The 57,392-nt window shown below is 53.5% G+C and carries 56 protein-coding genes, 1 pseudogene and 1 other annotated feature (1 of these 58 running past the window's edge); of the genes and pseudogenes, 15 read left to right on the top strand and 42 right to left on the bottom strand.

Features of this window, described 5'->3' with window-relative positions:
- Positions 1-5, top strand: partial view of a C69 family dipeptidase gene (locus AC534G_RS00285; RefSeq protein ID WP_069323827.1) — the 3' end only. 1,492 nt of this gene lie to the left of the window's left edge; the window shows 5 of its 1,497 coding nt (coding positions 1,493-1,497); its start codon lies off the left edge, out of view; the stop codon is at positions 3-5.
- 36 nt (positions 6-41) lie between these two features.
- On the opposite strand, the gene AC534G_RS00280 is transcribed toward AC534G_RS00285, so the two are convergent.
- Positions 42-944 carry a LysR family transcriptional regulator gene (locus tag AC534G_RS00280; RefSeq protein WP_110496443.1) on the bottom strand — a complete coding sequence of 301 codons (903 nt, stop codon included), beginning with the start codon at positions 942-944 and terminating at the stop codon, positions 42-44.
- Between the two features lie 104 nt (positions 945-1,048).
- Between AC534G_RS00280 and AC534G_RS00275 the strand changes: the two genes are divergently transcribed.
- From AC534G_RS00275 to AC534G_RS00265, 3 genes are all read left to right on the top strand, one after another.
- Positions 1,049-2,056 (top strand): zinc-binding alcohol dehydrogenase family protein, encoded by a 1,008-nt coding sequence (locus AC534G_RS00275; protein WP_087857235.1) that lies wholly within the window; start codon positions 1,049-1,051, stop codon positions 2,054-2,056.
- A gap of 1 nt (position 2,057) precedes the next feature.
- On the top strand, positions 2,058-2,363 hold the full coding sequence (locus AC534G_RS00270) for a putative quinol monooxygenase (RefSeq protein WP_042311525.1): 306 nt from the start codon (positions 2,058-2,060) through the stop codon (positions 2,361-2,363).
- Between the two features lie 500 nt (positions 2,364-2,863).
- Positions 2,864-3,544 (top strand): hydrolase, encoded by a 681-nt coding sequence (locus AC534G_RS00265; protein WP_038635572.1) that lies wholly within the window; start codon positions 2,864-2,866, stop codon positions 3,542-3,544.
- 70 nt (positions 3,545-3,614) lie between these two features.
- On the opposite strand, the gene AC534G_RS00260 is transcribed toward AC534G_RS00265, so the two are convergent.
- The gene (locus AC534G_RS00260) at positions 3,615-4,391 is read right to left on the bottom strand and encodes an SDR family NAD(P)-dependent oxidoreductase (RefSeq protein ID WP_069323682.1); all 777 of its coding nucleotides are present in this window, start codon (positions 4,389-4,391) and stop codon (positions 3,615-3,617) included.
- 147 nt (positions 4,392-4,538) lie between these two features.
- Between AC534G_RS00260 and AC534G_RS00255 the strand changes: the two genes are divergently transcribed.
- Both AC534G_RS00255 and AC534G_RS00250 read left to right on the top strand, forming a co-directional pair.
- The gene (locus tag AC534G_RS00255) at positions 4,539-5,483 is read left to right on the top strand and encodes a LysR substrate-binding domain-containing protein (protein ID WP_110496441.1); all 945 of its coding nucleotides are present in this window, start codon (positions 4,539-4,541) and stop codon (positions 5,481-5,483) included.
- Positions 5,484-5,508: 25 nt separating this feature from the next.
- Positions 5,509-6,411: a carboxylate/amino acid/amine transporter gene (locus tag AC534G_RS00250; protein ID WP_069323680.1), complete on the top strand. Its 903-nt coding sequence runs from the start codon at positions 5,509-5,511 to the stop codon at positions 6,409-6,411.
- Positions 6,412-6,437: 26 nt separating this feature from the next.
- Here AC534G_RS00250 and nlpA read toward each other — a convergent pair whose 3' ends face one another.
- The 10 genes from nlpA to AC534G_RS00200 form a co-directional block, all read right to left on the bottom strand.
- Positions 6,438-7,256 carry a lipoprotein NlpA gene (gene nlpA / locus AC534G_RS00245; RefSeq protein ID WP_069323679.1) on the bottom strand — a complete coding sequence of 273 codons (819 nt, stop codon included), beginning with the start codon at positions 7,254-7,256 and terminating at the stop codon, positions 6,438-6,440.
- 124 nt (positions 7,257-7,380) lie between these two features.
- Entirely contained in the window at positions 7,381-8,295 is a 915-nt protein-coding gene (locus AC534G_RS00240) for an Rpn family recombination-promoting nuclease/putative transposase (protein ID WP_110496439.1), read from the bottom strand.
- 211 nt (positions 8,296-8,506) lie between these two features.
- Positions 8,507-9,250, bottom strand: a complete 744-nt coding sequence (dagF, locus tag AC534G_RS00235) for a 2-dehydro-3-deoxy-phosphogluconate aldolase (RefSeq protein ID WP_110496437.1) — start codon at positions 9,248-9,250, stop codon at positions 8,507-8,509.
- On the bottom strand, positions 9,237-10,346 hold the full coding sequence (gene dgaE, locus AC534G_RS00230; protein WP_110496436.1) for a D-glucosaminate-6-phosphate ammonia lyase: 1,110 nt from the start codon (positions 10,344-10,346) through the stop codon (positions 9,237-9,239). Before dgaE ends, dagF begins: the two co-directional genes overlap by 14 nt.
- A gap of 3 nt (positions 10,347-10,349) precedes the next feature.
- On the bottom strand, positions 10,350-11,210 hold the full coding sequence (locus tag AC534G_RS00225; RefSeq protein WP_005121522.1) for a PTS system mannose/fructose/sorbose family transporter subunit IID: 861 nt from the start codon (positions 11,208-11,210) through the stop codon (positions 10,350-10,352).
- Positions 11,207-11,956 carry a PTS mannose/fructose/sorbose/N-acetylgalactosamine transporter subunit IIC gene (locus tag AC534G_RS00220; RefSeq protein ID WP_003023960.1) on the bottom strand — a complete coding sequence of 250 codons (750 nt, stop codon included), beginning with the start codon at positions 11,954-11,956 and terminating at the stop codon, positions 11,207-11,209. Before AC534G_RS00220 ends, AC534G_RS00225 begins: the two co-directional genes overlap by 4 nt.
- A 25-nt stretch (positions 11,957-11,981) precedes the next feature.
- On the bottom strand, positions 11,982-12,467 hold the full coding sequence (locus tag AC534G_RS00215; protein ID WP_110496434.1) for a PTS sugar transporter subunit IIB: 486 nt from the start codon (positions 12,465-12,467) through the stop codon (positions 11,982-11,984).
- A 12-nt stretch (positions 12,468-12,479) separates the two neighbouring features.
- Complete coding sequence (locus tag AC534G_RS00210) at positions 12,480-12,905, bottom strand: PTS sugar transporter subunit IIA (RefSeq protein WP_038635600.1); 426 nt, start codon at positions 12,903-12,905, stop codon at positions 12,480-12,482.
- Positions 12,906-13,025: 120 nt separating this feature from the next.
- Positions 13,026-15,824: a transcriptional regulator DagR gene (gene dagR, locus AC534G_RS00205; RefSeq protein WP_199950953.1), complete on the bottom strand. Its 2,799-nt coding sequence runs from the start codon at positions 15,822-15,824 to the stop codon at positions 13,026-13,028.
- 90 nt (positions 15,825-15,914) lie between these two features.
- On the bottom strand, positions 15,915-16,331 hold the full coding sequence (locus AC534G_RS00200; RefSeq protein ID WP_110496430.1) for a GNAT family N-acetyltransferase: 417 nt from the start codon (positions 16,329-16,331) through the stop codon (positions 15,915-15,917).
- A gap of 129 nt (positions 16,332-16,460) precedes the next feature.
- Here AC534G_RS00200 and AC534G_RS00195 point away from each other — a divergent pair, with 129 nt between their 5' ends.
- Positions 16,461-16,754: a YicS family protein gene (locus AC534G_RS00195; RefSeq protein WP_038635608.1), complete on the top strand. Its 294-nt coding sequence runs from the start codon at positions 16,461-16,463 to the stop codon at positions 16,752-16,754.
- 94 nt (positions 16,755-16,848) lie between these two features.
- Entirely contained in the window at positions 16,849-18,231 is a 1,383-nt protein-coding gene (locus AC534G_RS00190; protein ID WP_110496426.1) for a glycoside hydrolase family 1 protein, read from the top strand.
- A gap of 56 nt (positions 18,232-18,287) precedes the next feature.
- On the opposite strand, the gene nepI is transcribed toward AC534G_RS00190, so the two are convergent.
- The 9 genes from nepI to rbsK all read right to left on the bottom strand — a co-directional run bounded on the left by nepI (position 18,288) and on the right by rbsK (position 28,643).
- Positions 18,288-19,472 carry a purine ribonucleoside efflux pump NepI gene (gene nepI / locus AC534G_RS00185; RefSeq protein ID WP_496594472.1) on the bottom strand — a complete coding sequence of 395 codons (1,185 nt, stop codon included), beginning with the start codon at positions 19,470-19,472 and terminating at the stop codon, positions 18,288-18,290.
- Positions 19,473-19,642: 170 nt separating this feature from the next.
- Positions 19,643-20,095: a DUF1198 family protein gene (locus AC534G_RS00180; RefSeq protein WP_038635635.1), complete on the bottom strand. Its 453-nt coding sequence runs from the start codon at positions 20,093-20,095 to the stop codon at positions 19,643-19,645.
- 148 nt (positions 20,096-20,243) lie between these two features.
- Positions 20,244-21,635, bottom strand: a complete 1,392-nt coding sequence (uhpT, locus tag AC534G_RS00175) for a hexose-6-phosphate:phosphate antiporter UhpT (RefSeq protein WP_038635654.1) — start codon at positions 21,633-21,635, stop codon at positions 20,244-20,246.
- Positions 21,636-21,777: 142 nt separating this feature from the next.
- Positions 21,778-23,106 carry an MFS transporter gene (locus tag AC534G_RS00170; RefSeq protein ID WP_110496422.1) on the bottom strand — a complete coding sequence of 443 codons (1,329 nt, stop codon included), beginning with the start codon at positions 23,104-23,106 and terminating at the stop codon, positions 21,778-21,780.
- Between the two features lie 9 nt (positions 23,107-23,115).
- Positions 23,116-24,618, bottom strand: a complete 1,503-nt coding sequence (gene uhpB / locus AC534G_RS00165; RefSeq protein WP_110496420.1) for a signal transduction histidine-protein kinase/phosphatase UhpB — start codon at positions 24,616-24,618, stop codon at positions 23,116-23,118.
- Positions 24,615-25,208 (bottom strand): response regulator transcription factor UhpA, encoded by a 594-nt coding sequence (uhpA, locus tag AC534G_RS00160; RefSeq protein WP_038635664.1) that lies wholly within the window; start codon positions 25,206-25,208, stop codon positions 24,615-24,617. Before uhpA ends, uhpB begins: the two co-directional genes overlap by 4 nt.
- A 145-nt stretch (positions 25,209-25,353) precedes the next feature.
- Complete coding sequence (locus AC534G_RS00155) at positions 25,354-26,367, bottom strand: aldose 1-epimerase family protein (protein ID WP_110496418.1); 1,014 nt, start codon at positions 26,365-26,367, stop codon at positions 25,354-25,356.
- An 11-nt stretch (positions 26,368-26,378) separates the two neighbouring features.
- Positions 26,379-27,695 (bottom strand): L-fucose:H+ symporter permease, encoded by a 1,317-nt coding sequence (gene fucP, locus AC534G_RS00150; protein ID WP_038635670.1) that lies wholly within the window; start codon positions 27,693-27,695, stop codon positions 26,379-26,381.
- 27 nt (positions 27,696-27,722) lie between these two features.
- Complete coding sequence (gene rbsK, locus AC534G_RS00145; RefSeq protein ID WP_110496416.1) at positions 27,723-28,643, bottom strand: ribokinase; 921 nt, start codon at positions 28,641-28,643, stop codon at positions 27,723-27,725.
- Positions 28,644-28,967: 324 nt separating this feature from the next.
- On the opposite strand from rbsK, the gene AC534G_RS00140 reads away from it, so the two are divergent.
- Complete coding sequence (locus AC534G_RS00140) at positions 28,968-29,753, top strand: DeoR family transcriptional regulator (RefSeq protein ID WP_085049143.1); 786 nt, start codon at positions 28,968-28,970, stop codon at positions 29,751-29,753.
- A gap of 1 nt (position 29,754) precedes the next feature.
- Here AC534G_RS00140 and ilvN read toward each other — a convergent pair whose 3' ends face one another.
- From ilvN to ivbL, 3 genes are all read right to left on the bottom strand, one after another.
- The gene (ilvN, locus tag AC534G_RS00135) at positions 29,755-30,045 is read right to left on the bottom strand and encodes an acetolactate synthase small subunit (RefSeq protein WP_038635677.1); all 291 of its coding nucleotides are present in this window, start codon (positions 30,043-30,045) and stop codon (positions 29,755-29,757) included.
- A gap of 3 nt (positions 30,046-30,048) precedes the next feature.
- The gene (gene ilvB, locus AC534G_RS00130; protein WP_069323662.1) at positions 30,049-31,737 is read right to left on the bottom strand and encodes an acetolactate synthase large subunit; all 1,689 of its coding nucleotides are present in this window, start codon (positions 31,735-31,737) and stop codon (positions 30,049-30,051) included.
- A gap of 107 nt (positions 31,738-31,844) precedes the next feature.
- On the bottom strand, positions 31,845-31,943 hold the full coding sequence (ivbL, locus tag AC534G_RS00125; protein ID WP_003827118.1) for an ilvB operon leader peptide IvbL: 99 nt from the start codon (positions 31,941-31,943) through the stop codon (positions 31,845-31,847).
- A gap of 522 nt (positions 31,944-32,465) precedes the next feature.
- Here ivbL and tisB point away from each other — a divergent pair.
- The 3 genes from tisB to emrD all read left to right on the top strand — a co-directional run bounded on the left by tisB (position 32,466) and on the right by emrD (position 34,890).
- Positions 32,466-32,555, top strand: a complete 90-nt coding sequence (gene tisB / locus AC534G_RS00120) for a type I toxin-antitoxin system toxin TisB (RefSeq protein WP_110496414.1) — start codon at positions 32,466-32,468, stop codon at positions 32,553-32,555.
- Positions 32,556-32,678: 123 nt separating this feature from the next.
- Entirely contained in the window at positions 32,679-33,512 is an 834-nt protein-coding gene (locus tag AC534G_RS00115) for an EamA family transporter (protein ID WP_110496412.1), read from the top strand.
- 193 nt (positions 33,513-33,705) lie between these two features.
- Complete coding sequence (gene emrD / locus AC534G_RS00110; RefSeq protein ID WP_110496410.1) at positions 33,706-34,890, top strand: multidrug efflux MFS transporter EmrD; 1,185 nt, start codon at positions 33,706-33,708, stop codon at positions 34,888-34,890.
- Here the strand turns inward: emrD and AC534G_RS00105 are convergent.
- Positions 34,817-35,899: a cellulase family glycosylhydrolase gene (locus AC534G_RS00105; protein ID WP_069323659.1), complete on the bottom strand. Its 1,083-nt coding sequence runs from the start codon at positions 35,897-35,899 to the stop codon at positions 34,817-34,819. The two genes, emrD and AC534G_RS00105, sit on opposite strands and share 74 nt — an antisense overlap.
- Before the next feature lie 77 nt (positions 35,900-35,976).
- Positions 35,977-36,903, bottom strand: a complete 927-nt coding sequence (dsdC, locus tag AC534G_RS00100; protein ID WP_038642948.1) for a DNA-binding transcriptional regulator DsdC — start codon at positions 36,901-36,903, stop codon at positions 35,977-35,979.
- A gap of 228 nt (positions 36,904-37,131) precedes the next feature.
- Here dsdC and dsdX point away from each other — a divergent pair, with 228 nt between their 5' ends.
- Positions 37,132-38,469, top strand: coding sequence for a D-serine transporter DsdX (gene dsdX / locus AC534G_RS00095; RefSeq protein WP_110496408.1), 1,338 nt, complete (start codon positions 37,132-37,134; stop codon positions 38,467-38,469).
- Positions 38,470-38,486: 17 nt separating this feature from the next.
- The gene (gene dsdA, locus AC534G_RS00090; protein WP_110496406.1) at positions 38,487-39,809 is read left to right on the top strand and encodes a D-serine ammonia-lyase; all 1,323 of its coding nucleotides are present in this window, start codon (positions 38,487-38,489) and stop codon (positions 39,807-39,809) included.
- Positions 39,810-39,820: 11 nt separating this feature from the next.
- Here the strand turns inward: dsdA and AC534G_RS00085 are convergent, their stop codons facing one another.
- From AC534G_RS00085 to ibpA, 7 genes and pseudogenes are all read right to left on the bottom strand, one after another.
- Complete coding sequence (locus AC534G_RS00085) at positions 39,821-40,333, bottom strand: radical SAM protein (RefSeq protein WP_038635697.1); 513 nt, start codon at positions 40,331-40,333, stop codon at positions 39,821-39,823.
- Positions 40,334-40,347: 14 nt separating this feature from the next.
- Positions 40,348-40,710, bottom strand: a complete 363-nt coding sequence (locus AC534G_RS00080; RefSeq protein ID WP_038635699.1) for a DUF202 domain-containing protein — start codon at positions 40,708-40,710, stop codon at positions 40,348-40,350.
- Entirely contained in the window at positions 40,700-41,047 is a 348-nt protein-coding gene (locus AC534G_RS00075; RefSeq protein WP_038635701.1) for a YidH family protein, read from the bottom strand. Before AC534G_RS00075 ends, AC534G_RS00080 begins: the two co-directional genes overlap by 11 nt.
- Positions 41,048-41,220: 173 nt before the next feature.
- A complete protein-coding gene (locus tag AC534G_RS00070) occupies positions 41,221-42,882 on the bottom strand; it encodes a putative transporter (protein WP_038635704.1) in 1,662 nt (553 codons plus the stop codon).
- A 122-nt stretch (positions 42,883-43,004) separates the two neighbouring features.
- Positions 43,005-43,823: pseudogene (gene dinD, locus AC534G_RS00065) on the bottom strand (DNA damage-inducible protein D).
- A gap of 135 nt (positions 43,824-43,958) precedes the next feature.
- Positions 43,959-44,387, bottom strand: a complete 429-nt coding sequence (gene ibpB, locus AC534G_RS00060) for a small heat shock chaperone IbpB (RefSeq protein WP_005121488.1) — start codon at positions 44,385-44,387, stop codon at positions 43,959-43,961.
- A gap of 92 nt (positions 44,388-44,479) precedes the next feature.
- Entirely contained in the window at positions 44,480-44,893 is a 414-nt protein-coding gene (gene ibpA, locus AC534G_RS00055) for a small heat shock chaperone IbpA (protein WP_006687722.1), read from the bottom strand.
- Positions 44,887-44,959, bottom strand: a sequence feature (ROSE (Repression Of Heat Shock gene Expression) occurs in the 5'-region of heat shock genes and acts as an RNA thermometer to modulate expression.). Its footprint overlaps the gene before it by 7 nt.
- A 238-nt stretch (positions 44,960-45,197) precedes the next feature.
- Here ibpA and AC534G_RS00050 point away from each other — a divergent pair.
- Entirely contained in the window at positions 45,198-45,530 is a 333-nt protein-coding gene (locus AC534G_RS00050; RefSeq protein WP_085049150.1) for a YceK/YidQ family lipoprotein, read from the top strand.
- Here the strand turns inward: AC534G_RS00050 and AC534G_RS00045 are convergent, their stop codons facing one another.
- From AC534G_RS00045 to dnaA, 9 genes are all read right to left on the bottom strand, one after another.
- Complete coding sequence (locus AC534G_RS00045; RefSeq protein ID WP_110496404.1) at positions 45,531-46,757, bottom strand: YidR family protein; 1,227 nt, start codon at positions 46,755-46,757, stop codon at positions 45,531-45,533.
- Between the two features lie 136 nt (positions 46,758-46,893).
- Positions 46,894-48,015: a DUF4056 domain-containing protein gene (locus AC534G_RS00040; RefSeq protein WP_199950993.1), complete on the bottom strand. Its 1,122-nt coding sequence runs from the start codon at positions 48,013-48,015 to the stop codon at positions 46,894-46,896.
- Positions 48,016-48,032: 17 nt separating this feature from the next.
- Positions 48,033-49,118 carry a BamA/TamA family outer membrane protein gene (locus tag AC534G_RS00035; protein ID WP_239509323.1) on the bottom strand — a complete coding sequence of 362 codons (1,086 nt, stop codon included), beginning with the start codon at positions 49,116-49,118 and terminating at the stop codon, positions 48,033-48,035.
- A gap of 41 nt (positions 49,119-49,159) precedes the next feature.
- Positions 49,160-50,170, bottom strand: coding sequence for a hypothetical protein (locus tag AC534G_RS00030; RefSeq protein ID WP_051594498.1), 1,011 nt, complete (start codon positions 50,168-50,170; stop codon positions 49,160-49,162).
- Positions 50,171-50,343: 173 nt separating this feature from the next.
- Positions 50,344-51,156 (bottom strand): sugar-phosphatase, encoded by an 813-nt coding sequence (gene yidA, locus AC534G_RS00025; RefSeq protein WP_038635719.1) that lies wholly within the window; start codon positions 51,154-51,156, stop codon positions 50,344-50,346.
- A gap of 211 nt (positions 51,157-51,367) precedes the next feature.
- Entirely contained in the window at positions 51,368-53,782 is a 2,415-nt protein-coding gene (gyrB, locus tag AC534G_RS00020; RefSeq protein WP_006687741.1) for a DNA topoisomerase (ATP-hydrolyzing) subunit B, read from the bottom strand.
- A 28-nt stretch (positions 53,783-53,810) separates the two neighbouring features.
- Positions 53,811-54,884, bottom strand: a complete 1,074-nt coding sequence (recF, locus tag AC534G_RS00015; RefSeq protein WP_110496398.1) for a DNA replication/repair protein RecF — start codon at positions 54,882-54,884, stop codon at positions 53,811-53,813.
- A complete protein-coding gene (gene dnaN / locus AC534G_RS00010; RefSeq protein ID WP_005121477.1) occupies positions 54,884-55,984 on the bottom strand; it encodes a DNA polymerase III subunit beta in 1,101 nt (366 codons plus the stop codon). The genes recF and dnaN overlap by 1 nt, the downstream gene beginning before the upstream one ends.
- A gap of 4 nt (positions 55,985-55,988) precedes the next feature.
- A complete protein-coding gene (gene dnaA, locus AC534G_RS00005; protein ID WP_003827078.1) occupies positions 55,989-57,392 on the bottom strand; it encodes a chromosomal replication initiator protein DnaA in 1,404 nt (467 codons plus the stop codon).

Below are 57,392 nucleotides of genomic sequence, written 5' to 3'. Positions count from 1 at the left end.
ACTAAGTCACACCACAGTAATGTACTGGCGCAAAGCGTATCTTAGCTCTGCGCCAGCATTTCACATCGCGCCTTCACGGCGTCATGCAGCAAGCGTACCGCCGTTGAAAGCTGCTTACGATGCGGGCAAATCATATTCAGCGGGACTTTCTCTCCCTGATAATCCGTCATCAGCAGCTGCAATCGCCCTTCGCGTACATCCTCGCTAACATCCAGCCACGACTTGTAGGCAACCCCCTCACCCGCAATCGCCAGCCGTCGGATCACTTCGGCATCATCGCTCATAATCGTGCCGTTGACCTGCACACTGCTGACCTCGCCGTCGTGCGTAAAAGTCCAGCGGTCGTGCAGGCGTCCACGTAAGACAAAGGTCATGGCGTTCAGCTGCGCTAAATCTTCCGGGGTTTTCGGCGCACCGTTTTGTAAAATCCAATCCGGTGACGCCACCAGCACGCGTCGGTTACCCGGCGCAACGGGCAGCGCAATATATGACGCATCTTCGGTATTGCCATAACGAAATGCGACGTCGACAGGATCTTTAAAGACATCCGTCACCTGATCGGAGAAAAAGATCCGCAAACGCAGCGCAGGATAGCGGCGTCGAAAAGATTGAAAGACCGGCAGCAGCAAATTCCGCCCAAGATCGGAAGGAACGGCGATTTGCAGCGTGCCAGAAACTTCATCTTCCGGGGTCTGAATTTTTTGCAGCCCGGCATGCATCACGTCCAGCATCTGGCGGGCATAGGGCAACCAAATCTCGCCTTCCGGCGTCAGGCGCAGGCTGCGCGTGGAGCGAGCGAACAGGCGGATAGTCAACGTAGACTCCAGGCGCTTGATAGCAGAACTGACCTGAGCAGGCTGAACGCCGGCTTCGCGTGCCGCATCGCTAAAACTATTCAGCGCCGCGGCGCGGACAAACAACGTGAGATCTTCAAGCCGGAACATTTTCACTCCCCGAGTATAAGTCCTGTCGCCGTAGGGCTATTTTTCCCGTTCTGCTGCCGGTTTACCATCGAATTATTCAACTGATTCCTGTGACCGGAGAGACTATGAAAGCCATCGCCATTACCCGCGCCGCGACCGACGGCAATAACATTGAATTTTTACAAGAGATTGACCTGCCCATGCCAGTTGCCACAGGACATGACCTGCTGGTTGAAGTAAAGGCCATTTCCGTCAACCCCGTTGATACCAAGGTCCGCGAAGGTTTTAACGCTGATGTGCCGCGCGTACTGGGCTGGGATGCCGTTGGTGTGGTGAAGTCCGTGGGCGAAGCCGTTACTTTGTTCTCGCCTGGCGATGAAGTCTGGTACGCCGGAGCCCTGGGACGTGCGGGCAGTAACAGCGAATTTCAGTTAGTTGATGAACGAATCACCGCGCTGAAACCGCGATCGCTGGATAACGCCTCTGCGGCAGCGCTACCGCTGACCGCAATCACCGCCTGGGAAATGCTTTTCGACCGCCTGGGCATTGAGGAAAACGGCAACGAAGGCGATGTGTTACTGATTGTCGGCGCGGCTGGCGGCGTGGGTTCTATTCTGACGCAACTGGCCAGTAAGCTGACCAAAATGACCGTCATCGGCACCGCATCACGTGCGGAAAGCCAGAAATGGGTACGTGAAGCGGGCGCTCATCATGTGATTGACCACAGCAAGCCGTTGACGGAAGAGCTGGCACGGATAGGTATTAAAGAGGTGACACACGTTGCCAGCCTGAATAATACCGAACAGCACTACTCGCAAATTATTGCTGCCCTGGCTCCACAGGGGAAACTGGCGCTGATTGACGATCCGCAAACCCTTGATGCGCGTCCGCTGAAAGCCAAAAGCATTTCGCTGCACTGGGAGTTTATGTTTACCCGTTCGATGTTTACCACCCACGACATCATTGCCCAGCATCAGCTATTGACCCGCGTGGCCCAGTTGATCGACGACCACACCATCCATACCACGCTGGGTGAACATTTTGGCGCGATCACGGCGGCGAATCTGCAAAAAGCGCATGCGCAAATTGAAACGGGTCGCTCGGTCGGCAAGATTGTGCTGGAGGGGTTTTAACATGTCTGATGCAGAAGTGATTTCAATTATTGCAGTACTGAAAGCCAAACCAGGGAAAATCGATGCACTGAAACAGGCGCTACAAGCTCTCTTACTGCCCACGCGCCGGGAGGAGGGCAATATTGAGTATGCGTTGTTCCAGTTACGCGACACGCCAGATGTATTTTATGTGCGCGAATCCTGGCGCGGTCAGGCTGGCCTGGACGAACATATCGCCCTGCCGCATTTCCAGTCGTTTGTATTGCAAATGAACGATCTACTGGCCGAGCCGCTACGACTGGATTATCTGACGCCTATAGAGCCGTAATATTAATACCGTGCTTCTCTGCTGTTCGGGGGAGCACAATAAATATCAACTTGAGAATTTACTTAACTCAATAATAACTTAGAAAATAAAATAGACATGATCATTATCCTCTGGAAAACTGTGGCATTAGTCACAAAATTGACATTGAAGATATATCGTTAATATTCATTTTATTTCACAATAATAATAACCATATAAAAATAAATCACTCAGAAACACTCGCCGAATCTCCATCCCCTTACTTCCAGTACACACCATAAAATAATGTGAATGCAGAAATATAATTTCATAATAACAAGTATTGTTATTTTAATGGGGCAGGAGGAAATTAATTCACTAAGGCAATTCTGATAAAGATAGCTTTAGCCTCCCCCTGAAATTAACCATGAAGATGTCAATAATGGTTAATGAACTGTAGAGCAAAAATGGATATCGCCCAGGCGATTTAGACTTTACTGCAGGTTAGATAGCCTGCAAAAAGCAACAACAAGGAATGGATCATGTCTACACCCGCTAATTTTAATGGCCAACGCCCAGTGATTGATGTCAATGACGCAGTTATGTTGCTTATCGATCATCAAAGCGGCCTGTTCCAGACCGTTGGCGATATGCCAATGACTGAACTGCGTGCAAGAGCTACGGCTCTGGCAAAAATCGCCACCTTATGCAAAATGCCGGTGATTACCACCGCCTCTGTGCCGCAGGGGCCAAACGGTCCGCTTATTCCGGAAATTCATGAGAACGCGCCTCACGCACATTATGTCGCACGCAAAGGTGAAATTAACGCCTGGGATAACAAAGAGTTTGTTGCAGCGGTAAAAGCGACAGGCCGTAAGACGCTAATTATTGCAGGTACCATCACCAGTGTATGCATGGCATTCCCGGCCATCAGCGCGGTAGCAGAAGGCTATAAAGTCTTTGCCGTCATCGATGCTTCCGGTACCTACAGCAAAATGGCGCAGGAGATCACCATGGCCCGCGTCGTACAGGCTGGTGTCGTGCCGATGGATACTGCCGCGGTTGCGTCTGAACTGCAGAAAACCTGGAATCGGGAAGACGCAGCGGAATGGGCTGAAGTCTATACCAAAATCTTCCCGGCTTATCAGTTACTGATTGAAAGCTATACCAAAGCCCAGGATGTTGTGAAAAATAACGAGCTGCTGGACTCTCAGCGCGCTTAACTTTTCCGATCTTGCACAAACGCCTGTTTCGTATAAGCAGGCGTTTTGTAATGCGCAACATCAGCCCCTGTCAGCGATTACGTCCAGCCATAACACCGCCATCGACATCCCAGACAGCGCCAGTCACCCAACCCGCCTTGTCGGACAGCAGGAACGCGACGGTTTCGGCAACGTCAAGCGGCTTACCGACCCGACCGATCGGGTGGAAACTGTCAAAGCTGCTCATCACACCTTGTACATCTTCTTTCGGGATAAACCCTTCATAGATGGGGGTATGCACGACCGCTGGCGAAACGGCGTTCACGCGAATCCCATGCGCACCCAGCTCAATAGCCAGATTTTTGGTTAAAGCATGCAGACCCGCTTTGGCCATCGAATAGGCCGATGAAGGTGTCGCGCCCACCGCTTGTTGCGCCCACATTGAACCAATATTCACGATGGCGCCGTTTATATTGTCTGCCAACATATTGCGCACCACGTCGCGGGTGATGAAAAACGTCGCCCGATTGAGGCTCATATATAGCTCATAATCTTCAACTTCATGTTCAGTAAAAGGTTTCGGGAAAAACACGCCAGCCGCATTCACTAACAGGTTGATGTCTTTATGATCAGCATTCACCGTTGCCATCACCTGCCTAACCCCCGCTTCCGACATCAGATCTGCCACAATGACGGAGACGTCACCCAGCTCCGCCAACGCCTGACGGGCCCGTTCCGCTTTCTCGGCGCGGTTGCCTACCAGCACCACGCTACCGCCGCCCTGGAGGATCAGTTTCGCCGTTTCGAACCCCATCCCACTGGTCCCACCCACCACTAATAATTTCTTTCCGGCAAAGAATGCGCTCATCGTTAACCTCGTTTAAAGAATTCGTTGACGCGCTAAAGATGCCACTCGGCTCAGGAGTTGACGACTGAGAAGAAATAGCATCTCAAGAAAGAAAATATATCTCGCTGGCGTATACTGGAAACAGTTAATAAGAATGGAAAAAAGCAGATGCGTTCACTCAATCGGCTAAAATGGTTACACGCTTTTGAAGCCACCGCCCGCCATGGCAGCTTCACCGGCGCGGCGCAGGAACTGGGCGTGACGCCTGCAGCCGTTGGTCAACTGGTACGTGCGCTGGAAGATTGGGTAGGCCATCCACTGTTACATCGCACCCGCACGGGCAAAGAACGTCTCACGCTGGTCAGCGAAGCACAGGACGCATTGCGCGACATCACTCTGGGACTGGATAACCTGGAATCCGGACTCAACAAACTGCGCGGCCGTCGGGCGCGCTCGGTGGTGATCATTACCGCGTCGCAGGTCCTGGTCATGAACTGGTTGATGAGTCGTCTCAATCGTTTCTCACAAACGCATGAAAACATCGAATTACGTTTGAATGTGACGGAAAAGCTGATGGATGTCGCCCACGGCGAAGCCGATCTGGGCGTACGCTGCGGCAAAGGTGACTGGCCCGGCGTCAATAAAACCTGGTTAATGGATGAAGAAGCCGTTCTGGTCTGCAGCCCACGAATGGTACCGGTAGATAAAATCGCCTGCGGGGAATGGCTGGCCGCGCAAAAGCTGATCCACGACGATACCCCCCACCCCGGCGCTCATTTTCCTGCGTGGGATGATGTCTTGCACGCTACCCATGCCCCGGCCGTCCGCGACAGTGGACTGCACATTAACTCCACCTCTGCGGTGATCCTGGCGGCAATCAGCGGCCAGGGGGTGGCTATCGTTCGTCGGGCGCTGGTTCAGCAGTTACTTACCGACGGACAGCTGGTGCAACTTCATCCCGACACCCGTTGGCCGCTGGCGTGGTCATACTACATCGTCACGCCGCAACACGCGGTAATGCGTCCGGAAGTGAAAATCTTTAATGACTGGCTGATTGCGGATGTGCTGGCAGAAATCGCAGCTATCTCTGCTATGATGCCTGCACACAAATAAAACAAAACAACATGCCGAGGGAAAGATGGGTTCCACCAGAAGAGGGATGATGAACGTCCTGATTGCCGCCGTATTATGGGGAAGTTCGGGCGTTTGTGCACAGTACATCATGGAGCAAAGTCAGATGTCATCTCAGTTCCTGACCATGACGCGTCTGATTTTCGCCGGACTTATTCTGCTGATGCTCTCCTTCGTTCACGGCGACAAAGTATTCTCCATTATCAAAAACCGCAAAGACGCGGTTAGCCTGCTGATTTTCTCGGTGGTAGGCGCGCTTACCGTACAGTTGACCTTTCTGTTAACTATTGAAAAATCTAACGCCGCCACCGCGACGGTACTGCAATTTTTGTCACCAACCATCATCGTGGCGTGGTTTTCCGTAGTACGTAAAGCGCGACCAGGCATTTTGGTGCTAACCGCGATCCTGACCTCGCTCATTGGCACGTTCCTGTTGGTCACCCACGGTAACCCGACATCGCTGTCTATCTCACCTGCCGCGCTGTTCTGGGGAATTGCCTCCGCATTTGCCGCCGCGTTTTATACCACCTACCCTTCAACGCTTATCGCGCGCTACGGTACGCTGCCGGTTGTTGGCTGGAGTATGTTAATTGGCGGGATGATCCTGCTACCGTTTTATGCCGGGCAGGGAACAAACTTTGTCGTTAATGGCAGTTTGATTCTGGCATTTTTCTATCTGGTGGTTATCGGTACGTCACTGACGTTTAGCCTGTACCTGAAAGGTGCGCAGATGATTGGCGGCCCGAAAGCGAGCATTTTGAGCTGCGCGGAACCGCTAAGCAGCGCGTTGTTGTCTCTGCTGCTGTTAGGCATTACGTTCACCCTGCCTGACTGGCTGGGCACGATGCTGATCCTCTCGTCGGTAGTGCTGATCTCAATGGACTCACGTCGCCGCGCGAGAGCGGTTTAACCCCAACCGGCGCGGCAACGGGTTAATTACCAGCCCGGAACCGCGCCGCCGTTGAAGATGGATTCCGCCGCTTTTGCCACTTCCGGTGATTGATAAGATTGCAGAAATTCTTTCACGTTTTCGGCATCTTTGTTGTCTTCTCGCGCCACCAGGATATTCACATACGGCGAGTTCTTATCTTCGATAAATACGCTGTCATGCACCGGGGAAAGTCCGGTTTGTTGGATATAAGTGGTACTGATAATCGCCACATCCACTTTCCGATCGTCCAGTACGCGTGGTAGCTGTGCGCCTTCCAGCTCCATGATATTCAGATGCCGTGGATTATCAGTAATATCCAGTGCCGTAGGCAGCAGGCCTGTCCCCGCTTTCAGGGTGATTAACTTTTCTTTTTGCAGCAACAACAGCGCCCGCCCAAGGTTGGTCGGATCGTTAGGTATTGCAATCGTTGCGCCGTCTTTCAGTTCCGCTACCGTTTTGATTTTCTTCGAATAACCGGCCATTGGAAAAACAAAGGTATTTCCCACCGCCACCAGCTTATAGTTATGCGCTTTATTATCCTGTTCAAGGAACGGACGATGCTGGAAGACGTTGGCATCCAGTTCACCATGATTAGTGGCATCGTTGGGTAATAATGAACCGCTGAAGCCCACCAGCTCGACGTCCAGGCCGTATTTCTCTTTGGCTACTTTCTTCGCGACCTCCGCCACGTCCTGCTCTGCGCCGTTAATCACGCCCACTTTAATATGTTTCGCGTCGTTGCTCTGCTGATCGCACCCTGCCAGCAATAATCCCGCCAGTAATACCACCGTCCCGGCTGCAAAATGAGGTATCTTCAGTTTCACGTTTTTATCCTTTTGAAATAACCGCCTGATGAGTAATGAAATGACTATAGCGGGAAGGCCACTGCGGTTTAAAAAACGAAAAAGCATCAGCAAGAAGAAAAAAGCATAATGGAAAAAAGGATAATTAGTCAGAATGTGCCGTGAGCTCATCAATGGAAAGCCCGGTAATCATCAGCACCAGTTCACGATCGATGCCCTTCTCAAGCATGGCATGGGCGATCCGCAACGCTTCATCCTTTTTGCCTTCGAGTTTGCCTTCCAGCAATCCTGTTCTTCGCCCCGACTCACGTAAGCATTCTGCAATCGTCATTAATCTCTCCTTATGCCTGGGAACACGCCTGGCAACCTCGCGAATAAACGCTTCAAAACGCGGTGCGCTGCCGGACTGTACCAGGTAATTAAATAGCGTTTCTACCTGACTGTCATTAGCGTGTCCCTTAATCAGCAGAGCAACCAGTTTATCGACCAGCACCATCAAATCGCGCTCACGTATATGCTTTTGGACAAGTTCCAGTAGCGCCATGCGCCGATGCTGCATAATCTCGTCATCAGACACCACTGTGATGTCTACCAGCGGAAAAGCCGCGCCATAAAGCTGCCGCGCAGTTTCTGAATCGTCAAACTCATCCAGCCAGCACAGTGAAAAAGGGTACGGGCTAGCAACGCCATGATAAAAAAGTATCGGCACCACTAGCGGCAGCGTTTTGTTTCCGGCATCAAGATGGCTCTGCATCGCGGCAATGGCATAACGCATCATCCGGAACGCCATATGCGCATCCGGCGAACTCTGGTGTTCATTCAACGCATAGATATAGCCTTTTCCAGTCCTTGTTTTTAGTGACCACAGTACATCGGAATAGCTGACACGCAGGTCTTCCTCAATAAAACTCCCGGATTCCAGCTTCAGTGTGTTCAGATCGCAAAGTTCACGCAATGACGCTGGGAGATAGGTATCAAGAAAATCCCTCGCCGTTTCTGGATGGTTTAAGAACTTTTTAAAAACTGCATCATGCGGGGTAGAAGTTGTAGGATTTTTCATGGCGATCCGTCACCAAAAGAACAAGATGACGGAACCTTACTCGCCAGCAACGCAACCAACATCAGGGAAACTCTTCATCTGCGAGGCGCTTTGGCGGATAAATACATACTTTTGCAATGTATTCATTTTCCAGGAATGGTGTTCGCAAAAATGCCCGGTGAAACCTAACGCTTACCAGGCATCTTTTATGCACCATCCGGCGATAACAACGTCACACCATCTCTTTCACTATCTCCATTAACCTGGCGACATCTTCAGGCCGGGTATTACCCGTTTGTGGATCGATAATCGAGCTGTAAACATGTGGCATCACGCGGGGTACTCCCGCCTCCAGACAGGTTTTCAGGATAATGCCGAAGTTATCGAGATCGATCCCGCCCGTCGGTTCAATCAGCGTCATGCCGTTGCGCGCAGCGGTCGTCGCCAGTGCGTACAGATCTGGCAGCGACCGCTCTCCCCCCATGGGGAAAAACTTCGCCGCGTGCGCCCCTGAATCCAACATCATCCGTACCGCTGCATCACAGGAAACGCGGGCAGGCGTGCCCTGGCTACTGCAAACGCCCGTCGAGATCAGCACCTCCCCCGGTGTGCCCGTCGGGCTGACCAGCGCATTGATATGGGTTTGTTCGCCGCCCGTGGCCGCCAGCGCCCCTGCCGCAAACCCGCAGCCGGTAAAGGTCTGATTGACGTGCGCCGGGTGAACCACTGAGGCTATCATCGCCGCTTTGTAATACTGTGCCGGGTCGCCAGCCCCCAACCCGACGGAGATCGACGGCACCTCCGTCATCCAGCGTTTAACTTCCCGAACGCCCTCATCAACTGACGTAAACTGCGCGGAAAGCACGCCGATCACCGCATGGCCTTCAGCGGCATCATAGATTTCCCGGGCATTGGCGATATCCTTCGCCAGCACGTTAATGGCCACTTTATTCCGATAAAAATTAATGTGCTGCATGGTCTGCAATCTCCTTTAATCGCGCTACGATCAACGCCATTTCCCCTTCTGCGAGCGTACGCGGGTCAAGACTAAAAACGCCCTGATGAAGGTTGTAACGACGAGCGTAAATCGCGATATCGCCCCCGCGAAGTTGCGCTTCGACAGCATAAGCATCCTGCCCCAGCGTCTGCGCGTTCACGCGGATCCGAATCCGCCAGATGGCGCGTCCGGCTTCGTCCTGTTCGATATCGGCGTCCAGTCCGGGAATCGCTGATATCGCCTGTGCCACGGGCTGGAGTTCCTCAGCAGTCACCACGACCTGCCCCTGATGATAGTTTTCCAGGGCATACACCAGCCCGACCATATTCTCTTTGCCGATTTTCATCGCCCGGGCAATCCCGTGGTGCTGCGCTTTACACGCGGCAATCCACTGTTTCTTACCGGTGATAAACCCGGAGGTCGGCGCGTTAAAGGCTTTTGCCCCGCTGTAGACCACCATATCCGCCCCGCTCGCCACCCAGGCGTGTAAATCCTCCTCGGCGGCGGCATCAACAATCAGCGGCAGATTGTGAACCTGCGCGACCTGCACAAAATCCGCAATGCTCAACATGCCCTTCTGCACGCAATGGTGCGATTTCACGTACAACAGCGCGGCGGTGTTATCGGTAATCGCGCTCTCCAACTGCCAGCGGGCCGCAAGATTACTTGAGCCGACTTCCACCACGCGACCACCGCCCAGGCGAATGGCGCTGGTGATTGGCGCCCCGTAGTCAACGTTATGCCCGCGCAGCATGACCACTTCATTCGCCATACCCGTGCTATCAGGCATTAGCGAGACTCGCGCCGGGTCGCCGCGGGTAATGGCTGCGGCGACAGAGATAGCAATACCCGCCGACGCACAAGAGGTGATATAGCTGTCCTCCGCGCCGGTATAACGGGAAACCAGCTCGCCGGTACGGTCCACCAGCCGATCGATTTCAACAAAGGCTGAGGCCGCCCGCGCGGTGGCCTGCATCACCTCCGGCGCTACGCTGGAAACGCCCAGAATCGTCATCTTGCCGCAGGCGTTAATGACCTGTTTTAGCCCCAGTTGTTGATAAATATTCTGTGTCATGGTTTACAGCACTCCCAACAGCGAACAAACCACGCTTAGCGCCACAATTGACAGCAGGATCGTGGTGTAACGTGGCCCTTTCTTCACCAGATAAAAGTAGATGGCGAACACCGCCGCCAGCGGCAACAGGCCGGGGGCAATAGAGTCGAGAATTTGCTGAACCACCACTTCAGAGCCTTTCAGGGCGCTGAGTTTTAGCGGGGTGGTGATCTTGACGTAACTCGCAGAAAGCGCGCCCATCATGATCAGACCCAGCACGTTAGCACCGTAGATAAGCTCCTTAATTCGCCCTCCCTGCAGCAGACCGATAATCGAGTCACGCCCCAGCGTATAACCTTTGTGGACCATGCCGTAGCTGATTGCCAGCGTAATAGCAGGATAGAGAATTAACGGTACAATTCCGCCCATCGCGCTGCCATTGGCGGCGAACGGGATGAAAATAGCAATTAACAGCGGCATAACGGCTGCCCAGATAATGGAGTCGCCCATCCCGGCCAGTGGTCCCATTAAGCCAGTTTTAATCCCGGTGATCGAAGCGTCGCTAATCGGCTCGCCGCGCGTTTTCTGCTCCTCCATCGCAATGGAAATCCCCTGAATCACCGCCCCGAACGTTTGCTCCGAGTTGAAGAAGTTCAGATGGCGTTTCAGCGCTTCCACCTGCTCCTCTTTTTGCGGGTATAGTTTTTTGATGATCGGTGTCATCGAGGCGCAGAAAATCAGGCTTTGCAAACGCTCATAGGAGCTGGAAACTTCCGCACCCAGCCAGTAGATAAACCAGGCTTTGGTGATATCTGCTTTGGTCAGCGTACCGCTTTCACGTGCACGCTCCACCAGTTCATGCTGCATTACATCGCTGCTCATCATGCTGCTCCTTCATTTTTCGCCAGACCTTTAATCAGGAAGGCCACGCAGGTACCAAAGATTGCCATCGCCATGATGTCCACCTTCAGGTACAGCACTGCAAAGAATCCGCCGATAAACCACGGCAGCAGGCTCTTTTTACCGATCACCATAATGGTGATGGCAAAGCCCAGCGCCGGCAGAATGCCGCCCATAATTTCAAAGGAGTGTGTGAGCCAGTGCGGCATCAGCTTCAGGAAGCTTTCCACCACGTCCTGACCAAAATAGTTAGCGGCAAAGACCACCGGGAAACGCAGCACCAGCCCGAGTAACGCCGGGTAGAGGAACGCACAGCGCATAATCCCCGCCATGTTGGCCGTTTCCGCGTGCTTGTCGGCCATATGTACCCACGCGGCGTTTAACGTACGACGCAACTGGTCGAGGAACACACCGATAACGCCAAACGGGATCGCCAGTGCGATGGCCAGGTTCGGGTCCATTCCGGCCTTCACGGCGATAGGAATTGAAATACAGGCAGCCAGCGCCGGATCCGACGGGACGTTGCCGCCCGGCGTAGAGGTCACGCCGAGGTAAACCAGTTGCATACCTGCGCCGATGATCATCGCCGTTTCCATGTTGCCTAACAGCAGGCCAACGAATACGGCAATCACCACCGGCTGCAGCAGCATGGCGGAAAAGGTGTAGCCAAGGCGTAATCGGGCAAACCAGTAATACAACCCCATCAGGCTTGCAAAGACTAAAGTATCCATAGTTAAGTACCCTGTTATCAAAGGATTAGAATTTTTTCAGGATATCGTCCAGCGACTGCGGCTTATCTTCCGGGATAGTCTGGAAGAACACCTGAATCCCACGATTTTTCAGGTCGCTCAGAATGCCGACGTCTTTTTCATCCAGCGTGATGTTCTGGAATACCGCTTTGCGGTTTGGCCCACCGCCCAGCCCACCGACCTGAATGGTGGAGACATCAAAACCCAACTGGACCGCCTCCTGGACCGCAGCCAGAGAGGGGAACAGCACCAGGACCTTGCCGTCACCAAGCTGATTTTCTTTCCATGCGGCGGCAAAACTCTGGTTACCGAAGCAATCCACTTTGATATTTGGCGGCGCTGCCATCAGGTAGATATTTTTCATAAATGGGTCGGCGTCCAGCTCATCGCTAACCACCGCAATCCGGTTTGCCTGAGATTGTCCAACCCACTTAGTCACAACCTGGCCATGAATCAGACGGCTATCGATACGACATAAAACGATGTTTGCCATGATGTTTAATCCTTATTGTGATTGTTGTAATTGACGTACGTGAGCAACAACGTCCAGGCAGCTGCTCCGCCCGGCCTCGACCAGTTCGGCCACACAGGCGGTCAGTTGACCGTGCTCGCGTTTGTCCAGCGCCTCCAGTAACAAAGAGGCATTCAGCCCGGAAATGACTGCCACCGGGTAATCGGCGCTCAGCCGCGCCGCAACATTAGAAGTGGTGCCGCCAATAAAATCGGTCAGGATCAGTGAGCCTTCCGGCATGGCTTTCACCACGACTTCGACGCGCTGATAAAACTCGCCGAGCGTATCAACGGGCATCAACGCAATTTCGGTCACGCCTTTGATTTCGCCCATCACCATGCGCAGGCTGTTGCAAAGCTGTTGCCCCCAGCCGCCATGGGTCAGCAGCAGGATCTGGGGCAAGGATTCAGTGGTAGTCAAAATGGCCTCCTGGCTCGATTACATAGACATAGGTAAACAGAGCAAAGGCTGTGCCAGAATTTGTGTCACGCGGGGGAGTAGTGGATGCTGGCGGGGCGCAAAGCCCCGCCAGACAAGAGATTAGCTATACAGCAGTTCGTAGATATAAAAATATTCCGCGTCCGATAAGCGAATGGCATAGGCCTCTTCGATCGGCAGGAAAGCCGATTTAATGACACTAAACGCGCGGATATCAAGATCCGGCTTGTTCTCTAACGCCATCTGTAACGGTTTGCGGTTAATCACGATACGCTCAACCATACAGCAGCAGTGGATCAGGAAGCGCAGTGTCACCTGGCGGCTCGGTTTTAGCGAAAGCGCGGTGGTCAGATGATTCAGCACACCTTCCATCTCTTTCAGAATGCGCTGCGGGTTAAGCACCGAAATGTGGTTAATGATGCTTTCCATGGTCAATGCGCTGATGAAACGCATTGCGCTGCGCTCCATCTCCAGACGACGCTCACTGCTGGAGAGATCCGGCGTCAGCAGGCTGAGCACCAGTTCGGGTCCCTGCTCAGAGAACAACTCCTCGAGCGAGATAAACGGAATGTCCGGCAGTCCCGGCTGGAAAGTGCCGACGATCCCCGCCAGACGCTCGCTGGCGTTAATCGCCTGCTGAACGCGCTCCAGGCTGCGGACTTCGTTGTAATCGAGTATCACCATCCGCGTGTCCTGCGACATCAGCTCGCCGAAGCTCTCTTCCAGCACCTTTTTGATTTTTTCCGCCGTACCCATACCGGTAATACAGGAGATGACCAGCACTTTACCGCAGTTTTCCTGCTGCGGCGTACAGAGCTGACAGGGAATATTTTTGCTCTGCATTAATGCCGCCAGCTGCGGTAACTCACTGGTTTCGTAGCTTAAATCCAGTCCTACCTCCAACAAGCTGGTGAGCGTAATATTTGGCATCAACAGAACGTCTATCTGGAATAATTTGCTGATCGTGCTGCCAAAATGGACCAATGAGCCAATATCCACCATCAGGATCAGTCGGCGATATTGCCGGGCCTGGATCATCTGCGTCAGGGCTTCCAGCGTATCATGCACCGACTGCTCGAAAGGCATATCGATAGCGCTGAACAGCTCGCGCTCCAGCACGCGATTCACATACTGCGCCTGGCTGGTGGCGGTCGTCGCGCCATGGGCAATCAAAATCACCCCGCAGTCCGGGCTGGCGTCAATTCGTTGGCGGTAATGCCGACACTCTTTGAGGAACAGACACAGCCAGACCACCTCCGTCGCCGGACACTGAATATGCAGCAGTTCGTTGATTTTTCGGCATAACAGCGTGGCGTTTTCGTATTCATCTTTACAGCGATCGAGGATCAGGCTGGAAGAATAAAGCTGGGGAATAAGCCCGCGCTGCACGTAGCCAATCAGCGCCAGAAAGTGCTTGCGCAGCGGGTTAACCAGATTCTCCGGCAGCGTGAAACCAAGCACTTGCTCAACGCAGCCGATCAGCAGCGTCACGCGTTCTTCTATCTGATCGCCATAGCGCGGGGGATGCGCCACGCTGTCGCGGCTGTAGAGGCCGTATTCAAAAATCGAGCTGAGTTTGTTTTTAAGTATCGCCAGGGTTTCGGCTGGCGGTACGTTGCTGTTACGCAGGTTGATATATTCCCGGGTCAGGAAGCTGTAAAAGAGATCGCTCTCTTCAATTTCGGCTCCGGTCGCCAGCGAATTTTTCAGTGCGGGCAATGTACGGGCATCGATGCTCAGATGTTCTTTACCTTCGAACAGCGCTCCCACCAGCAGACGTTGTTCCGGCGTGGCGTTAAACGGCATTTCTGCCAGACGTTTATCCAGCTGTAGCGTATCGCTGTGTTCCGTCATCCCCGAGGCCCAGGCCTGGGCGCAGAGAAACTGAATGTCGCTCTTGAGCTGACCAATATTGCCTTCCAGCGGCTTGTTCAGCAGCCAGAGCAGCAGGGTACGGTCGATGCTTATCGTGCGCTCGATTTTGCGGCTCTCACGCTGTAAAAAGCCGACGATCAGCTCAACCTGCTCTTCCACCGAGCGCTGGCGGATGCCGGGTAAGTCGATACACACCTGAATACGTCGCTGGAAGGTGCGCAGCAGCGCCGAGCTGACCGGTTCGGTGGTTGCACAAATCAGACGGACCGAAATTGAGCGCGCCACGGCGCTGGAACCCAGCGGTCGGTATTCGCCTTTGTCGAGAATTGAGAACAGTTTTTCCTGACCTTCATACGGCAGACGATGCACTTCATCAAGCAGCAGATAACCGCCGTCAGCCTGCTCGACCAGCCCCGGTTTATTCTCGTTTGCGCCGGTAAAGGCCCCCTGTCGATGGCCAAATAAATGTGAAGAGAGCAGCTCCGGGTTATGGGCGTATTCCGCGCAGTTAAAATAGACCAGCGGTGGCGGTGTTCCCGTCGCGCGTTCGCAGGCAAAACGATGCATCAGTTCGGCGAAAAAGGTTTTGCCCACGCCGGAAGGACCGGTCAGCAGAACGTGCAGCCCGTGGGGATAAAGCACCGCCGCGCGGCCTTTTTCCACCGCATCGCGCAGGCTGCGATCGTAACCAATCAGGCCGAAAAAGGGATCGTCTGTCGCCTGGGCTTCCTGAACAGGCAACAGATCGGCAACGGTTTGCACTTCGCGCTCGGACTCATCCAGTTTGCGTCCCAGCAGCGTTTCAATCGCCTGACGATGCAGAAAGAATACCGGACGTCCGCGACTTTTAATCGCCAGACCGTCATTCCAGAGTTGATTGAGATCTTTACTGACCGAGTTACGCGCCAGCCCAAGATTAAAGCCGATGGCCTCCGCGGTGAACGCCGTTTCCTGCGCCAGTTGGGCAAGATTCAGTCCTCGCGTCAGCCGTTCCAGCTCTCCCAGTATTATCTCAATCCGTCTCATCTCTTTACCGCTTAAGAAATAAATGATTGTTCAGAACATACACTATTCTGCTGCGCAAGAAAGTGAGGCGGCATCCAGACCTTCCGGTCATCAAAACGTTTTCGACAAATAATGGCGCGCGGCACCGGTTTCCGGGAAGTTATCGAGGGTCATTTGCAGTTGATAGCCGTTTTTCTGATAAAACGGCAGCGCCTGGAAACTCATCGTATCCACCAGCGCATGCAGACACCCTCTCTCACGCGCGGTTTGTTCCGCCGCCTGCATCAATTTTGTGCCGTAACCGCCTTTACGCAGCGAATCATGCATCCATAAAAACTCAATGCATAGCCATTCGCCTTTAATTTTGCCGATCAACCCACCCAGAATTTCATTGTGCTCATCGCGCCAGTACACCGCCAGGTCGCTAAAATTGGTGGTTCTGAGAAACTGGCGATTGTACGCACGCAATCCGGCCAGCAGCGCGTTTTGATCGTCTTCGGTAACCGTATCGGTAATCTGTATTTGCATCCTATCCTCCTGAAAAACTACAACGTCTGGCTGATTTAGTTTTAGGCATTAACACAGGCTGATGAGTGAGTCGTATGCCGTCTACACTTACTCTTGAGATGATGCGCATAGACAACAAGGATTATTATCATGAAACGAGTCATTTTTCCGATTATTGCCGTCCTTTTCACGCTACCCGCACTGGTACAAGCCGACTCGGCGTATGGCGGACTGCAGGCAGTACACGAAAAAAACACCGTTATGAAGGACTTACGTAAGATTTGCACCCCGCAAGGGTCGCCGTCGGATGAGGTGTGGGAAAAAACGATTATGGCTGATACGCGTAATCAGCAGCACATCCGCGAAGCCATTCTGGCAATACAAAGAAATAACCAGAACAACTACTGGGAAGCGCTTGGCAAAGTGGAATGCCCGGATTTATAGGCATTTATGTTGTAAAATGAGTACTGTAACCGGTTTCTGTATCGTAAAAACACGTATTGTTGCCTGAATGAATCAATAGCAATGGAGCAACAATATGCGATACCGTTTTCCTGAAAACTTCTGGTGGGGCAGTGCCTGCTCGGCGCTACAAACCGAAGGCGATAGCCTGAACGGCGGTAAAAGCCCGACCACGTGGGATGTGTGGTTCGACCGCCAGCCAGGTCGTTTCCATCAGGGGGTTGGCCCGGCGAACACCTCGGGCTTTTATCAGCACTGGAAACAGGACATCGCACTGCTCAAACAGCTGAAACACAATAGCTTCCGTACATCTCTGAGCTGGTCACGCCTGATCCCGGACGGCACCGGTGAGGTTAATCCTGAGGCCGTCGATTTTTATAATAACGTCATCGACGAGTTGCTGGCGCAAGGCATAACGCCATTTATCACCCTGTTCCACTTCGACATGCCGATGGTGATGCAGGAAAAAGGCGGCTGGGAAAACCGTGAAGTGGTTGAGGCGTTTGGCCGCTACGCACAGACGTGTTTCAAATTGTTCGGCAACCGCGTTAAGCACTGGTTCACATTCAACGAGCCGATCGTTCCTGTAGAAGGCGGTTATTTGTATGACTTCCATTATCCTAACGTGGTGGATTTCAAACGTGCCGCCACTGTGGCGTACCATACCGTGCTGGCACATGCGACGGCGGTGCGGGCGTATCGTGATGCAAACCATGACGGTGAAATTGGCGTAGTGCTGAATTTAACGCCTTCGTATCCGCGCTCGCAGCATCCGGCAGATGTCAAAGCTGCGTACCATGCGGATCTGCTGTTTAATCGCAGCTTCCTCGACCCGGTACTGAAAGGGGAATATCCGGCGGATCTGGTGGCATTGCTGAAAGAGTACGATCAGCTTCCGGCCTGCCAGCCAGGCGATGCGCAGTTGATCGCCGACGGCAAAATCGACCTGCTGGGGATTAACTATTACCAGCCGCGTCGTGTGAAATGTCGCGATACGGCAGTCAATCCGAATGCGCCGTTTATGCCGGAGTGGCTGTTTGATTACTATGAAATGCCGGGACGTAAAATGAACCCTTACCGCGGCTGGGAAATTTATGAGCCGGGTATTTACGATATTATTACCAATCTTCGCGATAATTACGGTAACCCACGCTGCTTTATTTCAGAAAACGGTATGGGTGTAGAAAACGAACAGCGCTTTATTCAGGAAGGACAAGTTAACGATAACTACCGTATTGAATTTGTTACTGAGCATCTGAAATGGCTACATAAAGGCATTAGCGAAGGCTGTCATTGTCTTGGCTACCATATGTGGACCTTTATTGATAACTGGTCATGGCTCAACGGCTATAAAAACCGCTACGGTTTTGTCCAATTGGATTTAGAAACACAAAAACGTACAGTGAAAAAGAGCGGCGAATGGTTTGCCCATACCGCCGAAAATAATGGTTTTGATTGATTAAGTTGCCGGATGACCGTGTTGACTGAGAACGATGCACCATCCGGCAACAGTTTTCACTGAATCCTGACCTTCATCGTTACCAGAAGCGCTGTCAGCAGCATCAGGCTGCCCGAGAGCATCAGGGGCGACAGCAGTCCGAGGTTATCGAGCGCATAGCCTCCCACCGCAGCCCCGCAGGTATTGGCAAGCTGGATCACGGCGACCTGGACGGATCCAGCTTTTTCTGCCTGATCGGCAAGCGAGCGGGTGATCCACGTCGACCAACCAACCGGTACCAGCGCAAACGCCAGCCCCCAGATTATCGCAATGCCCGAGGCCACCACTTTATCGCTACCCCACAGAATCAGGACCAGCGCGCTGAGCGCCAGCACCAATGGCGCACCGGCCTGGGCCAGTTTGACCGAGCGCTTCAGAATCACCGAAGAGAACGACGTCCCGACAAAGCTGGCGATACCAAAACTCAACAGCACCAGCGTCAGGCCATCAACATCAAAGCCCGCCAGATTCATATAGACAGGGCGAATATAGGTAAAGAAGGCGAACTGCCCGGCGAAGGACATGAAGATGGCAATCATCCCGGCCATTACTCCGGGGCGCTGCAGCAGGCTGAACATATTTTGCTTGTGATGCGCAGGTTCGCCCGGCAGCGAAGGCAGCGCTCTCACCACCCAGATGGTGCACAGCACGCCCATTACCGCCGCCGCGTTAAACACGTTGCGCCAGCCGATGATGCCGCCCAAAAAGCTCCCCAACGGCGCGGCAATCACCAGCGCGATGGATACCGCGCCAAATATCACCGACAGCGCTTTCGGTACCGTACGCGCGGGAACCAGACGCATGGTCAGCGACGCTGACATCGCCCAGAACCCGCCGAGCGCCAGCCCCAGACAGGCACGACCGATCAGCAGGAGCGTAAAAGAGTTAGCAAATGAAACCAGCAGGCAGGAAAGCGTCAGCAGAACCGAAAACAGGATCACCACATAGCGACGATCGGTCGCCTGGATAATTTGCGTCACAAACAGGCTGGCGAACATGGCGACAAACGCCGTCACGGTCACTGATTGTCCGGCAACGCCTTCCGAAATGCCCAGATCCTGCGCCATTGGCGTCAGCAGGCTAACGGGCAGAAACTCAACGGTTATCAGGCAGGCAACACAGAACGCCACGGCGAATACCGCCGACCAGTTTGGCCGGGTATTTACCTCAGCGCGGGATTTTTGTTCAACAGCGTCACTCATTTTGTTACCTGCGTGGGGTTATTGTAGAAAAGTTACGCATTGTAACATTAAAAGTGTGACGTATTTAACGTTTTGACAACTCTCACCGCCGGATGGCGGCGTCGCCTTATCCGGCCTACGGCTGAGCTCTTTTGTCGGCCTGATAAGCGTAGCGCCATCAGGCATCACTATCAGTGCAGCCAGTGCACGCCATCTTCAGGTTGGAAAAAGGCGTTATAGCGCATCTGGAACGCGTTAAGCTCCTGCATATCCGGCTCCATTTCTCGCAGAAACCCGAGCGCCAGGCGCACCTGCGCGTCGGTGATCGGAGCGGCCAGTCGAGATTTTTGCAACAAGCGGTGCCACTGCAGCAGGTTCTGCTCACTGCCGTCGACAATGACGATTTGCCAGATTAACAATACCTGGGCGGCATTTTGCAGATGCGATTCATCAGGGCGGTGCAGGTACTGTAAAAACGCCTCCCCCTGTACTTTTCCCATCTGGTCAATCATCGATTCTACTGGTACTACATCAATACTCAGTCGCTCACTCAGACGGCGAATGGCCCGTCGTGATCCGGACGTCAGCACCCGGAAACCCACTACAAAAACAACCACCAACGTGGCCAGCATTATCCAAATCATGCACACATCCATTACCAGACAGGATGTCCATCATAGCGACAAATTTACCTCTGTCGACGACTGAACGTGTCAACGCTGTTAAGGACAGATCCGAGGCATAAAAAAGCCCGCCATTAAGGCGGGCAAAAGTTACCAATGCACACTTAACTCAAGCAACTTTCAATTGTTGAATCTTTTTCTCACGGCGAATTTTACGTTCTTCAAACACGGCCACGATGGCCATCAGGCAGATACATCCGATGGCGGCGGTATCCAGCGCGGCAAAGGTGCCCGCCCAGCCGGTGAGACCGAAAATCGGCGTGCCGTCGGCAATCATCCCGAGCCCCAGCTTGGCGAAGCTGTCGCCAATCAGGTAGGCGAAGGTGCCTTTAATCCCGTCGGCCGCGCCGATCGCTTTTTTCGGCACAAATCCGACGGCGGCAACGCCGATTAACAACTGCGGGCCAAACACCAGGAAGCCGAGCGCAAACAGCGAAGCCAGATAGACGTACTGGTTGCTGGCGTGCTGGTAAACACCCAGCGTCGCGATGATGAGTGCCAGCGCCACGCAGGCCACCAGCGCACGACGACCGTTAGCGAGATCGGAGAGCCAGCCCCACAGCAGCGTGCCGACCAGCGCACCCACTTCAAACAGGGTGAAGCCCTGAATTGCCACCTCTTTGGAGAGTTTTAGCTCCTGGAAGGCGTAGACGGTGGACCACTGGTCGATACCGATACGCACCACGTACAGGAAGATGTTGGAGAAGCACAGCAGCCAGATCACTTTGTTTTTCAGCACGTACTCAACAAAGATCTGCCATTTGGTCATCTCGTTTTCTTCGGTCTCTTTGTCCTCTTCGCTGATCTCCTCGCCGAACAACTCTTCGGCTTTACCGAGGCCATAAGATTCCGGGGAGTCGCTGCCGTAGCGCAGGCCGATAAAACCGACAATCAGGGCAATAATCGACGGGAAGATAAACATACCGATGACGTGGCCATCGAACAGGTAATTCGCGCCGAACAGCGCGACGCCCGCCGCACCCGCACCGCCGAGGTTGTGGGAGATATTCCACATGCCGAGGTAGGAACCGCGCTTACGGCGTGGCGTCCACTTGGTGATGGTGGAATAGCTGCACGAGCCGCCGGTGCTCTGGAAGAAACCGCTCAGCGCGTAGAAGGCGATCATCAGGAACAGGCTGGTTGACCCCGCGCCCATGCTGGCGCTGAAGCCGAGCATACAAATTGCGGAGAGGATCAGCATAAACGGCAGGAACTGCTTGGTATTTTTGCCGTCCGCGTAGTAGGAAACCACGGTTTTACCCACGCCATAGGTGATGGAGAAGCCGAGGCCAATCATCCCCAACTGCGTCATGCTCAGCCCGTAGGTGGAGATCATGTCGTTCTGCGCGATGTTGAAGTTCTTGCGGATCAAGTACATGGTCAGGTAGCCGATAAAGACCACCAGATAGGACTGCATGAACGGTTTGAACCACATTTTGCGCCGCACATCGAGCGGCAGATCCAGGGTCGGCTTGCGCACCTGGTTGAGAAAGGCCAGCATTTGACACTCCCGAGCTGATTTTTTTACCTGCGAATGGCAGGCATTGTAAAAATCAGCCGGGAGACACGCCTGAGACAGCGTCCAGGTGAAACCGGGAAAATTTCTTAGTTTTACGCCCCTCGGGGCAAAAAGGTGAGGTGCATCACGCTTCGTTGAGATCGCGCGGTGCCTGGGCGTTTAAGAACGGCAGCAACAGCAGCGCTGAGATGCCGGCCGCGATGGCGATCACCACAAAGAATCCGCTCCAGTGCCAGACTTCCATCACCTTCGCCAGCGGCCAGCCGGAGAGCGATGCCCCCAGATAAGCAAACAGGCCGACAAAGCCGGTCGCTGCGCCCGCCGCCTCCTTGTGCGAGCACTCCGCCGCCGCCATGCCAATCAGCATCTGCGGGCCAAAGACGAAGAAGCCGGTGGTGAAGAAGCACGCCGCCTGCATCACGTAGCTGGCGAATGGCATCAACCACAGCGAGCCGACCGAAAGCAGAATCCCGGCGGCGAAAATCAGGTTCATCGGCCCACGATTGCCGTTGAATAGCTTGTCCGAGCCCCAGCCCGCCACCAGCGCGCCGATAAACCCGCCCAGTTCAAACATGGTGACGGCGGTGTTGGCGGTGACCAAATCGACGCCGAGCGTCTCCGACATATACAGATTGCCCCAGTCGTTGATCGCCGCGCGTACCACGTACACCAGCACATAGCACAGAGACAACAGCCAGATATATGGATTGAGCAACACATATTTGGTGAGGATCTCTTTACGAGTTAACCCCGCGCCCTCTTGCTGCTGGGCAATTTCCAGCTCATCGTGCCGCCAGTCGCCAATCGGCGGCAGACCAATCGCCTGCGGCCTGTCGCGCAGCCGCCAGCAAAGAAAAATACCCACCACGATCGCCAGCGTACCGGCAATCATCATCCCGGCGCGCCAGCCGTAATGCAGCGCTGCCGCCGCCATGACGATCGGAATCAGCGCGCCGCCGACGTTGTGCGCGGTGTTCCAGATTGCCCACCAGCCGCCGCGCTCGTTGCGCGAATACCACGCGGTGAGCAGACGGGCGCACACCGGCGCGCCCCAGCCCTGGAAGAAGGCGTTCAGCGCCCACAGTACGGCAAAGGCCCAGACCGAGGTTGAGAAGCCGAACAGGATGTTAACCACGCCGGTAGCGATAAGCCCAATGCCCATAAAATAGCGGGCGTTGGAGCGATCGCTAACAATGCCGGAGACAAATTTCGACAGCCCGTAGGTGATGTAAAACAGCGTCGCCAGCAGGCCAATATCGCTGCGGGTCAGCACGCCGCTGGTGATAATTTCCGGCACCGCGGCGTTAAAGCTTTTGCGCGTGAAATAAAACAGCGCGTAGCCGAGCCAGATAGTCAGCAGGATATGCCGCCGCCAGTAACGGTAGCGGGCGTCCACTTCCTGCTTGTCGGTGATAAGCGGCGCGCTGGCCGGAGCTTTTAAAAACTGAAACATGGCCGTTCCTTAGGCGTAGCGCTGGGGCAGCGACACGCTGACGCGCGTGCCGTGCATACAGGAAATCGTGAGTGAACCGCCGAGCGCCGTCACCCGCTCGCGCATCCCGGTGAGGCCGAAACCCTGCTGGTTCGACCCCGGCGGCAGGCCGCTGCCGTCATCTTCCATCACCAGCATCAACCGCTCATCCTGCTGCCAGCCCTGGAGAGTCACCGCGCTGGCGTTGGCATGCTTCACAATGTTGTTCAGCCCTTCCTGACAAACGCGAAACAGCGTCACGCGCTGGCTTTCGCTCAGCAATGACTCATCAATTCGCCAGTCAAGGTGGCTGACGATACCGCGACTTTCCAGCTCCATTTCGCGCATCAATGAACGGATGGCCTGTTCCAGCGTGAGATCGTCAAGCTGGCGCGGTCGCAGGCGACCCAGCAGGCGGCGCACCGAATCGTACACGCCCAGAGACAACTGCTCGATATGCGCCCCGCTTTGCTTAACGCCCGCGTTCTCGGGGGCCAGGCGCTGTACGATACCCGCCTGCGTACGAATGGCGGTGATGGTCTGGCCGATATCGTCGTGCAGCTCGCGCGCCACGTCACGGCGCACGCTCTCTTCGGTCTCCAGCAGACGTTCCGCCAGCCGATGATTACGCGCCAGCTCATTTTGCAGCGACTGGTTAAGCTCACGCAGCCGCTGAATACCCGCGCCGAGCAGCAGCCCGGTCAGGCTTTGCACCAGCAGCGAGAGCAGTAAATCGACCGGGTGATCGTGCCAGGTCTGGCTGGCAATCAGCGCGATGGCGTTCATCAACGTCGCAATCAGCGCGCCTTGCCAGCCGTAATGCCAGGCGAGCGCAATAATCGGTAAAGCGAGACAAAACGGCGTAAAGCGCGAAAGCTCAGCGGGCAAACCGAGCTGTAGCCACAGACTCACGATAAACAGCAGCAGATACCAGACCAGGTGTCGCCCGCGCCAGTTCACCGGCTGCGACACCAGCGCCGGGCCGAGCGGCAGCCAGGTGGTGCTGGTGAGGTAGTGCCAGAACACCAGGCAGATCGGCGCCAGCGTTAATCCGCCGGTCAGGGTCAGTAACAGCGCATTCCAGGCTTCCTCCCCCTGCCCCAACCACGGCAGCGATTGCAGCAGTGCCGCCGCCGTCAGCGCTGCGCCCTGCAACAGCAACGTGCGCCAGTCGCGTTGATGGCGGTATCGCGAAATCAACATCACCGGGAGTAGCGTGAGGGCGCTTCCGATCATCAAAAGTGGCAAATGGGCCAGCGCCACCTCCTGCGCCAGCCAGTACATCAACAGCCATTCCGCACCCAGCAGCACCGGCCAGTAGCCGCGCGGGCATTGCAGCATTAATCCCAGACGCAGGCCAAACGGAAACAGCAGCACCGCCAGCTCCGGGCGTTCGACCAGATGCAGGCTGATGCTCCACAGGCAAAACCACGCGGCGGAAAAGATAAAGAAACAGGCGACAACGGTAATCAACCGGGAGAAAAGTGCGTTCATTGCCAGCCGTCAAACATCCGGCGCGCCAGTTCAACATCGTTGCTGACGTTCAGCTTTTCCATCAGGTTGGCGCGATGAACGTGCACCGTTTTCGGCGACAGCCCCAGCTCGGCGGCAATCTCTTTCACCGCCATCCCCTGCGCCAGCTTCTCCGCCACCTGACGCTCACGTTTGGTCAACGGATCCTGACGCCCGGCCGCCAGCTTGACGGCGATGTCCGGCGTCAAATAGCAACCGCCGGTCGCCACGGTATGCACCGCCGCAATCAGTTCATCCGGGCTACAGCGTTTTGAAAGAAAGCCACGCGCGCCTGCGTTGAGCGCCTGCTCGACCAGTGCCGGGCTGTCGTGGACGGAGAGCATGATGATCGCCATCCCTTTTGGCAGTTGGCTGAGTAGCTCCAGGCCCGAGATATCGGGCATCGAGATATCGCAAATACACACCTGCACGCCGCGCCCCGGTAAACCGGCCAGCGCCTCGCGCCCGGAGCCAAATTCCGCCACAACCTGCAAATCAGCTTCCAGCCCCAGCAGTTGGGCAAAGCCGGAGCGGACGATAGTGTGGTCGTCGATAAGGGCGATGGTGATCATGGGCTTGTCCTGGGGCCGGGAAACGCCTGATGGCGCTGCGCTTATCAGGCCTACGGGCAGGTAGGCCGGATAAGGCGTTTATACCGCCATCCAGCAAAAGCGCTTACCTTAACGATAAGCGCTTTGGTGTTCAAGCCTTGAGCGATCAGGCTATGCCTGTCGTGACGGTAAATGTCCGGGTGTGCTGCGGTTCTATTTCAATCAAGGTGCCATTGTGTTGTGCCGCCAGGAATCCTTCGGGTCGACAGGTTGCAGGCAAGGCGAATGCCGCAACCTGTTGATCGCCGTTATACAGGATCCATCGCGTCACATAATTCAGCTCCGCGCTGGAGAAGCGTGTAACGAACGTGGTGCCATCTGGTGCTATCATGCTAAATTCTGGCTTATCTGTGTACCTGTCCAGTTGGTCAGCAAAGAAGACAATTTCCGGATCGTAAAAATGGGGTTCATTGAGCCGCGCCAGAGAAGCCTCGCCCTGCACAATCCGCTGATTAAACGCCAGCCATTGCTCAGTCGGTTTAACATGCGCGGGTATCGACTCACGCAGCTTCATGGCCTCATCCGGAATATTCTGGCTGAAGGAGGCTTCCGGTACGTAGGCATAGTTCATATGGCACATGTACTGCAACGGCATTGCCACTGAGGCGAGGTTGGTAACCGCCATCTGAATATCAAACAGCGCGCTCGCTTTGTGCATTACCACCGCAGGATGCGCCTGATAATGATGACCGAACCCCATCACATACTCATAGCGTCCACCCACGCGCAAATTCTCACCCTCCAGCTCCAGCCAGGCTTCATCCATCGCGGCACAAGCCATTTCACCGTGCAAAGGATGTGAATCTTCTGGCGATGGGCAACCATTAGCCAACAGACCTGAGTGGAAGGCAAAACAGCCATAGGTCGCCACCACTTCCGCCGCCGGTTTCGGCTGACTGAACATGTTACGCATGGTCAGGTCATGGCCATCAAACTGAGCATCCCAGATCATTTGCCCCATCCAGGGCAGAATAACCAGATGTCCACGACTGTTTTCTACCTTCAGCCCTTCCACTCCGCTGGCGTAACGAAATGCGGTAACCGTGAAGTCGCTATTCTTCAGTAAGATTCGCGGATGCTCTGCAAAGAGTTCTCGCCACAGCGTTATACGTGTTGTCATGATCGCTCTCCTCAGGAAACTGTCGCTTCAGCCAGGTTGTTGCGCACTTTGCTTTCACGCCAGAAGTAGATACCGACGTACACGAAGCAGAGCATGGAAACCAGGAACGAAAGTTGCAATGAATGGAACATATCAGCCACATAGCCCTGAATCGCCGGAACCACCGCCGCGCCGACAATCGCCATAACAATGACGGCACCTGCCATTTCGGTATGTTCGTTATCCACGGTATCAAGCGTACCGGCATAGATTGTCGCCCAGCAGGGTCCAAACAGGACACTTACCAGCACTGCGACATACACAGCGCTGAAACTTGGCGCCAGTGCAACATAGATGAGGAACAGGGCACCAATGATGGAATAGAGAATCAGCACTTTTTCCGGATTGAAGCGTGTCATCAAAATGTTGGCGATAAACTTGCCGATAAAGAAGCAGGCGAAGCTATAGACCATGAAGGTTGAGGCGTCGCGCTCGTTGATATCACCTAATTCCAGGGCCAGACGGATGGTGAATGACCACACCGCGACCTGCATCCCCACATAAAGAAATTGCGCCACAATTCCGCGACGGAAACGGGCATTGCTGGCCAGATAACGCAGTGTATCCATCGCTGACGGGCGTTTACGACTCGTGGTTTGCGCGACTTTACAGGTCGGGAAGCGGGTCAGCAGGAATAACACCATCACCACAACCAGCACCATAATCATGTACTTGTATGGCTCAAGAGTATTTTCCAGCATCATCACTTTAAAGTTATGGATCTGCTCGGCGTTCATCCCGGCCATCTGTTTTTCAAGGCTTTCGCCTTCAGAGAAGACCAGATATTTACCCAGCAGAATACCAGCCGCTGCGCCAATAGGATAAAAGGTCTGGCTGATGTTCAGGCGTAAGGTCGCATAGGCTTTTGGGCCTATCATTGAGCTGTAGGTGTTGGCTGCCGTTTCCAGGAAACTCAGGCCAATCGCAATCGCGAAAATCGCCGCAAGGAACATGGTGTAGGTGGCCATGTGCGATGCCGGGAAAAAGAGCGTACACCCAACGATATAAAGGGTCAGCCCCATTAAGATGGCGATTTTATAACTGGTTTTTTTAATCACCAGAGATGCCGGGATCGCAATTAAAAAATAGCCGCCATAAAAGGCACTCTGAACTAATGCCGAGGCAAAGTTACTGAGTGAAAATACACTTTTGAATTGCGTAATCAGAATATCATTTAATGCGGCTGCGCATCCCCATAACGGGAATAAACAGGATAACAAAATAAACTGGAACAGAGGGGTCTTATTCAAATAGCCGTCAGGCATCTGAATGATGTTTTTATCGTTCATAGTGCTACCTTTTACAGTGCAGGAGTATTATTCGTTTAAGGTAAGAAACTCATTAAATTGTTCGATGCTTGGATAAGATGATTGAGTGCCTTTCCCGGTAACGCTGAAAGCAGCGAAGAGAGCGGCTTTTTTCATGGCGGTTTCCACATCACCGCTTTGAACGTAATAGTGAGCAAAACAACCGATGAAAGCGTCGCCTGCGCCACTGGTATCGACAGCGTTCACTCTAAACGCCGGAACATGGACTTCCTGGTCACGCGTCATCCACAGCGCACCTTTCTCACCCATGGTGACGATAATATTGTTCAGACCTTTATCAACCAGAGAACGTGCCGCTGCGCGAATATGGTCATAGGTATCTACTGACATACCGGTTAATATTTCCAGCTCGGTTTCGTTCGGCACGAAAAAATCACATTTACAGGCATAAGACATATCTAATTCCCGTAATGCAGGGGCGGGATTTAGTAACACTTCAATACCGTGTTTTTTGCCAAATTCAATCGCGTGATAAACGGTTTCCAGCTGCACTTCCAGTTGCAGGACAATAAGCTGACATTTTTTCAGATCTTCCGCCGCACGATCGATATCTTCCGGGGAGAGAAATTTGTTCGCTCCTTTAATAATCAGAATGCTGTTGCTGGAGTTGGCATTAACAAAGATCGGTGCGACACCGCTGCTGGTGCAGGGTACCTTTTCGACATAGGTGGTATTAATTCCCCAGGATTCGAGATTACGAATAGTGTTATCCGCAAAAATGTCATCACCGACTTTTGTCAGCATCAGCACTTTGGAATTGAGCTTAGCGGCCGCAACGGCCTGATTTGCGCCTTTACCCCCGCAGCCAATTTTGAACGCCGGCGCTTCCAGCGTTTCCCCTTCTTTGGGCATCTGGTTGATGTAGGTGATGAGATCCACCATGTTGGAGCCAATAACCGCGATATCCATTTTACTACCTCTCAGAAACAATCACACAACAATGATATTAAAATAACATTATCATGTTACTTTTGTATCATTTGTGACTAGGATCGCGATTGGAAGATCATTTTATTGTTTATTTATTACGCTAAATGTTGCTATCCGATCACACTAAAAATGATGAAGTTGCTTACAATTGACTGAAAGTTAACTGGATATAATCAATAAAACGTGAAAAAACACGCTTTTATTTCCGAATAGTCAGACGTATAGTAATGCGGCAATGTCATGTTCTCAGAAACACAAAAATGTTACTGAAGGAACATGGAAATATGATTCGTGGAGAAGCACATGGAAACCAAGCAGAAAGAACGTATTCGACGTCTGATGGAATTGTTGAAGAAGACCGACCGAATCCATCTGAAAGAGGCGGCACGAATGCTGGAAGTTTCTGTGATGACTATTCGTCGGGATCTCAGTCAGGATGACGAGCCGTTACCCCTCACGCTGCTCGGTGGTTACATTGTGATGGTGAACAAACCTGCTACCATCGTTAACGCGCCACTCCCCGCGCAAAAGCAGTATCACCGCGACGATTTACCGGTTGCCATTCTGGCAGCGGGACTGGTGAGTGAAAATGATCTGGTCTTTTTTGATAATGGTGCGGAAATGCCGTTGGTGGTCAGCATGATCCCGGACGATATTTCCTTTACCGGGATTTGCTACTCGCATCGGGTGTTTGTAGCGCTAAATGAAAAACCCAACGCCACAGCGATTCTTTGCGGGGGAACCTACCGGGCGAAAAGTGACGCCTTTTACGACACCAGCAATCCCTCCCCGCTGGATGCACTCAACCCACGGAAAGTCTTTATCTCCGCCAGCGGAATCCATGAGCATTTCGGCGTTAGCTGGTTCAATCCGGACGATCTGGCCACAAAACGCAAAGCGATGGAACGCGGATTACGTAAAATTCTGCTGACGCGCCACGCCCTGTTCGATGAGGTCGCCCCCGCCAGCATTGGTCCACTCTCCACCTTTGACGTACTGATAAGCGACCGTCCGTTACCGGCAGATTACGCAACCCACTGCCGGAACGGCTCTGTCAAAGTGATTACCCCGGATTCAGACGGCGACTAACTCACTCGAAGAAGACGGAGATTTTATTAAACATCGACGGGTCTGACTGGTTGCGGGCGACTTTCACCACATCTTCCAGTTTGTCGATCTGGCTTATCATCTGTTCCAGACGCTGATCGTCGTTGACCAGTAGCCAGATACGGCTCTTATCGCTGTCCTGAATCGGTAGGCAAAGAATACCTTCCACGTTGAACGCGCGGCGGGCAAACAGCCCGCAGACGTGGGTCATTACGCCCGGATGGTTGCGTACGGTGAGTTCCAGGATTACGTTGTCATGAGTCTGCTGTTGCATGGCTTATTCCCCCACCATTTCAGTGTTTGCCGCGCCCGGCGGCACCATCGGGTACACTTTTTCTTCCGCGTCGATACGCACGTGGATCAGCGCAGGTCCAGGACGATTAATCATTTCCTGCAACGCTGCCTGTGGATCCGCTTCGTTATTTAAATCACAAGTTTCCAGACCAAATCCGGCTGCGATCTGCATAAAGTTAATCATCCCCGGATAGGTCGCGGCAAAAACACCCTGCTTATAGAACAGGCTCTGCTGCTGATATACCAGACCCAGCGCTTCGTTATTCATCAGAATGATTTTAATATCCAGCTGATTTTCGCTGGCCGTCGCCATTTCCTGAATATTCATCATCAGGCTACCGTCGCCAGAGAAGCACAGGACTTTTTTATCCGGGTTCGCCAGCGCCGCGCCAATGGCCGCCGGCAGACCAAATCCCATGGTGCCCAGACCACCAGAGGTCAGCCACTGGCGCGGACGGTTCAGCGGATAAGCCTGCGCCGCCCACATCTGATGCTGGCCGACGTCGGTGGTGATAATGGCGCTGTCATCCACGCAAGCCGCCACAGCGTTGATCAGCCCATAGTGACTGAGCGGGTCGCTTTCCTGCGGAATAGCGCAAGGAAACTCACGTTGTAAATCGGCCACCATCTGATGCCATGCCTCTCGCGGCTGGGCTGCAACCAATGGGATCAGTTGCGCCAGAACCTCATCGACATCCGCCTGAATCGCGACATGCGGCTGTTTGATTTTACCCAGCTCCGCACGATCGATATCCACGTGGATGATTTTGGCGTTCGGGCAGAACTGTTCGGTTTTACCAATCGCCCGGTCATCAAAACGTGCGCCCAGAACAATCAGTAAGTCCGCTTCTTGCAGAATAAAGTTGGTGCTGCGCGCGCCGTGCATACCCAGCATGCCTAACGACAGCGGATGCGCCTTTGGCAGCATGCCCAGCGCCATCAAGGTCATGGTGGTAGGCAGCATGGCTTTTTCGGCCAGTTCACGCACGCGTGCGGGCGCGTTAATCACGCCGCCGCCGAGGTACAGCACCGGACGCTGTGCGGCATTAATCATGGCCGCGGCATCGCGAATGCTGTCCTGACTGAACGCCGGCGCCGCCATTTTCTGCGCGGGTTCCGGCATCTCTTCAATTTCAAATACGGCGGTTTGAATATCCTTAGGAATGTCTATCCACACCGGGCCTGGACGTCCGGACTGCGCAATGCGGAACGCATCGCTCATGACCTGCGGTAATTCATTGATATGGCGGACCAGATAGTTGTGTTTGGTGATGGGGATAGAAATACCGTAGGTGTCGACTTCCTGGAAGGCGTCGGTACCGATCATCGAGGCCGGAACCTGCCCGGTGATACACACCAGCGGGATGGAATCCAGACGAGCATCGGCAATCGCGGTAACCAGGTTGGTGGCGCCCGGCCCGCTACAAGCCATACACACGGCGGGTTTACCATCGGTTCGCGCCATGCCTTGCGCGATAAACCCCGCGCCCTGCTCGTGGCGCGCCAGGATATGACGGATTTTCGTGCTTTGGCTTAACGCGTCATAGACGGGAAGGATCGATCCGCCAGGGATACCGGTGACTACCTGGATTCCCTGACGTTCCAGGAAATGAACGATGAATTCTGCGCCCGTAAAACGCGTACGCTTGGATGTTATGCCCGAACTTGCCATGCTCCAGTCCTTTTATTCTGGGCCGTTGCTCCGGGCAGGTCTCTTAAACGAAAAACCCCGCCCGGTTTGCGCCGGCGGGGTTTTGGAATCGTGTGTTGATCCGGACCCTACGGCGCATTGCCGACGACCACCACCACACGCACGACGACCGCTGCGCGAGATGGCGCAGTTTTTAGTAGGGTCGCAGTCAGCATGGAAGGGTTCATTAGGGACCTGTCTGTTTGTTGATTAACTGGATTTATACAAACACAGGTTTTTCAGCGTGACAATGGAAAAATTTTCATCTGCACAAAAATGCGTCAAAGATCACATTTCGCTATGTGATGATGAAAAACAAAAAACCCCGCCGGAGCGAGGTTCTTTTCAGCGTTGTGCGGTTGGTAGCCGCCGGGCACACTGTGTTATGTCAACGAGAAAAGTATACGCGTTCTGCGAAGAACACGCAATTTCGGCACGAATTTTGATGATGTTGAGTATGGCCTAATGTTGACGTCTCGTCCATAAAATACTGTTAATTTATACAGTATTTATCTATAATATTTCGGTACGCAATGTGTTATGCGGGGGCCGCATCGTAAACCGGCGCATCAAAGTCCTGGCTGAAACGGGTGGTGCCGTCAGCGCCTTAACCCCCGTGTGAGCACACTGTGTTATGTCAACAAAGGTGCTGGCAACAGGCAGCGGCGAGGTACGCCAGCACCGTGCTCCTTGTACCAAAAGGAGAGCGTATGAGCCTCGTGGATATCGCTATTCTTATCCTCAAACTCATTGTTGCAGCACTGCAACTACTTGATGCCGTTCTGAAATACGTTAGGTAATTCAGATTCAAGTCGCACCTAAGGGGAGCGGGTAACACTCCGCTCCCCTTTCACCTTTTCCCAGGTGCTTGTCACGCGTCAATATGTTACGTTTTTATGACATTTTCAGGGAAGAATTCCGCCATGACGCTTTCTGTTTTCTGCATTTTGCTGTTCGCCGCGTTGCTGCATGCCAGCTGGAATGCCATTGTTAAGGCTGGAAACGATAAACTGTACTCGGCGATCGGCGTCAGCGGCTCGGCTGCGATTATGGCATTGATCTGCTTACCCTTTGCGCCTCAGCCTTCTGCCGCCAGCCTGCCATTTTTGGCTGTCTCAACGGCCTTACAAGTGGTGTACACGGTTCTTGTCGCCAAAACCTATCAGGTTTCGGATATGAGTCAGACCTATCCTTTAATGCGCGGCACCGCACCGTTGCTGGTTGCGATTATCAGCGTCCTGTTTCTTGGCGATAGTCTCTCTACGCTTGCCTGGGTGGGGATTGCCACCATCTGCCTGGCTATTCTCGGCATGGCATTTAACGGACGCAGCAGCTCGCAACGCGGGATCGTTCTGGCGCTCATTAACGCCTGTTTTATTGCCGGTTACACGCTGGTCGACGGCACCGGGGTACGCTTATCAGAAACCGCGTTGGGTTATACGCTGTGGACCTTCTTTCTGAACGGTTCTTGCCTGCTCACCTGGGCGATGATCGCCAGACGCCGGGAAGCGTCACGCTATCTGGTACAGCAGTGGAAGAAAGGTATTCTTGGCGGGATTGGCACGATGGGTTCCTACGGACTGGCGCTGTGGGCCATGACCCAGGCGCCGTTGGCGGTGGTCGCTGCGCTGCGTGAAACTTCCATCCTGTTTGGCGCGCTGCTCGCCTGGCTGCTGCTGAAAGAGAAGGTCGCAGGGATACGTCTTGTCGCAGCCGCAGGTATTGCCATAGGTGCGGTTTTGCTACGCTTGTCATGATCTGTTGGTCGACCTGATGCAATCCGGCAACATTTGTTGCCGTTTTTTGTTTACATTTCCTGCCGTTCATCGCTTTAACATTCCAGCCTACTATCTGGCCTTCTTTTTCTGTTGTGGTAGATTCCACGCGCATTTACGGGAAAGTGCAGCACCTTATTCTTATTTTTTCACTTTTTGAAAAGTTATCAGCGAAATGAAAAGGCATAGAAGCGTCAATTTGTTGTTGATGTTGGTATTACTGGTGGCGGTTGGACAGATGGCGCAAACCATTTATATCCCCGCTATTGCTGATATGGCGCATGAACTGAACGTTCGCGAAGGGGCGGTGCAGAGCGTGATGGCCGCCTATCTACTGACCTACGGCCTGTCACAACTGTTTTACGGCCCACTTTCCGATCGTGTTGGCCGCCGTCCGGTGATCCTCGCCGGGATGTCTATTTTTATGCTGGCCACGCTGGTCGCCATCACCACCCACAGCCTGACGGTACTGATTATCGCCAGTGCAATCCAGGGGATGGGAACAGGCGTCGGCGGTGTGATGGCGCGAACCTTGCCGCGAGACCTGTATGAAGGTACGCAGCTTCGTCACGCCAACAGTTTGCTGAATATGGGGATCCTGGTCAGTCCGCTGCTGGCGCCGCTGATTGGCGGTATGCTGGATACCGTGTGGAACTGGCGCGCTTGTTATATTTTTCTGCTGATTCTGTGCGCGGGCGTCACGTTTAGCATGGCGCGCTGGATGCCGGAAACGCGCCCGGCAGGCGCGCCGCGTCCACGGCTTATCGCCAGTTACAAGACGCTGTTTGGCAACAGCTCTTTCACCTGTTACGTGCTCATGCTGATCGGCGGCCTGGCGGGCGTTGCGGTCTTCGAAGCCTGCTCCGGGGTATTATTGGGCGCAAGGCTGGGTTTAAGCAGCATGGTGGTCAGTATCCTGTTTATTCTGCCTATTCCGGCGGCGTTTTTCGGCGCCTGGTTCGCCGGTCGCCCGAACAAGCGTTTCTCAACGCTGATGTGGCAGTCGGTCATTTGCTGTCTGGTCGCCGGTTTGATGATGTGGATCCCAGGCCTGTTCGACGTGATGAACGTCTGGACGCTGCTGGTTCCCGCCGCGCTGTTTTTCTTCGGCGCCGGGATGTTGTTTCCACTGGCAACCAGCGGCGCAATGGAACCTTTCCCGTTCCTGGCGGGCACTGCCGGCGCGCTGGTCGGGGGATTACAGAACATTGGTTCCGGTGTGCTGGCGTGGTTCTCTGCGATGCTGCCGCAGACCGGACAAGCCAGTCTGGGCCTGTTGATGACCCTTATGGGGCTGCTGATTTTTGTATGCTGGCTTCCACTGGCGTCACGCGTGTCGCATCAGGGGCAGGCGGTTTAAGCGCATGATGGCCCGGTTTATCGCCGGGCTTGTCACATTCAGGCGCAACCATCGTCGTCAGTAACGGCTCCAGCGCCGGACGCCAGGCTCCCTCCTCGCCATCATAGAACTGCGTATCCGCATTGACAGCATAGGGAATCTTCGCTTTCTTCAGCTCGCACGCCATAAAACGGGCGAAGGCCATTTGCGCTGCAGAAGGTCCATTTTTAATGGTTTCTCCCGGCGACCAGCCGCCTACCCAACTCACATGACCGGTTTTCTGCTGCCAGCGAATGGCGGTATTGATACGGGCGCGAATAGCCGTCTTTTCCGCTGCAGTCCCTGACGTCCATGGGTATTTGCCGTTATTTTTCAGCGGCCCCCACGGGAAGATATGCCATTCGGCCAGCACGGTATTCTGGCTTTGCGGCGGCAACTTCAGGTTTGGCAGTTCTTCCGGCGCGGCACGCAGTCGCGGCGCGATGAAGATCATCCGTTGCGGGTCAATAGCGTGGATGGTACGAATCGTTTTGTCATACACCCGGTTGAGCGATGCCTGATTATGGTTGAGCTTATCCGCAGGTTCATAAATCAGGTCAAAACCCAGAAGCGGCGAACGTTGACCAAAGTAATGCGCCACCGCCACCCACCAGTTAACCACCTCTTTTTCATTACCGGCGCTGGGATCTTGTTTATATTCATCCGCCTGGTAAGCAATAATCGGGATTACGCCATACTGCTCGCAGGCTTCGACCAGCTTGCGCAGATGAATCAGTCTGGCTTCTGTCGGTTCTCCCGCCACGCGAATACGCACATGGGAAATGCCTTTCGCCCTGAAATCCCGCACCACCAGCGGATCGAACTCGCGGATGCCACGCTCGGTTCGCGCCCAATCTACGTCCATCCCGACCCCAAGCTGCTGCGCATACGACGCCGCCGTCAGCGCTGGTGGTGCTGCACACACGGTGGCGCTGGCGAAGAGTAACAGGGAAACAATCGACTTTAACACGGTCGTCCTTACGCAAATCATCAGGAGTGATATCACGTATTTAGCATGCTTTTTTACTTTCCGTGTAGAGAGAAAGCGTAAAAATATGCATGACCCGCTTATTTAACCTGCTCCTGTAGCCAGCCAATAAACGCCTCGATTTTCGGCCACTGCCTGCCGGGCAGCGTGGTGATGTAGTAATGCTGATGGCATTTCAGCGCCATATCGCCAAAAGGCGCGACCAGCTCTCCGCTATCGAGGCGTTTTTGCACCAGCCTCTTACGGCCCATCGCTACGCCGATGTGATTCATTGCCGCAATCACCGCTAAATCTGAACGATCGAAACCAATGCCCGACGATGTCGGCAAATTTACCGCAAAATGCTGCGCCCAGCTGTGCCATTCATCGGTCCCGGAATCGTTGCTCCACGCCTGTCTGTCATGCAGCAACGTACAGTGCGGCAAATTCACCAGCGAGCCAGTGAGACCATAACGAGAGGCATAGTCCGGGCTGCAGACCGGCAAAATCTCTTCATCCATCAGAAAATGATGCGTGAGCTGCGCGGAGGGCGCGTCGTCAAAATAGATCGCCAGATCGATGCCGGCACGCTGCAGGTTGACGTTGTCGTTCCCAGTCAGCATGGTCAGCGAAATCGACGGGTAGCGACGGGTGAAGTCGCCGAGCGCCGGAACCAGCCAACACTGGGCGATAGAGGGCCGTGAGTACACGGTGAGCGTCCCCGACAGTTCCTGATTTTTGATATCAAGAATTTCCTGGTTAAGCGTGTCCAGCGACGATTTCAGCGCCCAGAACACCCGTTTACCCTCGTGAGTCAGTTCCACTTTGCGGTGAGAACGGACAAACAGTTGAATACCCAACTCATCTTCCAACTGATTAATGCGATGGCTGACAGCGCTGGGGCTTAATGACAACTCCTCTGCCGCCAGCGCAAACGACTGATGGCGGGCCGCCACTTCAAAGGTATACAGCTTTGACAGCTGCCAGCCGTTAAGTAGTCGGTTTCTGACTTCGCGTAGGGGATCCATATTCATCTCTGTCATCCTGAATCATGTGTCGGAGTGTAAAAAAAACCGCTGTAAAAATCAGCACAAAGATGATTCATAGTGAACCATATCGCACTAATGGCGTGTAATTAGACGTAAATCACTCACTTGATGCAATCTGGCTCATGTGAAAGAGGATTTATATCGTTTGTCAGACCCTGCCTTATTTTTGTCCAATAACCTCAGGTTAATCACAGGGCAAGGTGAGTTATGCACTCTCAAATCTGGGTTGTGAGCACGCTGCTGATAAGCATCGTGTTAATCGTTTTGACCATCGTGAAGTTCAAATTCCACCCGTTTCTGGCGCTGCTGTTAGCCAGCTTCTTCGTGGGTACGATGATGGGTATGGGGCCGCTGGATATGGTCAATGCCATTGAGAGCGGCATTGGCGGTACGCTGGGCTTCCTCGCCGCGGTTATCGGCCTCGGGACCATTCTGGGCAAAATGATGGAAGTGTCCGGCGCGGCAGAACGCATTGGCCTGACGTTACAGCGCTGCCGCTGGCTTTCCGCTGATGTCATTATGGTGCTGGTCGGGCTGATTTGCGGGATCACGCTGTTTGTTGAAGTCGGCGTGGTACTGTTGATTCCGCTGGCTTTTTCGATTGCCAAAAAGACCAATACTTCACTGCTGAAGCTGGCGATCCCACTGTGTACGGCGCTGATGGCGGTGCACTGTGTGGTGCCGCCGCATCCGGCCGCTCTGTTCGTCGCGAATAAGCTGGGTGCGGACATTGGCAGCGTAATTGTTTACGGTTTACTGGTGGGCTTAATGGCCTCGCTTGTCGGCGGGCCGCTGTATCTGAAATTTCTCGGTAACCGCCTGCCGTTTAAACCGGTGCCGGCTGAGTTTTCCGACCTTAAAGTTCGCGACGAAAGTACGCTGCCGTCGCTGGGCGCAACGCTGTTTACCGTCCTGTTGCCGATTGGCCTGATGCTGGTCAAAACCGTTGCTGAGTTGAACATGGCGAAAGGCAGCACGCTGTATACGCTGCTGGAGTTTATTGGTAACCCGATCACCGCGATGTTTATTGCCGTCTTCGTGGCCTACTACATTCTCGGCCTGCGTCAGCACATCGGCATGGGCGCGCTGCTGACCCACACTGAAAACGGGTTTGGTTCGATTGCCAACATTCTGCTGATTATCGGCGCAGGCGGCGCATTCAACGCTATCCTCAAGAGTAGCGGGCTGGCGGATACCCTCGCGCTAATCCTTTCAAACATGCATATGCACCCAATTCTGCTGGCGTGGCTGGTGGCGTTAATTCTGCATGCTGCGGTGGGCTCTGCCACAGTGGCGATGATGGGCGCGACGGCAATCGTGGCACCAATGCTGCCGCTCTATCCCAACGTTAGCCCGGAGATCATCGCTATTGCAATTGGTTCCGGCGCCATTGGCTGCACGATCGTCACAGATTCCCTCTTCTGGCTGGTGAAGCAGTACTGCGGCGCCACCCTGAATGAGACGTTCAAATACTATACGACCGCGACATTTATCGCGTCCGTGATTGCACTGGTGGGCACATTCCTGCTTTCCTTTATTATTTAAGCGCGAAGAGACTGACTATGGAAAACATTCAAACACTTATCGGCCAGTATCCTTTAGTGGAAGATCTGGTGGCTCTCAAAGAGACGGCCTGGTTTAACCCTGGCACCACCTCTCTTGCAGAAGGTTTACCCTATGTTGGCCTGACCGAACACGATGTTCAGGATGCCCACGCCCGGCTGACGCGCTTCGCGCCGTACCTGGCACAGGCCTTCCCGGAAACCGCAGCCACCGGCGGCATTATTGAGTCTGAGCTGGCTGCAATCCCATTGATGCAAAAACGCCTGGAAAAAGCATTCGGACAGCACATCTGCGGCGAACTGTTGCTGAAGAAAGACAGCCACCTGCCGATTTCCGGCTCAATTAAAGCGCGTGGCGGCATTTATGAAGTCCTGACCCACGCGGAAAAACTGGCGCTGGAAGCCGGTCTGCTGACGACAGAAGATGATTACAGCATTCTGCTTTCACCTGAATTTAAACAGTTTTTCAGCCAGTACAGCATCGCGGTAGGCTCCACCGGCAACCTCGGGATGTCGATTGGCATCATGAGCGCCCGTATCGGCTTTAAGGTGACGGTACATATGTCTGCCGACGCGCGCGCATGGAAAAAAGCCAAACTACGCAGTCACGGCGTGACGGTCGTCGAGTATGAAGAAGATTACGGCGTGGCGGTTGAACAGGGTCGCAAAGCGGCAGAGTCCGATCCGAACTGCTTCTTTATTGATGATGAAAATTCCCGCACGCTGTTTTTAGGTTACGCGGTGGCTGGTCAGCGTCTGAAGGCGCAGTTCGCGCAGCAGGGTCGCGTGGTGGATTCTGACCATCCGCTGTTTGTCTACCTGCCGTGCGGCGTCGGCGGCGGTCCTGGCGGGGTGGCGTTTGGTCTGAAGCTGGCGTTTGGCGATAACGTACACTGCTTCTTCGCCGAGCCGACCCATTCACCCTGCATGCTGCTGGGGATTTATACCGGGCTGCACGATACCATTTCCGTGCAGGACATTGGCATCGACAACCTGACGGCGGCGGATGGGCTGGCGGTGGGCCGCGCTTCGGGGTTTGTCGGCCGGGCGATGGAACGTCTGCTCGACGGTCTGTACACCCTGGACGATCAGACGATGTACGACATGCTGGGCTGGCTGGCGCAGGAAGAAGGGATTCGCCTTGAGCCTTCAGCGCTGGCGGGGATGGCCGGTCCGCAGCACGTTTGCGCCTCTGCTGACTATCAGCAGATGCACGGCTTCAGCGCCGACCAGCTCAATAACGCCACTCATCTGGTGTGGGCGACCGGCGGCGGCATGGTGCCGGAAGCCGAAATGGCGCAGTATCTGGCCAAAGGGCGATAACGCCGCTGTGCTTAACGCAGCATCGCCATCAGTTCCATCGGTGAGCGATGCTGCTTAAGCAGGTCACGCATCACGCGCATATGCGGCGCGGTATGGTTGAAGAAAGCCTGATATCCTGTACACAGCACGCCCTTTCCATTCTCCTCGCGATACGCAGGACAATCGCCATGGTAATACTGAAACAAAGAGCATGCCTGACAGCGTGTATTCTGCAGTGTCATCGTCTGGCATTCAAACAGTGCCGTCCGACCACACCACTGGCGTAGCGTATTATCGAAAAGTTGAATAGATATTTGATTAATATCTTCACGTACCCAGATATCAAATATCGCAATTAAAAATCGCCCCCACCCGTCCGGCGTCACTGAATCTTCAGTCAGGTAACCTGAAGCATCGCGCTTAATCAAAGGAGTAAACTGTACGAGGCGAACTTTTCCTTGTTGCAAACCACGATACAATTCAACCGGTTGTAAACTTTTCTGGTGGTTAATCACCATTTCTAAAACGTCATCACTAACATCCATGTTCTCACATCCTGTCATGCATAATTCTCGATAAATACGATAAGTTGGCGAACATGCGTTACAGCAAACAGTATTGCGAGGGATAACACCGCGAGGGAGATCATAAATTTGTCACGCACCGCGCGAGATTCAGAAAAATCACTATCACTCACATCCATGAGATTACGGCTGCGGGTATAACGCCAGAGAATAATCGCCACCAACGTCAGTATGACGATCGATATCCAGAACAGTGCCCCAGCCTGATGCCAGTTGTGCTTAATCGCCAGCGCCATTAACGCGCCATAACCCAACAACGTACGAAACCATGCCAACGATGTGCGCTCCGGTTGTAGTCCCGGATCGGCGATACGTCGCGATTTACGGCTATCCGGCATACAGCACCAGCACCATGACAATCACCGCTACAATCGTCAGCATTGCGCTGATAATGAGCAAACTGTGGGTGTAAGGCAAATCCTCTTTCAAGCGCATTGCCTTTTCATTACGTAACCAGCGCAAATAACCATAAATAGCCAGACCGCCAGCAAACAGACACAGCAACAGGGCCAATACTTCGCGAATAACCGGCGTGGCGAAATCCGGAGCCAGTTGATCCAGACCAACGCCTGCGGCCAGAAAACCTAACGAGGTGCGTATCCATGCCAAAAATGTGCGTTCATTTGCCAGCGAGAAGCGGTAATCCGGCGCTTCCCCTAGGCGGGAAATCTTCATGACGACTCCTTCAATATTGTTGTCTGGTCGTTATACCGGAACAGTTCAGCAGTATGAACCTGATTCGCAAACGGAAGAGAACGTAATGTGATGAGACAATGGAAAAAAGATGTGGCGAATGGCGACTTGCACCGTATCCGACCTACAGGAGATGCAGGCCGGATACGCTGTTACTAACCTATTCCCCAGAAAATCACCGCCAGCAGCTGTGGGGTAATAATCCTCAGGAACATCACCAGCGGATAAACGGTAGCATAGGAGAGCGCCGCCGCCCCGCTGGTGGCATGCAGGTTGTTAGCAAACGCCAGCGCGGGGGGATCGGTCATCGAACCCGCCAGCATACCGCACAGCGTCAGATAGTTCATTTTGGCGAAGATACGCGCCAGCAGTCCCACGGTAATCAGCGGAATGGCGGTAATAAAAATACCGTACCCGACCCAGCTCAGCCCATCGCCCTGGGTCAGCGTATTAACAAAATCACCGCCAGATTTCAGGCCAACCACCGCAAGAAACAGCACAATACCTAACTCTCGCAGCGCCAGGTTAGCGCTGGGAGGCATAAACCAGTACAGCTTACCAATGCTGCCAATACGCCCCAGAATCAAGGCCATGATCAGCGGTCCACCGGCCAAACCCAATTTTAACGCCACCGGGAAACCCGGGATGAACAGCGGGATGGAACCCAGTAGAACACCCAGTCCGATACCGATAAATACCGGCAGCATCTGCACCTGTTGCAGTTTTTGCTGCGCGTTGCCGACAACATTGGCAACGGCATCAATGGACGCGGGACGCCCCACCAGATTGAGGATATCCCCGAATTGCAGGCTGGCGTCGCTGCTGGCCACCAGCTCAACGCCCGCACGGTTCAGACGGGAGATAACCACGTCGTAACGTTCTTTAAAATGCAGGTCGCGGATACGTTTACCCAGCACCTGTTCGTTGGTCACCACCACGCGTTCAACGCGTAAATCAGTACCTCGCGTCGACAGCGATGTGTCCACCTCCTGCCCAATCACCACCTGCGCGTTATGCAGGTCACCGGGCTGGCCGACCAGGTGTAGCAGGTCGCCCATCTGGATAATCGTCCCTGGCGACGGCACCATTAATGTTTCTTCACGCTTCAGACGCGAGCAGATGATTTTATCGCTGTTCAGAATTGGGACATCCTGAATCGCCATATTGTTGAGGTTCGGGTTTTCCACGCGGATGTTCATCGTCTGAATCAGCGCGTGTCCGTTGGTCAATGTGGATTCATGCTGCTGAGCTTCAGCATCGACGTTAACGCGGAAAATAAGGCGCATCAGCCACATCGTGAGCAAAATACCGCAGATACCAAAAGGATAAGCCATGGCATAGCTCATCCCCATCTGGTCTACAATATCTGCTGGCGTCCCCAGATCGCGCAGAATTTGCTGCCCGGCCCCCAGCGCCGGCGTATTGGTGACCGCGCCGGAGAATATCCCCAGCACCACCGGAAGGGGAATGGCAAAAATCTTATGCAGGATCGCGGTGACCAGCCCCCCCATGATGACAATCAGTACGGCAAACAGATTCAGCCGCAGCCCGGAAACGCGCAGTGACGCAAAAAAGCCCGGCCCCACCTGAATACCGATGGTGTAGACGAAAAGAATCAGGCCAAATTCCTGAATGAAATGCAGCATGTCGCCGCTCAGGGTCATCCCTGCCTGATCGACAAAATGTCCGACGATAATACCGCCGAACAGCACCCCTCCGATGCCAAAACCAACGCCACGTATTTTTATGTTGCCGATCCATAATCCGACAACCGCCACCAACGCCAGAACGCTGACCGTCAATGCTATATCACTCATTATCCTGTTCCCTGTGAATAACATTTCATTTAACGAGGATTATGACTGAACCGTTCAGGCATGAATGCAGAGTGGCGCACATTATCATGCTACAGAGCGCCCATAAGCGCTTAAGAAGGGCGTTATTTAGTGTTTTTCTTCACGTCGATTTGTAGTTGCTGAATGCTTTTTTCTGGCAATGGCAGCGCTTCCGGCATCGTGCCACCCAGTTCATGAATAGTCTGGCGAACTTTGCGTCCCACCTCATAATGCGTCTGATTCGCTTGCTGTTTAGTGTTAACAGAGTCTCTGCGCAGTTTGTCTTCCGTTTGCGTTGCCCGAAACAGATTTGCCGCCAGCTCTGTAGACCCCATGTAATCGAGAATTTTCTGGCTTTTCTTCAACCCCTTACGTTCATGAATCGCTCGCTGATCTAAACCGCCATAAAGCCCCTTGTAACCATGGTTTTGAAAGATAGCAAAATCGAAAGCGGTCTCAACGCCTGCAAGCTGTGCGGTTTCAACCAAATGCTTATTGTGTTCTTTTAGTTCATTGCGTAAGAACAAACGCTTTTCATCCTCACGCAGAGATTTAAAAGCAGCATCATCGGCCAACTCCTGACGTCGGGTTTGAATGGCAAAGTAGGTTTGTCCGGCCGCGATAACAGGTTTCGCGGGATCACCATTTTGCACGACCAGATAACAGGCGTAGCGGGAGAGATGGATATCTTCAAGAGTTCTGCTGGCCCCTGAACCTAATTCACCCATTTTGTTAGCCTCAACAAAATGGTTTGCAACTAATTAGCCACTGGACTCACATGAGACAGTGGCCTTCATTATAACTTTTTGAAAATTAAGCCATTCTTTATATTCAAGTAAAGGCGCTAATTCCCGAGCGGACCAGAATTCGGCACCTTTATCATCAAACTGTTTCATAGCTTCAAATGGTTGATGTTCACTCATAAAAACATTCCTTCGTTAAGAGTATTAATACTGGATATTTTTACAGTGAAACATCCGTTACAACAAGACAGTTTCATGTGTGCTGACGCACAAAAAAGCCCCGTCATTTCTGGCGGGGCAAAGGCATGGAGCTATTTAGCTATTTAATGCGGGACGTTCGCTGATGGCGATACGTTGTGGGGCGATGGTTTCAGGTTCATTACGAGTCAAATCGATATGCAGCAAGCCGTTAGTAAAGCTTGCGCCGGAGACCTCCATATTTTCAGCCAGCGTAAAGCTCAGACTGAACGACTGAGTAACCAGCCCCTGGTGCAACCATTTTGTCTCTTTTTCCGGCTGCTGCGGTGTACCTTTCACCGTCAGGCGTGTGCCTTCCAGTTGAATATCCAGATCTTCCTGGCGGAAACCGGCTAACGCAAGGGTAATGCGATAGTGGTTATCATCGCTCTTTTCGATGTTATAGGGTGGGAAGCTCTGGCTTTCACCGGCGTTTTGTAACGCATTGGCCAGTTTGTCAAAACCGATCCATTGACGCAGCAGTGGGGATAAATCGTAGTTACGCATAATAATCTCCTTCTAAGAAGCGAGTAGGTACCTTTCGGCTCCCTGACGGCAAGCCGATTGCTTAGCAGGGCCGCCTGAAGCGGCCCACAGAATTAGTTGATTTCGATGCGGCGCGGTTTGTTCGCTTCGGGAATAACGCGCTCAAGATCGATATACAGCAGACCATTCACCAGGTTTGCGCCGCGAACATGAATGTTCTCCGCTAACTGGAACTTACGTTCGAAGTTGCGCTCGGCAATACCCTGATACAGGTAAGTACGTTCTTTTTGCTCATCCGCATGAGCGCCTTTTACCACCAGCAGATTGTCCTGCGCGGTAATTTCCAGCTCGCTTTCAGCAAAACCGGCAACGGCAATCGCAATGCGGTAATGGTTTTCGTCTACCAGCTCAACGTTGTACGGAGGGTAGCCGCCATTACTCTGACTCTGGTTGTTTTCCAGCAGGTTAAACAGACGGTCAAAACCAATAGCAGAACGGTACAGTGGGGATAAATCAAAGTTACGCATAATCAATAGCTCCTGAAATCAGCGAGAATGTGGGACCTTCCATCATGGACAGGTCAGGTAGCCAGGACACCCATCAGGCATGCCCTTCTGTTGTCTACATCCTAAAAATGGGTCTTAACACAAACTTTTCAAGTGTATTCATCTGACTTTTTTTGCAGTTTGTTGTCTATTGCATACACTGGGGAGAGCAGTTGTTATCGATAAATCGCGATAGCCGCCACAGTGCGACGAAATGGTGATGTTATTTTCGCAACGGATCGCTTTAACTCACCATGCAAACACGATGAAAACAGATGAATAAACGATGATAAAAAAAATGTTGGTAACACTGACAATGTGCAGCGGGATGGCGTTTTTGAGCGGTTGTTCCAGCATAATGTCGCATACCGGAGGCAAAGAAGGGACGTATCCTGGCACACGCGCCAGCGCCACCATGATCAGCGAAAGTGATACGAATTGGGGAACGAAGTCGCTGGCGATTCTGGATATGCCTTTTACTGCGGTGCTGGATACCGTATTGCTTCCGTGGGATCTCTTTCGTAAAGATAACTCGGTGAGATCCCGCGTAGAAAAGAGCGAGGAGAGAACGCAGGCCACGAATGCCGTTATCCCCCCGGCGAAAATGACTGCACCTTAATTAACGCCCTGTTTCAGTCATCCACAGTTGGCGGAAACCTTCGACCTCTTCCATCCACGCAACCAGTCGCCCATCAGGAGAGAAGACAACCGCATCGGCCGACGGAGGGTTGCCGTGACGCGCCGTTAAAAAATCAATCTCTCCCGTCTGAGCATCACAACAGGCTATTCTGTTTTCCAGCACAAACCCCAGCCATTTCCCTGATGGATGCCAGTTGAATGCCGACTGAATACCCGTGCCGCAACGGGTAAGCTGACGCGGCTCACCACCCTGCGGTGGAATTAACCACAGCTGCACAACGCCATGATTGTCGCGCATTAAAAACGCAATTTCAGACGTCTGCGGATTACTGCGCACCCAGTGGCGCGGCTGATTCACCAGCCCCGGAAAGGTGCGCTCATGAGTAAACGTCAGACGACGTTGGCGAATACCGGATGGCGGCGCAGGCATTGTCGCCTCTGTGCCCTCCAGCGGAGCATCACCCGGCTGTTTCCAGCCGCTTTCATTCTGAGGCAAATCAACAATAAACAGCTCCGGCACTTTCTCACCGGTCACTGACAACGTATCGCCGATAAACGCCAGTGTGCTTTCGCCCACCCAACCTTCTTCATAGGCGCGGTTTATCTCATCGCTCCCCGGTTTTGGCGCCGGCGTCGTTTGACTCACCAGCACGCACCAGCGGCTCCCGCTATATTCACGTGGATGCTGCGCGGATACGTTCACCGGACCATACGGCGCAGCCACGCCGACGTTACGTAAATCCAGCGCCGGAGAGCGTTCATGCAGCACATGGTCGTTATAAGTAAAACTGACAAACTCACCGTTCGGGCTAAAGACATGCACATGACTGCCGCCGCGTAACGCGCCAGGCGTGTACGGCGCGGTGATATCCATCGCATCCAGATTCGTCACCTCTGCCTGCGAAACAATCACCCCACGGCGATGATGAAAGTCGTAATCCCATGTTTCATCAGGATTTTCTGGCCCATGAATAAAAACATACTTTTCCGACTTTGGATGAACGGTCACCACGCCCACATGTGCCCTCTGAGTGGCCCGGTAAATCACCTCCAGTTCGCCAGTATGAACATTGACGCGTTCAATCGTTTCCCCCGTAAAAGAGGCGCCGGAAGGACGCACGTCGAAGACCAGCCACTGACTGTCCGGGGTCCAGGTGTTGATATTGGTAAGCTGATGATTACGCGGCGTAAAGGTGATTTGCTTCATGGGATGCTCTGATACAAGACGATTTAAGCAATCATACTTCACAAGCACTTCACTTTCAGGATTTAGCGTAGCGATTATCGGATTGGGTCCGGCATGTGCAGAAAACCTCCGCCAGTGAAGTTCTGGTGGAGGTTTTTTAATAAAGGAATGAATGCTCATCCACTTTCGACAGATTATCCCTGGCACCTGCAAGCGTAGCCAGCGCAGGGAAATTAGCATCGCTATACCAGGATTGTGGTAAAGGTAGCCGCGCCATGTTACTTCCGGGCCGGAGTTGAAGTTGCGCCAGCGAATCAAGGGAATAATTTCGCCAGTGATGCGGTAATGACAGACGTAGCGGCGCGGCTTTTTCGCCCGGCACTGGCGTTGGCAAACGCGAATCACTTACATCGTAGTTTCTGTGCAGCACCAGATATTTCTCCGGCACCCGACGCTGGCTGTTCCACCACTTGCCATCCAGCATATCAAACTGAAAACGGGTTATTGTTTCTGACTTAGCTCCCAACTGCGTTAACGCCTGACGCAGTGCATTGTTCATTGCCGCATCGTACATCCCTGATGTTGCCAGTTGCCCATCAAGGATCAGCGACACCGCAATTCTTGCCCCCAACAGGTTGGAGTAGAGATCTTCCGGTGAAAATGCGGAAACTTCCTCAGAAAACCCAGGAACTGACTCAAAACCGTACCATTGTGCAATTTCATGCCAGGCCGCGAGCTGAAAGGCCAGATGTGCTGCCAGCCAGGCAGCTAATGCGTAACGTTCGCCCGCCGTTTCAGGTGGTGTGAAGGCGTTGAAAACGATATGCCGCTCCGCCAGTTCATCTTCGAGTCGCAACGTAAAAGGCTGACCTAACTGTGGAAGTAGATGGCTAAAAAGCCAGACCGTCATATCTGCGGTATCTCGTACATGCGCGATATCGATGAAACCGCCGCGAGAGGTGTACACAATGCCATTGTGTTCATGCCCGATGCCGGCCAGGTTCACTAACCCTAACAGCAGGCTATCGTTATAGCGATGCTCGCCAATACCATTAGCTGCCACGACGTTATTAAGTTCATAAAACGGTACTGGCATATCCAGCACCTGCGCGTGCAGGTCGTAACCAAAAGCGCAGCACGGACGTAACCCTTGGGGCGCAGGGAGCGGCGAAACAACTGGCCAGGCGGTGCTTTCGGCCTTGTCATCTTCATTTACCAACTGCAAAGGTACAGATATCGCAGCATGGACCCCGACCGTTGCCAATAACAAGGTCGTCATCAGCAGCACTTTATTGATCAAAACGCCTCTCCTACCTGAAAATAAAAACCGCTGCTCCCTTTGCCAATGCCATAATCCAGACGCACATTCACCCGCGGCTTAAATTCAAAACGATACCCCACCCCCGCCGAGGGTAGCCAGTGTCCGTCATCCAGCGCGCTAAATGATGGTCCCATCGTCCCTGCGCCCAGCCAGCCGACCACGCCATGCCGCCAGTCAAGTTTGCGGCGATACTCTACCTGCCCGCTGACGGCGTTTTTATCGCGATAGCGTCCTTCGTAATAGCCACGCATCCGCTGATTGCTACCGAGCAGCGGCATCATGCTCCACGGCACATCCCCCTGAGTAAAGGCACCGTCCATCTCCCAGGCAAGCACATTCTTCTCGTCCAGAGAGTGGTAGCGGCTGTAGTGCAACTGGTATTCATCAAACCGGGTATCGCTCCCCGCATCGGGCGTATAGCGGGTATAGCGTACGTCGGCATATTGTCCCTGACGTGGGTTAGGAACAAAGTCGCGGTCATCCCAGCTAAGTTCGACACTGCTGCCGGAACTTAGCACCGACGCGCCCTGCCCGGTATTTTCAATTTTTGGCGGATCGTTACCATCCATTTGCGCAGCATGTTGCGCGTTCAGCGACCAGCCGACGCCCAGATAGATATTAGGCGCTACCCGACGATATAACGTGGGGTGCAGATCCAGATCCTGAGCCGTATATTGCTGTTTCTGGCTGTCTTTATCTCCGGCACTAAATCCCTGCCCCCAGTACCAGGTTGGCGTATCGGTTAATGCGCCATTGAGAAAGAAACGCCAGCGATCGTCGGCAAAAAAGGCATAATTTTGCATAGTGACGCCGAAAGCGCCCGTTGAGCTAAAGTAGCCACTGAGGGTCAGCGTCGAGTTCTGACTCACCGTGTCGTTTGGGTCTGGGCGATACATTCCCACCACCGCGGTGCCTATCCCCAGCCCCAGTTCCGGAGTGTAAAACGGCCCCGGCATTACGCCCCAATCGATACCTTTGCTGGCGTTAAAGTTATCGCTGGCGCCCAGTGTATTCAGCCAGCCGTCAACTTCGTCGCGGGTCGGTAATTCTGCCTGCGCAATGCAGGCGAACAGACTCACCAGCAACAAGAAAGCGAGGCGGATCAAAAGCGGTACTCTCCAGCCATGAAAAAGCTGTTACGGTCGGCAAAGCCAATTTCGGTCGTCACGTTAAAGTTTCGGGTCAATTCATACTGCGCCCCGACCAGTACGTTCCAGGGGGATTGCAGATGCTGTTTAACGTCGAAACGGCCATTGCCGTCCTTATTCGCGATATCCACCATTTTCTGCAGCGTCTCAGACGGCATATTGAGATCGCTAAGGCTACCTCTGAATTCTTGCTGCACGTCCTGATACATACTGCCAATCCACAGATTCAGCTTGCCGGACGGCAAGTACAGTGCTTCCACACCCGGGGTGGTAAAGCGATAACCGACTCGCGGAGAAACCGTGAAGGCATCAATACTACCGTCAAGAATGTCAAACTGCGTCTGAGTATAATTGGCATCAAAAGCCGTAAACCAGTTACCCACACCGCCCACCAGTGTCGTCCCCACACCGTAGGTCGTGCCTTTAAAGTCGAGCTGAAACGCCAGGTTTTGCAAATTGTCTGGCGTGTGAACTTTGCGTGGCCCTTTAATGCCTACACCAATCTGCGAAACGGAGTGACCGTCGGTATAGCCCACCAGGCCATAGACGTTCATAAACGGCAGCAGCCAGGCATCCAGTTTCAGGGTTTCTGTTTTGCTTCTCTCGCGCGTATTGCCAACGTTAATTTTGAATGCGTTATCCAGCGAATGGCCGCCCAGAGAAAGGCCATTAAAGTTAATACTGTCTACATTAATATTCTGCCTGATATTCATGTAGTTAATATTCACACCAAACGGCTCAGGCAGGTCGTAACCACGTTTACGCGCCTCGTCGCCTAAAAAGGGCAAAACGGAGTGGCTTGCAGCAGGTTTAGTCGCCGGTTTTACCGGCAAAGAAGCGGCCTGACCATCATCCTGATAATCATACAAAGGTGTTAACGTTGAGCCAGAATCCGTCGCAGCACAGGCTTGAAAAATCAAACAGGAAGACGTCATCAACACCAGGCGAATGCTTGTGTTAGTCATAAGAAAACATAGTTGCAGGCAGGAACCGCCTGAATATAAAAGAAGGTGGGAGAGTATAGAAGTTGCGTACTAAATGGGGGGATTAATGTGCGGTTTCACATCTGATAATACAAACGTGATTTTTATAACATTCTTAATGTTTTATGCCTGGCCGAAGCCAGGCATAACGCACATCAGGAGAGGACGTACTTCTCAATGGCCCAGGCAACACCGTCTTCCAGATTAGATTTCGTCACAAAGTTGGCGATCTCTTTCACCGTTGGAATGGCGTTATCCATCGCAACGCCCACGCCGGCGTATTCAATCATCGCGATGTCGTTTTCCTGATCGCCAATCGCCATAACCTCTTCGGCTTTAATTCCCAACGCATCGGCCAGCGATTTTACGCCAGTCCCTTTGTTGACGCGTTTATCAAGGATTTCGAGGAAGTACGGCGCACTTTTCAGCACGGTGTACTTTTCTTTCACTTCCGCCGGAATGCGCGAGATGGCCTTGTCGAGGATCTCCGGCTCATCAATCATCATCACTTTCAGGAACTGGGTCGCCGGATCCATTTTTTCAGCCTCACAGAACACCAGCGGAATCGTCGCGACAAACGATTCATGCACCGTGTAATAACTGATATCACGGTTAGCGGTATACAGCGTGTTGCGATCGAGCGCGTGGAAATGTGAGCCAACTTCCCGGGAGAGTTGCTCCAGATAGCGATAATCATCATAGCTCAGCGCGGTTTGCGCCACAGTACTGCCATCGCCCGCTTTCTGCACCAGCGCACCGTTGTAGGTAATGCAGTAGTCACCGGGTTGTTCCATGTGCAGTTCTTTCAGATAGCTGTGAACGCCGGCATACGGGCGTCCCGTGGTCAGCACTACGTTCACGCCACGCGCGCGTGCCGCGGCAATTGCCGTTTTGACTGCAGGTGAAATGGTGTGATCGGGCAGCAGAAGTGTGCCATCCATGTCGATAGCAATAAGTTTGATAGCCATGAGTTCCCCGGATTAAATGAGTCCGCCCTCATGCTAACGCGATTCCGCTCAAAAAACAGCTACGAAAAGGAGGATAGAAAGGGGAATCAAGATTCCCCTTTTGTGGTTCGGTTGTAGACAGAAAAGGTCTAAGCCGCCATCCGGCAAAAACAAAAAACTGCCTGATGGCGCTCCGCTTATCAGGCCTACAGGAGCAGGCCCGGGATACACGTCAGATATCGATGTTCGCCGCTTTCAGGGCGTTTTCTTCGATAAATGCGCGGCGTGGTTCGACGGCATCGCCCATCAGGGTGGTGAACAGCTGGTCAGCGGCAATCGCATCCTTCACAGTAACGCGCAACATGCGACGGCTTTCCGGATCCATGGTCGTTTCCCACAGCTGTTCCGGGTTCATCTCGCCCAGACCTTTATAACGCTGGATAGCGAGACCGCGACGAGACTCTTTCTGCAGCCATTCCAGCGCCTGCTCAAAGCTGGCCACCGGCTGGCGACGCTCGCCACGTTCGATAAACGCATCGTCTTCGATCAGCCCGCGCAACTTCTCACCGAGCGTGCAAATACGATGGTACTCGCCACCGGTCACAAACTCGTGATCCAGCACATAGTCGGTATCCACACCGTGAGTACGTACGCGTACAATCGGCTCAAACAGATTCTGCTCTGCGTTATGGTGAACATCAAACTTCCACAGGCTACCGTGCTGTTCTTTTTCGTTCAGCTCGGTAATCAGCGCGTTAACCCAACGGGTAACGTTCTGTTCGTTCGCCAAATCAGCTTCCGGCAGCGTCGGTTGATAAACCAGCTCTTTCAGCAGCGCTTTCGGGAAACGACGTTCCATACGGCCAATCATTTTCTGCGTCGCGTTGTATTCAGAAACCAGTTTCTCTAACGACTCACCTGAAAGGGCAGGCGCACTGGCGTTGGTGTGCAGCGTTGCGCCATCCAGAGCGATAGAAATTTGGTACTGATCCATCGCTTCGTCATCTTTAATGTACTGTTCCTGCTTGCCTTTCTTCACTTTGTACAGCGGCGGCTGCGCAATGTAAACGTGGCCGCGTTCAACGATTTCCGGCATCTGACGATAGAAGAAGGTCAACAGCAGCGTACGGATATGCGAACCGTCGACGTCCGCATCGGTCATGATGATGATGCTGTGATAACGCAGTTTGTCCGGGTTGTACTCGTCACGACCAATGCCGCAGCCGAGCGCGGTAATCAGCGTCGCCACTTCCTGAGAGGAGAGCATTTTGTCGAAACGCGCTTTCTCGACGTTAAGGATTTTACCCTTCAGCGGCAGAATCGCCTGGTTTTTACGGTTACGCCCCTGCTTCGCAGAACCGCCCGCGGAGTCCCCTTCCACAAGGTACAGTTCGGACAGCGCCGGGTCACGTTCCTGACAGTCCGCCAGCTTGCCCGGCAGACCGGCTAAGTCCAGCGCGCCTTTACGACGGGTCATTTCACGCGCGCGACGTGCTGCTTCACGGGCACGGGCCGCATCGATAATCTTGCCGACGACGATTTTCGCGTCAGACGGGTTTTCCAGCAGGTATTCGCTCAGCAGTTCGTTCATCTGCTGTTCAACCGCCGATTTCACCTCAGAGGAGACCAGTTTGTCTTTGGTCTGCGAGGAGAATTTCGGGTCCGGCACTTTCACGGAAACCACCGCAATCAGGCCTTCACGGGCATCGTCACCGGTAGCGCTGACTTTGGCTTTTTTGCTGTAGCCTTCTTTGTCCATGTAGGCGTTCAGGGTACGGGTCATCGCCGCGCGGAAGCCTGCAAGGTGAGTCCCGCCGTCACGCTGCGGAATGTTGTTGGTGAAGCAGTAGATATTTTCCTGGAAGCCGTCGTTCCACTGCAGCGCAACTTCAACGCCGATACCGTCTTTTTCGGTGGAGAAGTAGAAGATATTCGGGTGGATCGGCGTTTTATTTTTGTTGAGATATTCAACAAACGCCTTGATGCCGCCTTCGTAGTGGAAATGATCTTCTTTGCCGTCGCGCTTATCGCGCAGACGAATAGAGACGCCAGAGTTCAGGAATGACAGCTCGCGCAGACGCTTCGCCAGAATGTCGTATTCGAACTCGGTCACGTTAGTGAAGGTTTCATGGCTTGGCCAGAAACGGACCTGAGTACCCGTTACTTCCGTTTCGCCTGTTACCGCCAGCGGCGCCTGCGGCACACCATGCACGTAAGTTTGCTGATGCACTTTGCCTTCACGACGAATCACCAGCTCCAGTTTCTGCGACAGGGCGTTAACGACGGAGACACCTACGCCGTGCAAACCACCGGAAACTTTATAGGAGTTATCATCGAATTTACCGCCTGCGTGCAGAACAGTCATGATAACTTCCGCCGCCGAAACGCCCTCTTCCGGGTGAATACCGGTTGGGATACCACGGCCATCATCGGTAACAGACACGGAGTTGTCCGCGTGAATCGTTACCACGATATCTTTACAGTGACCCGCGAGCGCTTCGTCGATAGCGTTATCTACCACCTCGAATACCATGTGGTGCAGACCGGTGCCGTCATCCGTGTCGCCGATATACATACCCGGGCGCTTACGCACCGCATCCAGCCCTTTCAGGACTTTGATACTGGAGGAGTCATAAGAATTCGACATCAACGTTTCTCGCTCATTTTATCTTGGGTTAATCCGTTATTTTACCCTTTTCCACGGTAAACATCTTCGAATTTTCATCGGACATGTCTATAACGTGTTCAGCGCTGATTGCGCTGACAAAGACCTGAGATTGCGTGGCTTTTAAGCGGCTGGCCAGCAGCCCGCGACGCGCATCATCCAGTTCAGAGGCAAAATCATCTATCAGGTACAGGCAGCGCCGTCCGCTTTCACGGGTCAGGAACTCCCCTTGCGCCAGACGTAAGGCGCACATTAGCAGTTTTAGCTGCCCACGCGACAACGTGTCTTCTACCGGCGCACCGTCGGCACGAATGCGGAAATCCGCCTTATGCGGGCCGTATGCGGTGTAGGTCAACATGCGATCGCGTTCAAAACTGCGTTCCAGCACCTCGGCATAATCTGTCTCCTTCTCCCAACCACGCTGGAAAGAGAACGAGAGAGAAAACTCGGGAAGAAACTGCTGGCAGGTATCCGCCATATCCTGCGCGATACCCGCGCTGTACTCCGCGCGCCAGGTGCTGATTTGTTCCGCCAGCGGAATAAGTTCTCTATCCCACGGGCGCAGTTGCTCATAACGACTCACCTGGCGCAGTGCCGCATTGCGCTGCTTGAGCAGTCGCTTCAGGTTGCTCCAGGCGGTGAAAAATCCGGCTTCATTGTGAAAGCATCCCCAGTCAAGAAATGCTCTTCTGTATTTGGGGCCGCCGTTGAGTAAAGTAAACCCCTCTGGCGTGATCAGCTGCATCGGCATCAGGTGCGCCAGTTCAGCGACCTTGTGCCCGTCAGTGCCGTCAATGCGCACTTTGCTGTCGCCCAGTTTGTCTTTCGTCAGACCAATCGATGTCTCGCGCTCTTCTCCCTGTAATCGTCCGTGTAAAACAAACGACTCCTGCTCGTGGCGAATCACGCGGCCAATCTGCAAACTGCGAAACGCCCGGCCATGGCCGAGCGTATAGATGGCTTCCAGCACACTGGTTTTGCCGCTGCCGTTCGCGCCAACCAGGAAGTTAAAGCCAGGGGATAAAGCGAGATCCGCGCTTTCGATATTGCGAAAATCGCGGATCAACAGGCGGGTGAGCGACATTACAGTCTCATTGGCATAACAACATAGGCAGCCGACTGTGATGCGGCATCTTCAATCTGTACGCTCGATACGGAATCAGTCAGCAGAATACGCACGTTCTCGCACTTCAGCGCGTTCAGAACGTCCAGCACGTAGCTAACGTTAAAACCGATTTCCAGTTCTGTACCAGGATAGGAGACATCCAGAATTTCTTCTGCTTCTTCCTGCTCCGGGTTGTTGGCGGTGATTTTGAGCTGATTTTCGCTGACATACAGACGCACGCCGCGGAATTTCTCGTTAGAAAGAATTGCCGCACGGGCAAACGCCTGTTTAAGGATATCGCAACCGGCTTCCAGATGTTTGTCCGGATTCTTCGGCAATACGCGGCGATAATCCGGGAAACGGCCATCAACCAGCTTGGAGGTGAAGATGAAATCGCCCACGTGCGCACGAATGTTGTTGCTGCCAATCTGCACGCGCAGCGGGTTGTCACCGCCGTCGAGCATACGCATCAGTTCAATCACGCCTTTACGCGGTACGATCACCGAATGGCTGGGCAACGGCTGACCGACAGGCATTGAACAAACCGCCAGACGGTGACCGTCGGTCGCCACGGTACGCAGCTCTTCCCCTTCGGTTTCAAACAGCATGCCGTTTAAGTAGTAACGCACGTCCTGATGCGCCATCGAAAACTGCGTGGCTTCAATCAGGCGCTTCATCGTGGCCTGCGGCAGGGTGAATTCGACTTCGCTCTGCCAGTCATCCAGATTAGGGAAGTCGGCGGCAGGCAGCGTGGACAGCGAGAAACGGCTGCGACCAGAGCGTACCAGCATGCGGTCGCCTTCCAGTTGAACGGCAATTTCCGCGCCTTCCGGCAATCCGCGGCAAATGTCGAAGAATTTACGCGCCGGAACGGTAGTAGCACCAGGTTCATGAGGCTGGATCAACGCCACGCGCGCCACCATCTCCATTTCGAGATCGGTACCGGTCAGAGAAAGCGCACCGTCAGCGACCTGCAGCAGCAGGTTTCCGAGGATCGGCAGTGTAGGACGTCCACCCAGCGGGCCGCTGACCTGCTGAAGCGGTTTTAATAAATGTTCACGTTCAACGGTAAATTTCATAGCGTCACGAAGATAATGTTCTGATTAAATTGGAGAAATCTTCTTTAATATCATGGCTTTCTTCACGCAACTGCTCAATCTTGCGGCAGGCATGAAGCACGGTAGTATGGTCACGCCCACCAAACGCGTCGCCAATTTCCGGCAGACTGTGGTTAGTGAGCTCTTTTGCCAGCGCCATTGCCATCTGGCGCGGACGAGCTACCGAGCGAGATCGACGCTTTGACAGCAGATCCGCAATTTTGATTTTGTAATACTCCGCCACCGTCTTCTGAATATTGTCGATGGTGACCAACTTTTCCTGCAAAGCCAGCAGATCGCGCAGCGCTTCGCGCACGAAATCGATGGTAATCGCCCGGCCGGTAAAATTGGCGTTGGCGATCACGCGGTTCAGTGCGCCTTCCAGTTCACGCACGTTAGAGCGTAGACGCTTGGCAATAAAGAACGCCACTTCACCCGGCAGACGAATGTCGTTTTCGTCAGCTTTTTTCATCAGGATCGCCACGCGGGTTTCCAGCTCAGGCGGTTCGATCGCAACAGTCAGCCCCCAGCCAAAGCGGGATTTCAGTCGATCTTCAACGCCATTGATCTCCTTCGGATAACGATCCGACGTCAGGATGATCTGCTGATTACCTTCCAGCAGGGCGTTGAAGGTATGGAAGAATTCTTCCTGCGAGCGCTCTTTGTTGGCAAAGAACTGGATGTCATCGATCAGCAGCGCGTCGACGGAGCGGTAGTAGCGTTTAAACTCTTCGATCGCATTGTTTTGCAGAGCTTTAACCATGTCCTGCACAAAACGCTCGGAGTGCATATACACCACTTTCGCGTTCGGTTTACGCGCCATAATGCCGTTACCGACAGCATGCAACAGGTGGGTTTTACCCAGACCCGTACCACCATAAAGGAATAACGGATTGTAGGCGCCGCCAGGGTTGTCCGCCACCTGACGTGCCGCCGCGCGCGCCAGTTGGTTAGATTTACCTTCAACGAAATTATCAAACGTATGTTTGACGTTGACGTTAGAGCGGTAGGTAGGTTCTGCCGGAGCCGGGACGTTGTCCCAGCCTGGACGCGCCGCCGGAGCAGCACGTTGCGGTTGTACTTGTTGCGCCACATGGGCAGGCGCGACAACGTTGTTCACCGGCGTCTTCAGCGTTTGCGTGACGGGTTTAGTTCCGACCTCAAAACGCAGCTGTGGGGCATCCGCTCCGCAGAAGTTATTTAGTAATCCGTTAATATTATTAAGGTATTTGTCCCTTACCCAATCGAGCACAAAACGGTTTGGCGCATACAAAGCCAGCGTGTTATCGCTCAGTTCCGCCTGCAACGGGCGTATCCACATACTGAATTCTGTGGCTGGTAACTCATCCTGCAATCGGGCAAGACACTGCTGCCAAAGCGAAAGTGACAC

It is taken from the genome of Citrobacter sp. CRE-46, assembly GCF_059615875.1.
This window is presented reverse-complemented; position numbering and strand designations above follow the sequence as displayed.

What these genes read in the sequence shown, in the direction of transcription:
- AC534G_RS00195 (WP_038635608.1), top strand. Translation starts at nt 16,461, where the DNA reads ATGAAACGAGTCATTTTTCCGATTATTGCCGTCCTTTTCACGCTACCC.
- AC534G_RS00275 (WP_087857235.1), top strand. Translation starts at nt 1,049, where the DNA reads ATGAAAGCCATCGCCATTACCCGCGCCGCGACCGACGGCAATAACATT.
- AC534G_RS00050 (WP_085049150.1), top strand. Translation starts at nt 45,198, where the DNA reads ATGATAAAAAAAATGTTGGTAACACTGACAATGTGCAGCGGGATGGCG.
- ibpA (WP_006687722.1), bottom strand. Translation starts at nt 44,893, where the DNA reads ATGCGTAACTTTGATTTATCCCCACTGTACCGTTCTGCTATTGGTTTT.
- AC534G_RS00280 (WP_110496443.1), bottom strand. Translation starts at nt 944, where the DNA reads ATGTTCCGGCTTGAAGATCTCACGTTGTTTGTCCGCGCCGCGGCGCTG.
- AC534G_RS00255 (WP_110496441.1), top strand. Translation starts at nt 4,539, where the DNA reads ATGCGTTCACTCAATCGGCTAAAATGGTTACACGCTTTTGAAGCCACC.
- ilvN (WP_038635677.1), bottom strand. Translation starts at nt 30,045, where the DNA reads ATGCAACAGCAGACTCATGACAACGTAATCCTGGAACTCACCGTACGC.
- AC534G_RS00240 (WP_110496439.1), bottom strand. Translation starts at nt 8,295, where the DNA reads ATGAAAAATCCTACAACTTCTACCCCGCATGATGCAGTTTTTAAAAAG.
- AC534G_RS00105 (WP_069323659.1), bottom strand. Translation starts at nt 35,899, where the DNA reads ATGATTTGCGTAAGGACGACCGTGTTAAAGTCGATTGTTTCCCTGTTA.
- AC534G_RS00215 (WP_110496434.1), bottom strand. Translation starts at nt 12,467, where the DNA reads ATGGCAAACATCGTTTTATGTCGTATCGATAGCCGTCTGATTCATGGC.
- AC534G_RS00045 (WP_110496404.1), bottom strand. Translation starts at nt 46,757, where the DNA reads ATGAAGCAAATCACCTTTACGCCGCGTAATCATCAGCTTACCAATATC.
- nepI (WP_496594472.1), bottom strand. Translation starts at nt 19,472, where the DNA reads ATGAGTGACGCTGTTGAACAAAAATCCCGCGCTGAGGTAAATACCCGG.
- fucP (WP_038635670.1), bottom strand. Translation starts at nt 27,695, where the DNA reads ATGAACGATAAAAACATCATTCAGATGCCTGACGGCTATTTGAATAAG.
- dagR (WP_199950953.1), bottom strand. Translation starts at nt 15,824, where the DNA reads ATGAGACGGATTGAGATAATACTGGGAGAGCTGGAACGGCTGACGCGA.
- AC534G_RS00170 (WP_110496422.1), bottom strand. Translation starts at nt 23,106, where the DNA reads ATGTTTCAGTTTTTAAAAGCTCCGGCCAGCGCGCCGCTTATCACCGAC.
- dsdA (WP_110496406.1), top strand. Translation starts at nt 38,487, where the DNA reads ATGGAAAACATTCAAACACTTATCGGCCAGTATCCTTTAGTGGAAGAT.
- AC534G_RS00260 (WP_069323682.1), bottom strand. Translation starts at nt 4,391, where the DNA reads ATGAGCGCATTCTTTGCCGGAAAGAAATTATTAGTGGTGGGTGGGACC.
- AC534G_RS00115 (WP_110496412.1), top strand. Translation starts at nt 32,679, where the DNA reads ATGACGCTTTCTGTTTTCTGCATTTTGCTGTTCGCCGCGTTGCTGCAT.
- AC534G_RS00070 (WP_038635704.1), bottom strand. Translation starts at nt 42,882, where the DNA reads ATGAGTGATATAGCATTGACGGTCAGCGTTCTGGCGTTGGTGGCGGTT.
- AC534G_RS00080 (WP_038635699.1), bottom strand. Translation starts at nt 40,710, where the DNA reads ATGCCGGATAGCCGTAAATCGCGACGTATCGCCGATCCGGGACTACAA.
- ilvB (WP_069323662.1), bottom strand. Translation starts at nt 31,737, where the DNA reads ATGGCAAGTTCGGGCATAACATCCAAGCGTACGCGTTTTACGGGCGCA.
- yidA (WP_038635719.1), bottom strand. Translation starts at nt 51,156, where the DNA reads ATGGCTATCAAACTTATTGCTATCGACATGGATGGCACACTTCTGCTG.
- AC534G_RS00225 (WP_005121522.1), bottom strand. Translation starts at nt 11,210, where the DNA reads ATGATGAGCAGCGATGTAATGCAGCATGAACTGGTGGAGCGTGCACGT.
- AC534G_RS00140 (WP_085049143.1), top strand. Translation starts at nt 28,968, where the DNA reads ATGGAAACCAAGCAGAAAGAACGTATTCGACGTCTGATGGAATTGTTG.
- ivbL (WP_003827118.1), bottom strand. Translation starts at nt 31,943, where the DNA reads ATGAACCCTTCCATGCTGACTGCGACCCTACTAAAAACTGCGCCATCT.
- ibpB (WP_005121488.1), bottom strand. Translation starts at nt 44,387, where the DNA reads ATGCGTAACTACGATTTATCCCCACTGCTGCGTCAATGGATCGGTTTT.
- dsdC (WP_038642948.1), bottom strand. Translation starts at nt 36,903, where the DNA reads ATGGATCCCCTACGCGAAGTCAGAAACCGACTACTTAACGGCTGGCAG.
- dsdX (WP_110496408.1), top strand. Translation starts at nt 37,132, where the DNA reads ATGCACTCTCAAATCTGGGTTGTGAGCACGCTGCTGATAAGCATCGTG.
- AC534G_RS00040 (WP_199950993.1), bottom strand. Translation starts at nt 48,015, where the DNA reads ATGACGACCTTGTTATTGGCAACGGTCGGGGTCCATGCTGCGATATCT.
- AC534G_RS00190 (WP_110496426.1), top strand. Translation starts at nt 16,849, where the DNA reads ATGCGATACCGTTTTCCTGAAAACTTCTGGTGGGGCAGTGCCTGCTCG.
- AC534G_RS00200 (WP_110496430.1), bottom strand. Translation starts at nt 16,331, where the DNA reads ATGCAAATACAGATTACCGATACGGTTACCGAAGACGATCAAAACGCG.
- AC534G_RS00085 (WP_038635697.1), bottom strand. Translation starts at nt 40,333, where the DNA reads ATGGATGTTAGTGATGACGTTTTAGAAATGGTGATTAACCACCAGAAA.
- uhpB (WP_110496420.1), bottom strand. Translation starts at nt 24,618, where the DNA reads ATGAACGCACTTTTCTCCCGGTTGATTACCGTTGTCGCCTGTTTCTTT.
- AC534G_RS00270 (WP_042311525.1), top strand. Translation starts at nt 2,058, where the DNA reads ATGTCTGATGCAGAAGTGATTTCAATTATTGCAGTACTGAAAGCCAAA.
- rbsK (WP_110496416.1), bottom strand. Translation starts at nt 28,643, where the DNA reads ATGGATATCGCGGTTATTGGCTCCAACATGGTGGATCTCATCACCTAC.
- gyrB (WP_006687741.1), bottom strand. Translation starts at nt 53,782, where the DNA reads ATGTCGAATTCTTATGACTCCTCCAGTATCAAAGTCCTGAAAGGGCTG.
- AC534G_RS00155 (WP_110496418.1), bottom strand. Translation starts at nt 26,367, where the DNA reads ATGACAACACGTATAACGCTGTGGCGAGAACTCTTTGCAGAGCATCCG.
- AC534G_RS00265 (WP_038635572.1), top strand. Translation starts at nt 2,864, where the DNA reads ATGTCTACACCCGCTAATTTTAATGGCCAACGCCCAGTGATTGATGTC.
- AC534G_RS00250 (WP_069323680.1), top strand. Translation starts at nt 5,509, where the DNA reads ATGGGTTCCACCAGAAGAGGGATGATGAACGTCCTGATTGCCGCCGTA.
- tisB (WP_110496414.1), top strand. Translation starts at nt 32,466, where the DNA reads ATGAGCCTCGTGGATATCGCTATTCTTATCCTCAAACTCATTGTTGCA.
- uhpA (WP_038635664.1), bottom strand. Translation starts at nt 25,208, where the DNA reads ATGATCACCATCGCCCTTATCGACGACCACACTATCGTCCGCTCCGGC.
- recF (WP_110496398.1), bottom strand. Translation starts at nt 54,884, where the DNA reads ATGTCGCTCACCCGCCTGTTGATCCGCGATTTTCGCAATATCGAAAGC.
- AC534G_RS00220 (WP_003023960.1), bottom strand. Translation starts at nt 11,956, where the DNA reads ATGGATACTTTAGTCTTTGCAAGCCTGATGGGGTTGTATTACTGGTTT.
- uhpT (WP_038635654.1), bottom strand. Translation starts at nt 21,635, where the DNA reads ATGCTGGCCTTTCTCAACCAGGTGCGCAAGCCGACCCTGGATCTGCCG.
- AC534G_RS00075 (WP_038635701.1), bottom strand. Translation starts at nt 41,047, where the DNA reads ATGAAGATTTCCCGCCTAGGGGAAGCGCCGGATTACCGCTTCTCGCTG.
- dnaN (WP_005121477.1), bottom strand. Translation starts at nt 55,984, where the DNA reads ATGAAATTTACCGTTGAACGTGAACATTTATTAAAACCGCTTCAGCAG.
- AC534G_RS00030 (WP_051594498.1), bottom strand. Translation starts at nt 50,170, where the DNA reads ATGACTAACACAAGCATTCGCCTGGTGTTGATGACGTCTTCCTGTTTG.
- emrD (WP_110496410.1), top strand. Translation starts at nt 33,706, where the DNA reads ATGAAAAGGCATAGAAGCGTCAATTTGTTGTTGATGTTGGTATTACTG.
- AC534G_RS00180 (WP_038635635.1), bottom strand. Translation starts at nt 20,095, where the DNA reads ATGATTTGGATAATGCTGGCCACGTTGGTGGTTGTTTTTGTAGTGGGT.
- dgaE (WP_110496436.1), bottom strand. Translation starts at nt 10,346, where the DNA reads ATGACACAGAATATTTATCAACAACTGGGGCTAAAACAGGTCATTAAC.
- dagF (WP_110496437.1), bottom strand. Translation starts at nt 9,250, where the DNA reads ATGCAGCACATTAATTTTTATCGGAATAAAGTGGCCATTAACGTGCTG.